Annotated in this window: 45 protein-coding genes and 3 pseudogenes (2 of these 48 cut by a window edge); 30 read left to right on the top strand and 18 right to left on the bottom strand. The window is 62.1% G+C overall.

The window, feature by feature from the left end:
* From QF047_RS11270 to QF047_RS11225, 10 genes are all read left to right on the top strand, one after another.
* Positions 1-326, top strand: partial view of a thiolase family protein gene (locus QF047_RS11270; protein WP_307276907.1) — the final stretch only. 802 nt of this gene lie to the left of the window's left edge; the window shows 326 of its 1,128 coding nt (coding positions 803-1,128); its start codon lies off the left edge, out of view; its stop codon occupies positions 324-326.
* Positions 323-754: a Zn-ribbon domain-containing OB-fold protein gene (locus QF047_RS11265; RefSeq protein ID WP_307276905.1), complete on the top strand. Its 432-nt coding sequence runs from the start codon at positions 323-325 to the stop codon at positions 752-754. The genes QF047_RS11270 and QF047_RS11265 overlap by 4 nt, the downstream gene beginning before the upstream one ends.
* 13 nt (positions 755-767) lie before the next feature.
* A complete protein-coding gene (locus tag QF047_RS11260; RefSeq protein ID WP_307276903.1) occupies positions 768-1,670 on the top strand; it encodes an alpha/beta fold hydrolase in 903 nt (300 codons plus the stop codon).
* Positions 1,671-1,785: 115 nt separating this feature from the next.
* A complete protein-coding gene (locus QF047_RS11255; RefSeq protein WP_307276900.1) occupies positions 1,786-3,126 on the top strand; it encodes a CoA transferase in 1,341 nt (446 codons plus the stop codon).
* Between the two features lie 341 nt (positions 3,127-3,467).
* On the top strand, positions 3,468-3,929 hold the full coding sequence (locus QF047_RS11250) for a YbhB/YbcL family Raf kinase inhibitor-like protein (RefSeq protein WP_307276898.1): 462 nt from the start codon (positions 3,468-3,470) through the stop codon (positions 3,927-3,929).
* A gap of 374 nt (positions 3,930-4,303) precedes the next feature.
* A complete protein-coding gene (locus QF047_RS11245; protein ID WP_307276894.1) occupies positions 4,304-4,591 on the top strand; it encodes an aldehyde dehydrogenase family protein in 288 nt (95 codons plus the stop codon).
* Positions 4,592-4,616: 25 nt separating this feature from the next.
* Positions 4,617-5,804, top strand: coding sequence for an aldehyde dehydrogenase family protein (locus tag QF047_RS11240; protein WP_307276891.1), 1,188 nt, complete (start codon positions 4,617-4,619; stop codon positions 5,802-5,804).
* Positions 5,805-5,871: 67 nt separating this feature from the next.
* A complete protein-coding gene (locus tag QF047_RS11235; protein WP_307276888.1) occupies positions 5,872-7,305 on the top strand; it encodes an FAD-binding protein in 1,434 nt (477 codons plus the stop codon).
* A 281-nt stretch (positions 7,306-7,586) separates the two neighbouring features.
* Positions 7,587-8,936: an MFS transporter gene (locus QF047_RS11230; RefSeq protein WP_307276884.1), complete on the top strand. Its 1,350-nt coding sequence runs from the start codon at positions 7,587-7,589 to the stop codon at positions 8,934-8,936.
* Complete coding sequence (locus QF047_RS11225; RefSeq protein ID WP_307276881.1) at positions 8,933-9,970, top strand: zinc-binding dehydrogenase; 1,038 nt, start codon at positions 8,933-8,935, stop codon at positions 9,968-9,970. The genes QF047_RS11230 and QF047_RS11225 overlap by 4 nt, the downstream gene beginning before the upstream one ends.
* 576 nt (positions 9,971-10,546) lie before the next feature.
* On the opposite strand, the gene QF047_RS11220 is transcribed toward QF047_RS11225, so the two are convergent.
* Positions 10,547-11,581, bottom strand: coding sequence for a DUF4192 domain-containing protein (locus QF047_RS11220; RefSeq protein ID WP_307276878.1), 1,035 nt, complete (start codon positions 11,579-11,581; stop codon positions 10,547-10,549).
* 533 nt (positions 11,582-12,114) lie between these two features.
* On the opposite strand from QF047_RS11220, the gene QF047_RS11215 reads away from it, so the two are divergent.
* Complete coding sequence (locus tag QF047_RS11215) at positions 12,115-13,443, top strand: exonuclease domain-containing protein (RefSeq protein WP_307276875.1); 1,329 nt, start codon at positions 12,115-12,117, stop codon at positions 13,441-13,443.
* A gap of 638 nt (positions 13,444-14,081) precedes the next feature.
* Here QF047_RS11215 and QF047_RS22350 read toward each other — a convergent pair.
* From QF047_RS22350 to QF047_RS11205, 4 genes are all read right to left on the bottom strand, one after another.
* A complete protein-coding gene (locus tag QF047_RS22350; protein WP_373427763.1) occupies positions 14,082-14,261 on the bottom strand; it encodes an RCC1 domain-containing protein in 180 nt (59 codons plus the stop codon).
* The gene (locus tag QF047_RS22345; protein WP_373427807.1) at positions 14,210-14,527 is read right to left on the bottom strand and encodes a hypothetical protein; all 318 of its coding nucleotides are present in this window, start codon (positions 14,525-14,527) and stop codon (positions 14,210-14,212) included. The genes QF047_RS22350 and QF047_RS22345 overlap by 52 nt, the downstream gene beginning before the upstream one ends.
* Positions 14,528-15,298: 771 nt before the next feature.
* Complete coding sequence (locus tag QF047_RS11210; protein ID WP_307276872.1) at positions 15,299-16,813, bottom strand: MFS transporter; 1,515 nt, start codon at positions 16,811-16,813, stop codon at positions 15,299-15,301.
* A gap of 214 nt (positions 16,814-17,027) precedes the next feature.
* Positions 17,028-17,645 (bottom strand): TetR/AcrR family transcriptional regulator, encoded by a 618-nt coding sequence (locus QF047_RS11205; RefSeq protein WP_307276869.1) that lies wholly within the window; start codon positions 17,643-17,645, stop codon positions 17,028-17,030.
* Positions 17,646-17,891: 246 nt separating this feature from the next.
* On the opposite strand from QF047_RS11205, the gene QF047_RS11200 reads away from it, so the two are divergent.
* From QF047_RS11200 to QF047_RS11135, 15 genes and pseudogenes are all read left to right on the top strand, one after another.
* Positions 17,892-19,928, top strand: coding sequence for a hypothetical protein (locus QF047_RS11200; RefSeq protein ID WP_307276866.1), 2,037 nt, complete (start codon positions 17,892-17,894; stop codon positions 19,926-19,928).
* Positions 19,929-19,991: 63 nt separating this feature from the next.
* Positions 19,992-21,002, top strand: a complete 1,011-nt coding sequence (locus tag QF047_RS11195; RefSeq protein WP_307276863.1) for an SDR family NAD(P)-dependent oxidoreductase — start codon at positions 19,992-19,994, stop codon at positions 21,000-21,002.
* 215 nt (positions 21,003-21,217) lie between these two features.
* Positions 21,218-21,517, top strand: coding sequence for a transposase (locus tag QF047_RS11190; protein WP_373427806.1), 300 nt, complete (start codon positions 21,218-21,220; stop codon positions 21,515-21,517).
* A 1,261-nt stretch (positions 21,518-22,778) separates the two neighbouring features.
* Positions 22,779-24,008 (top strand): annotated as a pseudogene (locus QF047_RS11185) (glycoside hydrolase family 3 protein); the annotation flags it as partial.
* An 85-nt stretch (positions 24,009-24,093) separates the two neighbouring features.
* On the top strand, positions 24,094-25,044 hold the full coding sequence (locus QF047_RS11180) for a glycoside hydrolase family 3 C-terminal domain-containing protein (protein ID WP_307276856.1): 951 nt from the start codon (positions 24,094-24,096) through the stop codon (positions 25,042-25,044).
* Between the two features lie 66 nt (positions 25,045-25,110).
* Positions 25,111-25,863 (top strand): SDR family oxidoreductase, encoded by a 753-nt coding sequence (locus tag QF047_RS11175; RefSeq protein ID WP_307276853.1) that lies wholly within the window; start codon positions 25,111-25,113, stop codon positions 25,861-25,863.
* A 9-nt stretch (positions 25,864-25,872) separates the two neighbouring features.
* Positions 25,873-26,493, top strand: a complete 621-nt coding sequence (locus QF047_RS11170) for a TetR/AcrR family transcriptional regulator (RefSeq protein ID WP_307276850.1) — start codon at positions 25,873-25,875, stop codon at positions 26,491-26,493.
* 212 nt (positions 26,494-26,705) lie between these two features.
* Positions 26,706-28,253 (top strand): ABC transporter substrate-binding protein, encoded by a 1,548-nt coding sequence (locus QF047_RS11165; RefSeq protein WP_307276848.1) that lies wholly within the window; start codon positions 26,706-26,708, stop codon positions 28,251-28,253.
* Positions 28,254-28,317: 64 nt separating this feature from the next.
* A pseudogene (locus QF047_RS22340) lies at positions 28,318-28,500 on the top strand (ABC transporter permease); the annotation flags it as partial.
* 106 nt (positions 28,501-28,606) lie between these two features.
* Positions 28,607-29,260: an ABC transporter permease gene (locus QF047_RS11160; protein WP_307276845.1), complete on the top strand. Its 654-nt coding sequence runs from the start codon at positions 28,607-28,609 to the stop codon at positions 29,258-29,260.
* Positions 29,257-31,083 carry a dipeptide/oligopeptide/nickel ABC transporter permease/ATP-binding protein gene (locus QF047_RS11155; RefSeq protein WP_307276842.1) on the top strand — a complete coding sequence of 609 codons (1,827 nt, stop codon included), beginning with the start codon at positions 29,257-29,259 and terminating at the stop codon, positions 31,081-31,083. Before QF047_RS11160 ends, QF047_RS11155 begins: the two co-directional genes overlap by 4 nt.
* Positions 31,080-31,916 carry an ATP-binding cassette domain-containing protein gene (locus tag QF047_RS11150; RefSeq protein WP_307276839.1) on the top strand — a complete coding sequence of 279 codons (837 nt, stop codon included), beginning with the start codon at positions 31,080-31,082 and terminating at the stop codon, positions 31,914-31,916. The genes QF047_RS11155 and QF047_RS11150 overlap by 4 nt, the downstream gene beginning before the upstream one ends.
* Complete coding sequence (locus tag QF047_RS11145; RefSeq protein ID WP_307276836.1) at positions 31,903-32,325, top strand: Gfo/Idh/MocA family protein; 423 nt, start codon at positions 31,903-31,905, stop codon at positions 32,323-32,325. Before QF047_RS11150 ends, QF047_RS11145 begins: the two co-directional genes overlap by 14 nt.
* Complete coding sequence (locus QF047_RS11140; protein ID WP_307276833.1) at positions 32,315-32,896, top strand: Gfo/Idh/MocA family oxidoreductase; 582 nt, start codon at positions 32,315-32,317, stop codon at positions 32,894-32,896. The genes QF047_RS11145 and QF047_RS11140 overlap by 11 nt, the downstream gene beginning before the upstream one ends.
* Positions 32,897-33,004: 108 nt before the next feature.
* The gene (locus QF047_RS11135; RefSeq protein WP_307276831.1) at positions 33,005-35,416 is read left to right on the top strand and encodes a glycoside hydrolase family 2 TIM barrel-domain containing protein; all 2,412 of its coding nucleotides are present in this window, start codon (positions 33,005-33,007) and stop codon (positions 35,414-35,416) included.
* Between the two features lie 9 nt (positions 35,417-35,425).
* On the opposite strand, the gene QF047_RS11130 is transcribed toward QF047_RS11135, so the two are convergent.
* From QF047_RS11130 to QF047_RS11110, 5 genes are all read right to left on the bottom strand, one after another.
* Positions 35,426-36,853 carry an MFS transporter gene (locus QF047_RS11130; protein WP_307276828.1) on the bottom strand — a complete coding sequence of 476 codons (1,428 nt, stop codon included), beginning with the start codon at positions 36,851-36,853 and terminating at the stop codon, positions 35,426-35,428.
* Positions 36,854-37,577: 724 nt separating this feature from the next.
* Positions 37,578-38,597, bottom strand: coding sequence for a LacI family DNA-binding transcriptional regulator (locus QF047_RS11125; RefSeq protein ID WP_307276825.1), 1,020 nt, complete (start codon positions 38,595-38,597; stop codon positions 37,578-37,580).
* A gap of 70 nt (positions 38,598-38,667) precedes the next feature.
* Positions 38,668-39,570: an aldose 1-epimerase family protein gene (locus QF047_RS11120; RefSeq protein ID WP_307276822.1), complete on the bottom strand. Its 903-nt coding sequence runs from the start codon at positions 39,568-39,570 to the stop codon at positions 38,668-38,670.
* On the bottom strand, positions 39,567-41,087 hold the full coding sequence (gene araA, locus QF047_RS11115) for an L-arabinose isomerase (protein WP_307276820.1): 1,521 nt from the start codon (positions 41,085-41,087) through the stop codon (positions 39,567-39,569). The genes QF047_RS11120 and araA overlap by 4 nt, the downstream gene beginning before the upstream one ends.
* A 75-nt stretch (positions 41,088-41,162) precedes the next feature.
* The gene (locus QF047_RS11110; RefSeq protein ID WP_307276817.1) at positions 41,163-41,873 is read right to left on the bottom strand and encodes an L-ribulose-5-phosphate 4-epimerase; all 711 of its coding nucleotides are present in this window, start codon (positions 41,871-41,873) and stop codon (positions 41,163-41,165) included.
* Between the two features lie 322 nt (positions 41,874-42,195).
* On the opposite strand from QF047_RS11110, the gene QF047_RS11105 reads away from it, so the two are divergent.
* Complete coding sequence (locus tag QF047_RS11105) at positions 42,196-43,797, top strand: xylulokinase (protein WP_307276814.1); 1,602 nt, start codon at positions 42,196-42,198, stop codon at positions 43,795-43,797.
* Between the two features lie 180 nt (positions 43,798-43,977).
* Here QF047_RS11105 and QF047_RS11100 read toward each other — a convergent pair whose 3' ends face one another.
* Positions 43,978-44,388 (bottom strand): hypothetical protein, encoded by a 411-nt coding sequence (locus QF047_RS11100; protein ID WP_307276812.1) that lies wholly within the window; start codon positions 44,386-44,388, stop codon positions 43,978-43,980.
* Here QF047_RS11100 and QF047_RS11095 point away from each other — a divergent pair.
* Entirely contained in the window at positions 44,380-44,673 is a 294-nt protein-coding gene (locus tag QF047_RS11095; RefSeq protein ID WP_307276810.1) for an SDR family NAD(P)-dependent oxidoreductase, read from the top strand. The two genes, QF047_RS11100 and QF047_RS11095, sit on opposite strands and share 9 nt — an antisense overlap.
* Positions 44,674-45,057: 384 nt before the next feature.
* Here QF047_RS11095 and QF047_RS11090 read toward each other — a convergent pair whose 3' ends face one another.
* Together QF047_RS11090 and QF047_RS11085 are read right to left on the bottom strand one after the other, a co-directional pair.
* Complete coding sequence (locus QF047_RS11090) at positions 45,058-46,038, bottom strand: acetylxylan esterase (protein ID WP_307276807.1); 981 nt, start codon at positions 46,036-46,038, stop codon at positions 45,058-45,060.
* A gap of 481 nt (positions 46,039-46,519) precedes the next feature.
* On the bottom strand, positions 46,520-48,970 hold the full coding sequence (locus QF047_RS11085) for a glycoside hydrolase family 2 TIM barrel-domain containing protein (protein WP_307276804.1): 2,451 nt from the start codon (positions 48,968-48,970) through the stop codon (positions 46,520-46,522).
* A gap of 343 nt (positions 48,971-49,313) precedes the next feature.
* Here QF047_RS11085 and QF047_RS11080 point away from each other — a divergent pair.
* Positions 49,314-49,530 (top strand): annotated as a pseudogene (locus QF047_RS11080) (SDR family NAD(P)-dependent oxidoreductase); the annotation flags it as partial.
* Here the strand turns inward: QF047_RS11080 and QF047_RS11075 are convergent.
* Positions 49,528-50,478, bottom strand: a complete 951-nt coding sequence (locus tag QF047_RS11075; RefSeq protein WP_307276801.1) for an aldo/keto reductase — start codon at positions 50,476-50,478, stop codon at positions 49,528-49,530. The pseudogene QF047_RS11080 and the gene QF047_RS11075 sit on opposite strands and share 3 nt — an antisense overlap.
* Positions 50,479-50,787: 309 nt before the next feature.
* Positions 50,788-52,566 (bottom strand): hypothetical protein, encoded by a 1,779-nt coding sequence (locus QF047_RS11070; RefSeq protein ID WP_307276799.1) that lies wholly within the window; start codon positions 52,564-52,566, stop codon positions 50,788-50,790.
* A gap of 1,222 nt (positions 52,567-53,788) precedes the next feature.
* On the opposite strand from QF047_RS11070, the gene QF047_RS11065 reads away from it, so the two are divergent.
* On the top strand, positions 53,789-54,562 hold the full coding sequence (locus tag QF047_RS11065; protein WP_307276796.1) for an IclR family transcriptional regulator: 774 nt from the start codon (positions 53,789-53,791) through the stop codon (positions 54,560-54,562).
* A gap of 301 nt (positions 54,563-54,863) precedes the next feature.
* Here the strand turns inward: QF047_RS11065 and QF047_RS11060 are convergent, their stop codons facing one another.
* The 3 genes in view from QF047_RS11060 to QF047_RS11050 are tightly spaced (at most 37 nt apart) and all read right to left on the bottom strand, a layout consistent with a single transcriptional unit that may run on beyond the window.
* Entirely contained in the window at positions 54,864-55,763 is a 900-nt protein-coding gene (locus tag QF047_RS11060) for an SMP-30/gluconolactonase/LRE family protein (protein WP_307276793.1), read from the bottom strand.
* Between the two features lie 37 nt (positions 55,764-55,800).
* Complete coding sequence (locus tag QF047_RS11055; RefSeq protein ID WP_307276790.1) at positions 55,801-56,817, bottom strand: zinc-binding dehydrogenase; 1,017 nt, start codon at positions 56,815-56,817, stop codon at positions 55,801-55,803.
* A 2-nt stretch (positions 56,818-56,819) separates the two neighbouring features.
* Positions 56,820-57,671 carry the 3' portion of a fumarylacetoacetate hydrolase family protein gene (locus QF047_RS11050; protein ID WP_307276787.1) on the bottom strand. 9 nt of this gene lie beyond the right edge of the window, so the window shows 852 of its 861 coding nt (coding positions 10-861); the start codon falls outside the window, past its right edge — the gene reads right to left on this strand; its stop codon occupies positions 56,820-56,822.

Here is a 57,671-nt window from a genome sequence, read left to right as displayed (position 1 = left end):
ACATCGACCTTCTTTACATTCAGAATCCGACAGCAGTATGGAACCTGCAGATGGTGGAATACTACGGATTCGCCCCGATCGGTGAAGGCGGACGCTGGGTTGCCGAGGGGCACACCCGTCCTGGCGGCGACATGCCCCTGAACACCAATGGCGGCCAGCTTTCTGAGAGTTACATGTGGGGCTGGCTTCACATGGTCGAAGCAGTACGACAGCTACGGGGCACGGTAGAGCCGGACCGTCAGGTACCAAACCCGGAACTGGCTCTTTACTGCTCAACGATGGCCTTCCACAAGAGCGCCGCCTCGATCATCGGAGTGAACCAATGACCTACCCTGCCCCGGCTGCTCCCAAGGAAGCGCCGAAAAACCTTCCCGACGTCACCGAACCGAAGTCGGCGCCGTTTTGGGAAGCCGCCAAAAACCACGTGCTTGTGGCTCAGCGCTGTGGAGACTGCGGTGACGTACGGTTCCCCTACGTTGAACTCTGCCCGAAATGCTGGTCAACGAATCAGTCCTGGGAACCGACGACCCCAGAGGGGGAGCTCTACAGCTTCGTTGTCTACCACCGGGCTCTGGACCCTTCTAAAAAGGATGACATCCCATATGTCATAGGCCGCGTCGTCACGGACGAGGGGGTAATCTTCAATGTGCGCCTCGATACAGCACCCGGCGAGGCTGTCGTTGGTATGCGCGTGAAAGCGTCGTGGCACGATGTCACAGACGAAGTCACGCTTCTTCGATTTGCTGCTGCCTGAGCGAGGCGTGTCCATGACCGCTCCGGCAGCACCACAGTGGCTGGCCGACTCCTTGGCAGTTGCCCCCACTTCGCATGATCTCGAGGCTGGCGATCTCCGGATCCGCTACTACGACTGGGGGCCAATTGACGCTCCCGGAGTCGTTCTCATCCATGGCGGGCTCTGCCATGCACGCTGGTGGGACCACATTGCACCACTCCTGACCGGCCACCGGGTCCTTGCCGTTGACCTCTCCGGTCACGGTGACAGCGGCAGGCGGGAGAGTTACGATGCCCACCGGTGGGCGCAGGAAGTCCTTGCCGTCGTAAAAGGCTCCGGTCTCAGCAGACCCGTCCTTGTAGGTCACAGCATGGGTGGGCAAGTGGCCGCTGCAGCCGCTGCCGCAGCGCCAACGGAAATCGGCGGCGTCATTACGATCGATACGCGCTTCAACGATCAGCCTTATACGCACAGGAACAAACCCAGTAAGGCGTTCAAGTCGTTGGACCAGGGTATAGCGGAGTTCGTTCCCGTACATGCAGCCCTAGGTGGTGCAGTGGACCCACTACTGATCCGTCACATAGCCGAGAGTTCACTAACGACAAACGGGGACAGTTGGCGTTGGAAACGCGCCGACAAATACGCGATTGCACACGTCCCACTACGGTCTCTACTTCCTTACGTCCATGCACCTCTGGCCATCATCCGAACGGAACACGGCCTCGTGACCAGAGACATGTCCGATGAAATGCGCCGCCTCGTACCTGCACCCACGGCCGAGCTGGAACTGCCGGGTGCAGGGCACAACCCCATGCTTGAGCAACCGCTGGCCCTGGTCACTGCCTTGCGCACCCTCTTGTCGGCCTGGTTACCCACGGTCACCGTGCAGGCCACCCCACCACTCAACGATGAATCGAGTTCCCGTGTCCAACACTGATTATCCTCTCGCCCGCGACCTCCTGAACCAGATGTGGGAAGCCTTGGGCGGACAACAGGAGCTGACAGACAACGTCTCCTTCACAGGCGAAGGCTCACTGCCCTCACCATTTGCTTTGACTGACATCGCCGGGGCTTCATTCGGCCTTGTGGGCACGGCCGTAGGCGAACTCCAAGCCGAAATCGGCGAGCAGCACCCCGGCGTGGTCGTCGATCGGCGCATAGCCAGCGGTTGGTTCCGGCTGCCGCTCGGACCGTCCCTCCCGCTCGGCAGCCCGCTCATTTCGCCGATTCCAGCAAATCTGGATTTCTTTACCGAACTGCCGACGGCCGACGACCGGTGGCTCCGTCTGCATGGGGTCTTCAAATCAGCACGCGCCCGCATTGCCTCCTCGTTGGGTGTTCCCGAAGACATCCACCAAGTCGCTGAAATCGTGCGTGAGAGCAAAGCCGATGACATCGAACAGCAGATGGTCGATGGCGGAGCAATCGTTGCCGCCAGCCGCACCACCGATGAATGGCTCGAAAGCCCGGCTGGCCGGGCAGTTGAAGCTGAACCGCTTGCAGCGGTCACAGACCACCCAGCATCAGGAAGCACCTGGCGCCCAACGCCCCAGCGGCCTCTAACCGGCCTGAAAGTGCTCGATCTGACCCGAGTGATCGCCGGCCCTGTTGGCACCCGGTTCCTCGCTGCCCTGGGCGCCGAGGTTCTCCGTCTTGACCGGCCGGGATCGGACGAATCCATCACCCATGTCGGTCACGGCGCAGAACAGGTTCTCGGCAAGCGCTGGGCTTACCTGGATCTCAAGACTTCGGAGGGAATTTCACAGTTCAAGCGACTGTTGGCGGAAGCCGATGTGCTCGTCCACGGCTATCGACCCGGCGGGATCGACGAGCTCATCAGTGAGGATGAACGCCGGGCGATCAAACCCGATCTCATCGAGGTCTCGGCACGTGCGTACGGCTGGACCGGCCCCTGGGCAATGCGACGTGGGTTCGACACCATCGTTCAGTTCAGCACAGGGCTTGCCAACGCCACACAGTCGTGGGCACTCGAAGACCCCGAAAACCGCGTCCCCCTGTACATCAACGGCAGCCCCGTCGATGCGTCGCGACCACGCCACACCGCCGTAGAGGGACTGGACCTTGCCACCGGCCACATGATTGCTGCCGCCGCGATCCGCGGGCTGACCAAGCGGATCCGCTCAGGGGCAGGCTCGACCTGGAAGTTCTCCCTCGCGCGCACCGCTTCGATGGTCATCCGGGATGCGCGCAATACTGACCCGGGACGCGACATCCGGATACCAATTGACGGCCCGTGGGAGGACCGCATCTTCTCTGGTCCCTTCGGACCAACACGACGCCTCATATTCCCCGTAGCCATAGAGAACACGCCGCTGTTCTGGGAACGGCCCGCCGAACGCGTCGGCTCATCCTCACCGATCTGGACCTTCTAAGCCAAGGTTCGCAATCAATCTAGGAGGGAGCCAAACATGATCAACGCAACGGTATACCCGTTCACAAACGAGGTCGTCAAGAACTTCCCCTATGCAACCGATGCATAAACCGGTGATGCTGGAAGGCGTCGGCCTCGACACCGTCCCATCAGTACTTCCCCGGTGGAGCTTCTCAAGATCGCTTAGCCACCCGACAGAACCACACCAGGAATGCCGGACCGGCTCCCGACTCGCGTCCTGCATTCCTGGTTCTTCACGCGTGTGCCGACGACGGAAAGCTTCCACGCGTCAGCTCTTCTGGCCCCTCCCGCTCAACTACACCCCTTTGGAAAGGACACCCAGTGAACCCACACGTGGCCAACCTCTCGATTACCAGCCCCGACATCGAGCCGGAGGGCCGGATCGGGGAACACTTGACTGCCTTGGGAGGAGACACTCCTCCTCAGCTGTTTGTAACCGGCCTACCCGACGGAACCCAGGAACTCGCGATCATATGCCACGACCCTGACGCTCCGCTTCCGAATGGCTTCACGCACTGGCTGATCTACGGTATTCAACCGTCACAGGACCCCTCAGGCATGGTGGTGGACGCCTCGTCTGGACGGCAAGGACAGAACGGCTCAGGTGGAACGGGTTACCTTGGCCCTGTGCCCCCGGTTGGGCATGGCCTGCATCACTACTATTTCTGGGTCTACGCACTCAAGGAATCCGTCAAAGGAGAGCCCAGCCGCGAGGACTTTCTCAACGACTACGCTGACGGGATCATTGAACAAAACAGGCTTGTAGGAACCTACTCCCGGTAGAGCCGGGCGTAAGAAACGCTCATTTTTTCTTACCAAACTGAGCGGTTCGGGGACCCATCGAATGGGAGCTGCGCAGTCGGGGCGGCGATCAACGATACGCGACGAGGTGTGCGATCACATCTGCTACGAAAGAGCGTGCCGAAACGGTGAGCACGAGGGTGAGCCCAGCGTTGCTGTGTTCCTTTGCCCTTGTCGCAGGATCAGAATACGGGCCGGTTGCTCTTCAGGCGCACTGCGTTTTTCTGTTCTTTCGTGATCCGCAGTGAATCAACCGAATGGTTGACGAATTTCAGTTGGTGTCGTAACGTCGGCTGAAGAACCGCTTCTCAAGGCTTCTTGCGAGCCTGAAGCGTTCACCGATGAAAGGTCGATCGATGACGATTGAAACCCCGGCTCTTCCCACACGCTTTCCGGACTTCGATCCGCAGCAGGTTTACGGCATGATTATTGACGGTCGCATCGTGCCGTCGGCCTCCGGCCGCTCGTTTCGATGCGTGGATCCTTTCGAGGATGCTGAATGGGGATACGTTCCGCAGGCGTCCGCCGAGGATGTGGACCTTGCAGTGCGGGCAGCGCGGAAAGCCTTCCCCGGGTGGGCCGACACTCCGGCCATTGTCAGGGCCGTGCTCTTTCCGCCGCTGGGGCGACCTGCTCCGGGATGATGTGTCGCGCCTTGCGAGGACGCAGGTGCACGAGAACGGCAAGACCCTCACCGAGATGACCATGGCGAGCGGGTCCCTGGCGGGCACGGCGGATTTCTGCAGCCAGTTTGCGCTCGCGCTGCACGGCGTGACGGTACAGCCGTCAATGCCTGGCCACGACGCATGGACGACCCGTGTTCCCGTCGGCGTCGTTGCAGCTATTACGCCGTGGAACAATCCATTGGGGCTCCTGCAATATAAGTTGTTTCCTGCCCTCGCGGCCGGCAATACGATCGTCATCAAGCCCTCCGAGGTGACCCCGGTATCTACCCTCCGCATTGCCGAGCTTGCGCTCGAGGCGGGGTTCCCTCCTGGAGTCGTTAACGTGATCACGGGGAACGGCGAAGCCGGCGCTGCGCTCGTGGACCACCCGGGCATCGACAAGATCGCGTTCACGGGATCGACAGCGACGGGACGTCGGATAGCCTCAGCGGTCGCCCCGCGGCTGATTCGATCGACCCTGGAGCTTGGCGGTAAGGGCGCGAACATCGTCTTCCCTGACGCCGACCTCGACCGCGCCGTCGACGGGCTCGTTGTTGGTCTTACTGCTGGAACCGGCCAGGCCTGCAACGCGGGTTCGCGAATTATCGTTCACGACTCCGTTCGCGATGAGGTGCTTTCGCGACTATGCACCGCACTTGACGCCCTGGTCATGGGCGACCCGCTGGACGCCGGAACGCACATCGGCCCGCTCGCGTCACGGCCGCAGTACGCGAAAGTTACCGGGTACCTTGCAATCGCTGACGGTGAGAGCAACACGACCCTTATCCGGGGCGCGCGCAGCGGTACCGATCTCCCGGGCATCGACCAAGGGCTCTTCGTCGAGCCGACGCTGTACGATACTCCCTCCGCAACGTCCCGTGTCCGACGCGAGGAGATCTTCGGTCCCGTCGGCGCGGTCATCGGCTTCTCCAACGACGAGGAAGCGCTGACCATCGCCAACGACACCGAGTTCGGTCTCGTGTCGGGCCTTTGGACCCAGGACATCGACCGGGCCCGCCGCATCGCGAAAGGCCTGGATGTCGGCGTCGTCTGGATCAACACATGGAGGGCGTTCAGTGGCAACGTGCCGTTCGGCGGTCGAAAGGCCTCCGGTGTCGGCCATGAAATGGGGCTAGACATCTTCGACGAATATACCGAACCGAAGGCGATCTGGCTCGGCCCGCAGGGTTAGGCCAATCTGCAGCCCTGTCGTCACCGCACCACTTGTTTCACCACACCAATCTAAAGAGGAGTTTGCAATGCCGGAAACTGCCATCACGTCCATCCTTCGGGGCCCCTGGGACGTGGTCATCGTGGGTCACGGATTCTCCGGGCTCACAGCCGGTCTCGCACACGTCGAGGCTGCAATCGAGGCGGGGCGCACGCCCCGGGTGGCCGTGCTCGAGCGGGCAAGCTACGAGGATCGCGGGGGTTCCACCCGCTGGACCACGGCGTGGCTCAGCCTGACGCGTGATCGAAAGCTTCGCCCCTTCCTAGGCGAACGGATTCGCCAGAACGCCGGCCATCTGGCCAACACGAGCTACATCGATGCGTTTTACGAGCTCGTGCCTGAAACCCTGGAATGGCTCGAACAGCACGGGGTTACGCTCACGCATTTTGAAGTTGGTACCGAGGATGGCGCCTGGCGAATCGATGGGGGTGGAGCGACGATCGTAAATTCGTTTCCCCAGAAGATCGTCGACCATGGCGGTGCGGTGTTCTACAACACCTCGGCGCGTCGACTCATCCGTTCAGAGTCGGGCCGAGTCGCCGGTCTCGAGGTGCAGGCCGAAGATGGCACGATCGTCACTATGGAGACATCTGCGGTGATCTTGGCCAGCGGCGGCTTCGAGGGCAATCCAGAGTGGCTCACGCGTTACATCCCCGACGCCTACAAGCTCAAGACCGTTTCACCTGGAACCCGCGGCAATCGCGGCGACGGCATCCGGATGGCCACCGAAGTGGGAGCGGACACAGCAGGACAGTTCGACGGCGCGCACATAGAACCGTGTGATTCCCGCTCAGATGGAGTCGAGCCTCTGGTCACAACCTACCGCTACGGCATCCTCGTCAACCAAGCCGGCAAGCGGTTCATTGACGAAGCTGGTGACATCGTGGAGATCGACTTCGACACCGTCGCGAACGCAATCTTCCGCGAGCAGAACAACATCGCCTACGGCATCAACGACGCCGCCCAGCGCCGAACCATTGCCGGATTCGACTACATGAACCTGACCGAGCAGGAGCCGATCTCGGCCGATACGATCGAGGAGCTCGCCGAGAAGCTCGGCATCGATCCTCATCGTCTTCGTGCGACAGTCGAGGAGTACAACGGGGCGATCGACGACGAGGGCGACTACCAGCCGAACGGCCCGCTCGACGGCAAGCACACCACCGGGATCACCCCTTCCCGCTCGAATTACGCGTCGCCCATCGCTGAGGCGCCATTCATCGCCTGGCCGATCTCCGGGCAGATCTGCTTCACGTACGGCGGGTTGCGCGTCGACGGCGAAACCCACGTTCTGGATGCCGAGGGCCGGCCGATCGAAGGACTGCATGCGGCGGGGGAGATCGCCGGCGTGTTCTACAACCAATATCCGGCCGGAACCTCCGGACTGCGCTCGATGACATTCGGCCGGAAGGCTGGACTCGTGAGTGCCGCGGAGCTGGCGGCAGCAGCCGTCACCAGCTGACCTGGCGGACGCATAACAGAGCCGCCGCCGATCTCGCGATCGCCGAGGGGTCGCTTAGGCCATCTCACAGAGAGACCCGCAGGAACATCGGGGGACGCACAGTGCATCGCGCGCCCCCCGATGCTCGCGCGCGCGTTAGGCGCTCGAGGCCTCTTCCTGCCGACCGCCCACCATGCTTTTCGAGCCACGACCGACGAGCATCGATTCGTTCGACGCGCGACAACGATTTATCCGCATCACTCATCAGCCTTCACCTCGGGGGCATGTCAAGGAGGACACACATGAGTACCGCCATCGATCAGGCCAGACGCGCACGCCGCACACGCATCGCGTTTCTGGCCATCACCACCTTCATCGCACTGCTTGACGGGTTCGATCTGTCCATCATGGGGGTGACGTTGCCGGTGCTGCTCGCACGAGAGACATGGGGCATCACTGCTTTGTCGGCGGGCACGGTCGCAAGTGCACAGCTGTTCGGCATGCTCGTCGGCGCGATCCTGAGCGGCACCCTCTCGGACCGCTTGGGAAAGCGCAAAGTGCTCATCGCCACATTGACGCTGTTTTCAACCTTCACCCTGGCGGTGGTCATTGCCCCCAGCCTGACGGTCTTCATCGTGTTCCGGTTCCTCGCAGGCATGGGTATCGGAGGTGTGCTGCTGGTCCTCGTCGCCATCGTCTCGGAGTTCTCGCTACCGAACCGCCGTTTCATCAACAACGCGGTCATGCTTGCGGGTTCGGCAGTGGGCGGCCTGCTGGCGGCGCTCTCGGGCTCCCTGCTGCTCGCACATGTCGACTTCCGCTGGCTGTGGGTCGTACCGGGAGCGATCGGCGTGCTCGTGATTCCGCTCGCGCTCGTGCTCATTCCCGAGTCGATGGCCTACCTGCAGTCCAAGGGGCGTACGCAGCGGGCCACCGACATCGCAGACCGATTCGGCGTGCCCCTTCCAGCGATTACAGAGAAGGCGGTACGTGCGCCGATCCGGACCCTCTTCGCCCCCGACCTCCGGGCACGCACAATCCTGTGCCTTCTCGCTGCCGCGTTCGTCTTCATCATGTCAACGGCCTTCCCGACCTGGTTGCCGCAGTACCTCGTCATGGGCGGGGTCGAGCTGAGCAACGCCCTTCTGCTCGTGGCAGCACTGTCACTCGGCGCAACCATCGGGCCCCTGTTCGGCGGGCGGCTGCAGGACCGCGGAAACGCCCGGCTCGTCGTCAGCGGATATTTCGGTGCGAGTTCGATCGCACTTGCCGTCATCGGGTTGGCGATCGGGGCACCATTCGCCCTCGTGATCGCACTCATCTTCGTCTTCGGCGCTTTCAACACCCCGTTCCTGTTCAACGGTTTAGTAGCTAACGCCTACCCGGCGGAACTGCGCGGAACCATCCTCAGCGCCGTGTACACCGTCGGGCGGACGGCCGCGATCGGCGGGGCTGGCCTAGGTGGCGTCGTCGCAGCAGCCGGATGGCACCCCACCTTCCTGTTTCTCGTGTGGGCCCTGGTTCCGCTGTCTGCAGCCATCCTCGTCTTTCTCATACCCACCAAGAACATCGGGACATCGAAGCCAGTCGACAACACCTCGTCGGACACGGCGGTGCTTCAGGAAGCGCCGGCCTCGGATGCCCGCCGATGAAGGGCGTCGTCTTCCCCGGGGATTACACAGTCGAAATCGCGACCGTCGACGACCCGACACCCGGTCCCCGGGACGTGATTGTGGAGATCCGAGCATCCGGGATGTGCGGAACCGACCTGAAGTTCTACCACGATGGCATGGGAGCCATCGCTTCGCGCCAGCCCGGGCCGATCGTCATGGGCCACGAACCGACCGGCGTCATCGTCGAAGTGGGCAGCGCCGTCAGCTCGACCGAGGCCCGTGTGGGCCAGCGAGTAATGATCCATCACTACGAGGGGTGCGGAATCTGCGACCCGTGTCGCTCGGGATGGACGCAGATGTGTCTGCCTGGAGCATCAGCGTACGGCCTCACCGCGAACGGCGCCCACGCCGCCTACATGCGCGCCCACTGCACGAGCATCGTCCAACTTCCCGATGAACTGTCCTTCGAAGCGGGAGCGGCGCTCTCCTGCGGGACGAGTACGGCGTGGGGAGCCCTGAAGCGGCTCGACCTCTCCGGAGATCAAACTGTCGCCGTGTTCGGGCAAGGACCGGTCGGGCTATCGGCGACATTGCTGGCGGCGGCGATGGGAGCCCGGGTCATCGCCGTCGATCTCAGTGATGAACGACTCGAACGAGCACGAGTCTTCGGTGCGGCGCTCACCATCAATGCGTCCACCAGTGGCGACGTCGTCGAGCAGCTCCGCAGCGTAACTGACGGACTCGGAGTGGATGCAACCATCGAGGCGAGCGGATCTGCGATCGCGCGCCGCCAGTCAGTACAAGGCGTGCGCAGCTGGGGCCGTGCGGCGTACGTAGGCGAAGGCGGAGACGTGTCGCTGGAGGTCGGCCCCGACCTCCTCCGTCGCCAGGTCACCCTTCATGGATGCTGGACGTTCTCCCACCAGGAGCAGGCCGCATGTGCGCGTTTCATTGTAAGCCGCAACCTCGACCTTGACGCCCTTTTTACCGAGCGGTGGTCACTTGGCGACGCAGCATCCGCGTATGAGCAGTTCGATCGGCAGTCGTCGGGCAAGGCCGTCTTCCTTATGTAGTCCGTCGTGACTGACGCGGCTGGTCCGCGGAACGATGACCATCGACTCGGCGGGGCATCTCGCGCGTCACGACTCAGTTGAGAAGTTCGTCATCTATTTACGAGAGGACATTCTTGGCTTACGCAACAGCGAACCCTTCGCTGCATACATCAGAGATGTTCGGCGTAATAGGTGGATCGCCGGGCGCTCGATGATGGCCCAGAGCTGGAGATCGTCTCCGTGACGGGAGGCGAACGTAACGCCATCGAAGTCTGTCATCTCGTAGAGCCAGGCTGCGACAGCCTGGGTCAGGCGCCGGAAGGGCGTCCCTTAGTGCTGCGGCGTCAAAGTCAGCCAGACCTAGGCTTAGGGTCACCCGATGAAGTGGGTGTACAGGGCGGCGACACTGCCCGAGTCGGTCACCGCGCAGTACCGGCCGACGCGGCGGCTCGCACTTCGAGCCACTCCCTGGGGACTTGCCCCGGGGCAATGGTGGGTGCCAGGACCCTAGCCTCGACGATCTCGATGATCTCGAGGGCTGGTTCCCGGTTGATCTGAGGATCAACCCTTCTTTTGGCAGCTAGTGCCTCGAGCGCCTTACGGCAGATCGAAGGGCAGTGTTTTGTAGGCGGTGTCTTTGTTCATGTTCCAGCCGGCGACGAGTCCTGAGCCGATCATTTGGTCGCTGAGGCGGGCGAGGCGGTAAGCGGGATCGGTGTCGAGGGCGAGTTGGAGGAATTGGTGTGCTTTGCTGCCTCTGCCTTCCCACCAGTTGATGTAACCGATGGCTGTAAGGACTGGTGCTGCGTGTCCCGGGCTGGTGCGGGTGTAGGCGTGCAGGAGCAGTTGTTGTGCCCATTCGATGCGTGACCATTTCGGTGCCTGCTCGGTTTGGGCGAAGAGGACGTGCTGCATGGGTTCGTCGACGCCTGGGATGTCTGCGATGAGACGGTCGCGGATCGCCGGGAACTGCAGGTTCGCGACCAGGGCATGGCAGTCGTCATCAGACGGGAAGGCCCTGGAGTCGAGCATGTTCGACCAGAGTTGCCGGCCTTGTTGAAGCGCGCGGTCGGTCGTCTCGGAAGCGATCTTTTCTATGTGGTGTTCGACGGCGGCCGCTTTGGCTGCTTCCTGGCCTGTTGTTGGGAGCGTGACGCGGTCGGTGGCTTCGACGACGCTGCCGCGGTAGATAAACTCGGCGTTGATCGCGCTGGTCTGGGTGGAGCTGACGGGCAGGGCGAGGCTGGTGCCGGGTTCGCCGTCGTAGGGGGAGAAGGTTTCGTCTCCGACGAAGAGTCCGTCCCGGATGGTGATGCCCTGTTCGGCGAGGACGCCGGTGAGTGCGGCGATGGTGCCGGCGTGGGGTTTGGGCTGGCCGGGGCTGGCTGTTTCGCTGGTGTAGACGGCGAAGAGGATGGATGTGGCGGTGGTGTCGCTGGTGAGGTAGTGGGCGACGGTGCGTGCGTAGGGGAGTTCTTGGCCGGGGTGGCGGGGGAGGTCGATGCGCAGGGTCGCACCGATGCTGTTCTCGTTCATGGTGATGCAGACCAGGCTTTCCTGGGGCCAGAAGCCCAGGGTGTGTCCGATGAAGCTGAGGACATCTGATGGTGTTGTGATCGTGAGCTTTTCCATGACCCTTTTTGGTTCCCTTCACCCTTCGAGGTGCCGTATCTTTTTGCGGTTGTTAGTTGTGGGCGTCGTTCTGGTAGGGGACCACCCGCTGGGCTGAGGGGCCGGAGTGCAACTTGGGGGACCGGCGCCGGGACCGAAAACTTCATCTGGAGGCAATGTTTCACCGTTCTAATGAAGAAGTTTTCGGTTCCGGGGTCGGCGCGGTAGCGCCCTGGTTGCGCGGAGGACACGCCCAGCGATCATGGGACATATCAGAATGACAAGCAGTGATTCAGCTTCCACTCATTCATCGGAGTAGGAAGATCCAGCAGCATGACGGTGGGGCGATGGCCAAGCTGCAATTCGTAGCCACTTGGATCAATTAGAAGCCGCCGAGAACTACCTTGTAGACCTTTATGTCTCGCCATCTCATGAGACTGGATTCAGTAAGAGAGCGAAAGCTGAGATCTTGTGAGACTGCGAACAGATTGTTCGTACATTCCGATGGACATCGCGGTGATAATATCGGGCTTCTGCTGCGATAAAGGAATCTTATGGAAGCCCTCTTTGGTTTGTTGTTTATTGCTGTCTTTTTCTGGTGGTTGGCACGCAGAAAGAAACGGCGAGCACTGCAGATATTGTCCTCCCTGCAGACCAAGGCTCCGAAAGCGGAAGCGCATAAACCGCTGACTTATACGCGCCCCCGCGCAGTTCCAGAGCCTAGCCCGGTGGAGGGCGTGTCCATGCGCTGTGCCGAGCCTGGGCGCGTTGGTGAGCTGTTCAGCTACGGCGGGCCCTCATCGGGAAAGGGCTACGTTCACGACGGTCCCTTCGCCGTGATCGATGTCGAAACAACCGGATTTTCACCAGGCAAAGGTGATCGTGTTATCGAATTGGCTATTGCCCGCGTAGATAAGAACGGCCGCATCGAGGACGAATATGCGACACTCCTGAATCCGGAAGGACGCGACACGGGTGCCGTCTTTATCCACGGAATCAGCAACGATGCCGTGCGGAACGCCCCGCTATTTTCCGACGTCGTAGCGGACGTCCTGGCGCGTCTGGGCGGCACGGTCGTTGTCGCGCACAACGCAGCATTCGAAGAACGATTCATCGCTGCCGAGTTGGCTCGCGCCGGCATCAAAACACCGCACCTGCCAGCCCTCTGCTCTCTATGGCTCGGGCGGCAAACCTATGACACGCCAAACCACAAGCTCGGCACGCTCGCTCAGCACGCAGGAATACCCCTGATGGATGCCCACGCGGCCCTCGGCGATGTGAGAGCGACAGCAGCATTGCTGCCTCTGATGCTCGACAGATACCGGCCAGGTATCGAATTCGGACACGACCCAGCACGCGGTCTCTTCGATCCTTACCGCCTGGGCTCAGTAAGTCCGATGACACGGGCCAGCTCATTGCGGAAGGGCACGGATGGCTGGATGCACTCCCTCATGTCCCGCCTTCCAATCAGTACAAGCGACGTCAGCGACGCGGCAGCGGGAGAGTATCTAGAAGCACTTGCCGCCGCCTTGGAAGACGGCAAAATCATCGGTGACGAGGCCAAAGGACTGGCCAAACTCGCCGGTAGAGGTGGCATGGGCGCAAATCAAGTTCGCGGCCTCAATGAACGGTTCCTGGAACTAATTCGCGAAGCCGCGTTCGCAGACAACATACTGACCGCGGGGGAGCTCAGCGAGCTCAAGCGTGCCGCGGACGCCCTGGCAGCCCCAGGTTACTTCGACGATCTGCAAGCGACCGTCACGAACTCCATAGAGCCGGAAATGGCGGAACTTAGTTCCTCATCAACAACGCAAAAGGCCCGGAAATGCGGTCACTGCCGGACACCTGGCCACTACCGCTCGAAATGCCCTGAACTGAACTAGAAGGGTGTGGACAATGTCCACACTTTTCTCGTCGTACCGGGCAGAACAGCCTTCGGACTGTTCCGGATTCCGCATGTTTCCGGGGGTTCCCAGTGTTTTCAAGGCGCAGAATGCATTTCGAGTCCCACCTTGGGCACGCAAACCCCCTCGTCAGAGGGGGTTTTTGCTTTAAACGTGTGTACAAAGCTTTGGCCCGTTGGCTCTGACGGTGGTTCGCGGCCGTGGCCTATTCAGATGTGTGGGCGGCGGGCCAGTGCCCTGGCTGGTGGGCCCCCCGCCTGCTGTGTACGGGTGTCGGTGGTTCCTCGTTCCGGTTCTGTCGGGTTGGTCTGGGGTGGCCAACACCTGTTCATGGCTTTGCGGTGCGGGAACGACATGACGAAGCCTCTCTGGTGCGGAACGGTCTGGGAAGGCCGCTTTTGGCTGCGCGGGGTCGTCGTGGTCGTCTATTTGTCCGGCCAAGGGAGGTGTGGACAATGTCCACACCTCCGACTGCTTCTTGGAGTGGCCGTAGGGGTCGTGTCACTGTCAGGTTTAGGGATATGAATTCGTACCGGCGGTGTCAGAAAAGAAAGGAACCGAGCCCAGCCGGACACCCTTCACACCACCGCCTGCCGTCAGGTTGGGCTGTACAAAATCTAAACATCCTTATGAATAATGGCATCCTTGTCTGCGGCACCAGGAACGATGTGGGCGTTAGGTACAGCCGTCGGCTTGAGTATCTTGACCCCTTCGAGCCCAGCGACCCTTGTGGGGACGCTCGAGTCTATGCTCGTACCGTTTCCAAGCTGACCGTCCCTATTTCCCCCCAGGCCCATACGGTCCCGTCGGTTTTGAGTGCGTATGTCGAGCTGCCATTTGGTGCTACCGATGCCACGCTATCTAGCCCAAAGACCTGTTGTGGTGACGGAGCACCTGCTGTCGAGCCGATTCCCAGGCTGCCAGTCGTATTGGAGCCCCAAGCCCAGAGGGTCCCATCGTTTTTGACAGCAAACGTCTGGGATGCGGTGACGTATAGAGAGTCCACGCCGGTGACCCCGTTGACCTGCCATGGGGCCGCTGCGTGCTGCAGGCCATTGCCCATGAGGGAGCCGAAGCTGACTCCCCAAACCCAAATGGTCCCGTCAGTCTTGAGTGCGTAGGTGGGACCGCCTGCTGTGGCGATTTGCTTGACATTGCTGAGACCGGATACTTGGACAGGAATTGCGGACAGCTGCGCGGCCAACCGACAGCGACGGAAGGTTCCGTTCCGTCAACTACTCACCCCAACCCGGCAGTAGGAACTTACACACTTACCATTTGACTCTGGCCGACCTCGGAGCTTCGTTCGTGCTGGACCGTCACCTTCCGGGTTTCCGGACCCGAAAAGAACTGCACGCTCTCGCCGCTGGTGAAGCGAGCGGAGTTTGCCGACTGGGCCGGGGGTGTGGGAGGGACCGATCCTGACCTGACAGCACGATGGGAGGACCTGGCAACTATGGAAGCCCCTCCGCAGTCAGGGAGATTCCCGCTGCACTGTTTGCGGCCGCAAGCCGATTATGAAGAATCCGGCCTACCACGTGCCCAGGCTGTCATCTGTTCCATCCACTCCGCTGAGCAGTGGGTGTCACCGAGATGATGCTGACCGGCGCCTCTACAGGTCGGCGGCTTCTATGACGGGACCGCGTGCGACCCGCTTCCGTGGGACTGTGACTCCCGTATACACCGGGTTCCATGTCCTTGGCCGCGAAATCTTATCGCCAGCGTCCCGCTGCGTAAAAAAACGGAGTGCGGACAACGTCCGCACTCCGTTTCAGGACCCGCTGCTATTGCAGGAAACTTGCTTGGGTCCCTAGGTTCCCGGATCCGCCGGTGGCTATTTGCCGTCAACCCAGCCGGACCGAGCCTTGCTTTCCGCACGGACAATCTCAATCGCTTCCGTGCCGGACAGTGGGGCGCCTGGAATAATTTCCGTCTCCATGTCGACTTTCCGTCGAGCCAGCACTTCAGCGCTGATTCCCTTCATCTTGTGCTCAAGACGGTGGTAAAAGAGTGCGAGCACGCCTACAGCGAAGGCGAAAATGGCAGGGATCCAGCTGCTTGTGGCGATGATGCCCTGGATGGCGGCAGGCGTCTGCTGCTCAGCAGCTCCAACGTATCCAGTCAGGGCGAGGACGACACCGGTAACCCCGGCTGCCAGCGCCTGCCCCACCGTGCCTGCGAAAGAGAAGAAGGCGCCGCCAACGCTTTCGAGCCTGCGGTGTCCCTTCCATTCATTGTAGGTCGCGTTGTCGATGACAAGGATGGGGGCAAGGAAATTGAACGGCAGGGCTGCCAGTGCAGTTAGTACTGCGGAGAGCATGATCAGAGGAAGGCTCGCTCCTGCGAACATCAGGATAAAATACCCTACGACGCCGATGAAGCTGGACACGGCGATCATATGCGAAACCGAGAACCTGCGGATGAGTTTGGGGAAGAAAACCATAACGGGGATGAGCACCACAAAAGCAACGGCCACCGCGCCTTGCAACCCGAGGTTTCCCACAACGTAGCGGAAGTAGTACGTCATGGCCGCTACGCCCGAATAGAAACCGACGAGGAGGGAAAGCGCCGAGAGCATCCACATGTACCGGTTTGTCCGCAGGACAAGCATGATGTCACGTATCCGCACGGTAGTGCCGGAGACCACCGCCGCGTCCGGCGACTCACGGAACAGCCAGAAACGAATGAGACCTACGATGGCGGACGGTACCGCGATGCAAAGGACAACGAAGGACCATGCTGACGGATCCTTGCCCGCGGTCTGGATCGCCAACGGCATTCCAACGGTAATTACGATGGCGACCAGCACCGTGACCAGACCCCCCTTGGCGGCGACGTCCGTGTAGTGCTCACGACGAGGAAAGACGCGCGCCGTGAACAGCGGATTGTTGGCGTTATACAGGGGCATGAACAGTGCAGTGAGCAGGCTGTATGACGTGAAGAGCCAAACGTATTTGGCGACCTCACCCAGGCCTCCCGGAACAGCGAACATGAGTGCGGTGGTTGCCCAGCACAGGATGACCACCAGTTCAAAGGGGCGTGCCTTTCCCATCCTGGATTCCGGAGCGCGTTCCACAATGTATCCGGCGAACAGCGCCCCGGCTGCGTCGACAACTTTCGCGCCAACCAGCAATCCGCCCACAACGGCGGGGTTGAGCATAAGGGTGTCCGTCGCGTAAATCGTGAAGTAACCAATGAGAACTATCAGGGCGTTCATGGAAAACGAGTGGGCAGACCACGGGATGATCTGCTTAAGGGGCACGCGGTCCCTGCGGGACTCCGCCTTTGCCGCCGCCCGGTCAGCCGGAGAGGGCTTGGTGCAAGTGGGAGCGATATTGCTGGACGCCATTGTCGGTCCTTTCCCAGGGCCATGCTGCGGCTCTTAGGGCTTGCTTGAGTAGGGGGGGAGGGAGTTTAGGACTGCTTAATCAATCCCTCTGGCGAAAATGGTATGGCGTTCGGGATTCGTTCGTCAAGGTTTTAGTGGATTCATTTTTGGGGGTTTGTGGCAGGCGGGGCGGCTGCAGGCTGCTCTGCGGAACCCATGACACTGCCGGCCCAGGTCAGGGAATCAGTGGCGAGTCCTCTGGCCCCGCAGTCAGGCCGAGGCCCCGCAGCAGGTACTCCATGTGCGCCCGGACGTCGATGGAATTGTCGTACATCCATTGGATGCGGAGCCCGTCCCAGCTTGCGAAGACCAGGGCGGCGATTGCGGACGCGTCGACGTCCGTGCCGATCTGCCCTTTTTCTTTCTTCTGCGTCACGGCAGTCTCGACGACCCGCCGGATGGCTTCGTACCGGTCCTTGAAGAATTCATGGGCAAGGTGGCTTTGTTCTGTAGCCTCCCCCGTCATGCGCAGGGTCAACTGCGCCATCCCCGGGGACTGTGTCTCAGCAGTGACGACGCTGAGGATTAAGTCCACCAGCTCGTCTGTGAAATCGCGGGTTTCAGGGGTGACTTGCGCTGTGGCCACCTGGTCCTGATGCCGCAGAATTTCGGCGAACAGGGCGTCCTTTGAGCCGAAATAGTGGAGCAGGCCGTTTTGGCTGATACCTACCGCTTCCGCGAGTTCCTTCACGGTTGCCTTGGAGTATCCATGCTGGGCGATAACTTCCACCGCAGCGCTGAGAATTTCGGCTCGTCTGGCTTTGCCTTTTTCATAAGGGCCTCTTGGTGGCATTCGGAAAGTATAGGTGCGATCCGGTTGCCGCAGCTAAAAGCGCATGGCATGCTGGATTGGAAAAGATGGTGGGTTGTGTCATGGTCCCGTTGGTTTTGCGGGCCAGGAGCCGTAGGTGTGAACCCGGCGAACCTCGGTCCCGAAAGGCCTGGATGCGGTTTGCCACTCGTCAACAGAGCTGCCATAACGACCCAACGGGTTGCCCCCAGACTTGTATTCCGAACGTCCAAGAGAGCGAGCCACAGCGTGACAACCGATCAGCCGCAGACCGACCAGGCATTGCCACTGGGAACAACGTGGGACTTCGAGTCTGAGGACAACCTGTTCATTTCGCCGTATCTGGATGTCGACGAATGGCGCGACGCACCCGTGCGGCACAGGTACGTCCACGGTGGCTTCGAGGGAACCGACAGTAAGTTCTCCTTCTACTTCCCGGAACCCCATGCGTACCAGGGCCGCTTCTTTCAGCACGTGACGCCTTTCCCGCAAAGCGAGAACTTGGGCCCAACAGAGCCCTTGGACACCAACAAGATCGCCTTCGCCAACGCCAGTGGCGCCTTCTTTGTTGAGACCAACGGTGGGGGCGCTAAAGCCGCCGATCCGTTTGCCGGGGTGGATCCCACGGTCGCTGCCTACCGGGCCAATGCTGCAGTGGCGCGTTTCGCCCGGGTTGTGGCCGGCGAACTCTTTGGGCCGCGCCGGGTCTACGGCTACCTCTATGGGGGCAGCGGGGGCGGCTACAGAACCATTTCATCATCCGAGAACTCCGGCGGAGCCTGGGATGGGTATGCACCGTACGTGATCGGCAGCTCCATGGCAATTCCCAATGTCTTCTGTGTGCGCATGCATGCCCTCCGGATCCTCAGGGACCGTCTCCCGGACATCGTCGACGCCTACGACGCCGGCGGAGACCCCTCGGCACTGAAGCTCACCGACCAGGAACGGGAGGCCCTGGATGAGGTCTCCCGCATGGGGTTCCCGCTCCGTTCCTGGTTCGGATGGCGGACCATGGACCTGCACGGATTCAGCGCGCTTTTCCCGGGTGTTATCGCTGCCGACCCCACCTACACCAGCGAATTCTGGACGTCCGAAGGATATCTGGGCTCCGATCCCCAGGCCTCGATCCACCAGGACAGGGTCCGGCTGCACACCACCGTCGTGGAACTGATCGACGAAACTCCGGATGACGGGGCGGAGTCCGGGGGAGTCGACGAGTCGTTTAAGGCATCTGCCCAAGCGAAACCAGCCCGCGTTGTTACTGCGCTCCGGCTTGCTGATACTCCGGTGGGATGGTTCCTCGGAGCGGAACTGCGAATTGTCGGCGGCAAGGCTGCGGGCACGGTGATCCGGCTGTCGGCGGTTGAGGACGACATCGTACGGGTGGAAGGGTGGCAGGGTGCAGTGCCTGCAGATCTCGCCGTCGGCGATGAAGTGGTGCTGGACAACTCCAACTTCCTGGCAGTCCAGACCTATCACCGCCACCAGGTACCCGGACCGGAGTTTACGGTCTGGGATCAGTTCCGTGACAGCAAGGGTGAGCCGCAACTGCCACAGCGCCCAATGTTGCTGGGACCGTTGATGACCCAGGGTGCAACGGCTGTTCCGATGACAGGCCGTATCGAGGGCAAGATGATCGTCGTTGCCTGTTTGCTCGATCGGGAAGCCTTCCCGTGGCAGGCGGACTGGTACCGCGGCCTAGTGCAGGAGCAGCTGGGCGGGGCTGCGGACGGGCAGTTCAGGCTTTGGTACGTTGACAACGCCCTCCACGGCGACGTTGGCCCCCAGGAATTCGCGGCGCGCAGCGTTTCCTACCTCGGTGCACTTGAGACAGCCCTGCGGCAGTTGGCCGATTGGGTTGAAAAGGGCATCGAGCCGGCCACTACAAGCGCCTATGGGATTGCGGAAGGCCAGGTGTGCCTTCCCCCCGATGCCGGTGACCGCGGTGGTGTTCAACCCGTAGTTTCGATCTCCGTTGACGGCTCCAGCCGTGCCGATGTCCACGTCGGTCAGTCCGTGGCCGTTCGGATCGAGGCAGAAGCGGTTTCTGGCGTCGTCGTTGAGCTGCTCGCCATCAATACTGACGCTGAAGGAGTCGAGACGACCGGCGAGCCCTTCCAGCTCCAGCCTGCCAAGCATGTGGCCGTGGAAACGACCCGTGCCTTCAATGCGCCCGGCACTTATTTCCTGGCCGTACGGGTCGCTGCGCAGACCGGGGGCGACGCAACGTCCCCGCATGCACGGGCTATGAACATAGCCCGCGCGCGTGTGGTGGTGCATGCATAGGCAGGTTGAAGGACCGATTTCAGCCAGGCACCACAATTTACGAAGGATTTACGGGGAGACACTATGAAGCGACTGCTGGAAGGCAAGGTTGCAGTAGTAACCGGCTCGGGGCAAGGGGTTGGGCGCGGGATTGCGCTGCTGCTGGCCAAACAGGGCGCAAGGGTTGTTACCAACAACAGGAAACCAAAGGGTAAATCCCGGCCGGTGTCGGAATTCCGCGCAGTGGCGTTGGGCGGTTCAGCACTTTCCTACAACGAGACTGAAAGCGACAGACTCAACAAACTGTCAGGTGATGCGGAGAGCACCGCCCAGGAGATCGTAAATGCCGGTGGCGAAGCAGTGGCCTGCTACGCCGACATTCTCGACTGGGACAGCAGTGGACAGCTGATTCAAACCGCAGTCGACTCCTTCGGCCGGATCGACATACTGGTCAACAACGCGGCCGGCTTGGGGTTTGGGCCTTTTCAGGAGCTGACACGTGAGGACTGGAGTTACCAAGTCGATGCCAAGCTCACTGGCGCGTTCAACTGCATGAAGCACGCTGTTCCCCACATGATCAACCAGGGCTATGGGCGCATTCTCAACACGGCATCTGATGCCTGGACGGGCATTGCATCCCTTAGTGCCTATGCGGCCGCGAACGCCGGGCTCGTGGCACTGACAAAGTCGACCGCGAAAGAGCTCTTTCCCGCAGGAATCACCGTCAACGCGTTTTGCCCCCAGGCGGAATCGCCCGGGCATCTCAGTTTCAAGGCCACGTTGCGGACAGCACTGGAGCAAAAGGGAGCCGAAATTGTAGTTGATGAGGACCGTATGAAGGCTTCCGAAGCTGCACACGGTCCGGCAGAGAACCTGACATTTCTCGCCTACCTAGCTTCCGTGGAAGCCTCAAATATCAGTGGGGCAGTTTTTTCCATCACTGGTGGTGGCGATATTGCCCTTTACTCCGAACCTGCTCACACCAGCCAGATCCGCAAAGAGGGTGAGGCCTGGACAATGGAGGAACTCAGGAGGGCTGTGCCCGCGGGACTGCTGAGGGACTATGTGTCAATTGCCCGGAACCGGGAGTTCTAAGCCGGTGCCGGCGGCACCTCACCGTACAGCCACCTGGGGATCGCTTAATTCCGGCGATGAGGAATCGCTCCTCAGAACCACGCCATTGGAGAGCATCTCTGTCCGGACGCCCTGCATGCGCCGCAGTGCGTCATGCGTGAGCACGCCCGCGAGACAGCCGTCGACAACCTGAATCACGTCGACGGCCGTCGTCGTACAGCCACTGAAGTTGCAGGCTGTCGAGGAGGGCGAGCGTCAAAATGGTCACCGACGGCCTCCGCGCCGCGATCAGCAACCTCGCTCCCAACGAGAAACCCCTTGTCCACTCCGATCAGGGATTCCAATACCGACACACGCTCTGGCAAGACACGCTACGCGGAGCCGGACTGACTCAATCGATGTCTCGCAAGGGCACTTGCCTGGATAACGCCGCCATGGAAGGGTTTTTCAGTCACCTCAAAGAGGAATGGTTCCGGATCCAGCAACCCAGCACCCTCGAGCAGTTCCACACCGGGCTGAGCGAGTACCTGCGCTGATGGAACACCACCCGCATCCAACAAAGACTGGGCTACCTCAGCGCCCGACTAGTACCTCGCCCAAACCCTCGCTACCGCTTAATGTTCAATTCAAGGTCCAGCTTTCGGGGATCACTCCACTGCTCCGCCAGTACTTCCGTAAGGGTGCGGATCTCAGCATGCTAGAACAGGCTGAAGTCCGCTTCGCCGCTGATGAGATCAACGGACGGCCGCGGGCCGTCCTCAATTGGGATAGCGCGGCCGCGCGTTTTGCTTCCTTCAAAACAATTGCAGCACTTCAGTCTCGGCTGCCCACGGACAATTCAGTAGGGTTATCCACCGCTACGGCGACCAAGGAGCTACCCCACCGGCTCCCAATTCCAGCCGTGGATAACCCCAATTGACCCCAACCATGGACAGCAGAAGTGGGTGCAGTGCATAGTCGCGTTTGACGAACGCTTTTCGAGACACTGTTCTGGGCGTCGGGAGGAACCAGCTGTGAATCGCAGCAATAGGTGGCCTGCTTTTCGCGGCACTTAAATGTCCCCCTGGTGTTCGTTTGACGATCCTCCAGCGGGCACTCCGTCTCAGAGTGGTAAATAGATGCACGTAGGACCGCCGTCTTACGGGTATCTCCATGCTTGTCGGACTCTGCCGAGTGCGTCCGGTGCCGGCATGCGCAGCCTGCACGAGCGCGTTGAGCTCGGTTGTAGATCATCGCTTCGCGAAGCACCCGCGCAAGTCAGAGCGCACCATGTACGTGTCTGACTTCGCCTCGCTAATTCCTGGCCGCCATCGTATTCGCCTTGGGAAGCAGGCCGGCGCTGGTGCGCTCGATTCCGCGATGGAAAGTCAAGCAGTCAGACTGCCGCGTCGACCGCGTTGGTGAACCGAACGGATGACGCGCTCCGACGCTGTAATTAAGGACACAATCCGGTCGAACGATTAAGTTGTGTGAAACCTTGTACCGGAAAGGAAGCCGACGGCTCGAACCCACGCCGCTCTTAATGCTCCCGCACCAGGATCTATGCAGCTCGAGAGTCTTGGCTGGATCACACCGCGGCCGCGACGTGCCGCGAAGAGGTGCCGCCACGTCACCTGTCCCGATCGCAGGCGCCGGATGGCAAGGGCGGCCTATCCGAGATCGCGGGTTGAGATCGGGCAGTTTCTAAATTAGTGTCGTGTTTAGTATTTAGACTGCTGTCGCAAGGACTCTTGGTGATCGTCGGACGCTGAGATGCGTCGCCCTGTAGACACTTGCCGCACGAAATAGAGGAATTCAATGAACAACGTCGTCCATCCCCTCGTCACGAACCTCACGTTAGATCAGAAGGCGTCACTTGTCTCTGGGTTCGAATTCTGGGGCACCACGGGAGTTGAAGAGGCCGGCATCCCCGCGGTCACCCTTTCGGACGGGCCGCACGGGGTGCGGCGCCAGGCCAATGGCGCAGATCACCTCGGAATCAATGCGGCCGAGCCCTCGACGGCGTTCCCGACGGCCTCGGCCTCGGCGAGCTCGTGGGACCGCGAGCTGCTCTCGAGCATGGGTGCCGCGCTCGGGATCGAGGCGCGGGCACTGGGTGTCGATGTGCTCCTCGGACCGGGGGTGAACATCAAACGCAGTCCTCTGTGCGGGCGCAACTTCGAGTACTTCTCCGAGGATCCCCTGCTCTCGGGCGAGCTCGGAGCGGCCTGGGTCACGGGCTTGAAAACGCATGGGGTTGGGGCGTCGGTCAAGCACTATGTAGCGAACGACCAGGAGACCAACCGGATGAGCATCAGCGCGGATGTCGACGAGCGCACGCTGCGCGAGATCTACCTGCGTGCGTTCCAGCGGCTCATCGAGAAGTCCTCACCCGCGACGGTCATGGCCTCCTACAACGCCGTCAACGGAGTGCCTGTGATCTCGAACCGCTGGCTGCTAACGGAGATCCTCCGTGAGGAGTGGGGGTATCAGGGCGCAGTCGTGTCGGATTGGGGTGCGGCGGCCTCTGACATCGTCGCGGCCGTCGAGGCCGGTCTCGACCTGGACATGCCGGGCACCGGGGCCGGATCGGCCAACCTGATCAACGCGGTCCGCGGCGGCCGACTCGACGAGGCCGTTCTTGACCGGGCGGCCTCGCGGGTGGTCGAACTCGCTCTGGGGGCCGTCGCCAATCATGACGCCCCGCCCCTGGACGCCCAGGCCCACCACGAGCTCGCCCGCCGGATAGCCGAACAGTCGGCCGTCCTGCTTTCCAACGACGGGGTCCTCCCACTGTCGACGGAAACGCCGGGCACCGTCGCCGTCATCGGCGAGTTCGCCCGCACGCCGCGCTATCAGGGTGCCGGCAGTAGCCACATCGTGCCCACACAGCTGGATTCTGCGCTGGACGCCATCCGGGAGCGAACGGGTCAGCGCACCGTGGTGTTCGAGCAGGGCTTCCGGCTCGACGCGCAGCCGGACCCGGAGCTGGTCGAGAGGGCCGTCGCCGCCGCCGCTTCGGCGTCAGACGTTGTCGTCTTCCTGGGCCTGCCACCAGAAGACGAGTCGGAGGCCTTCGACCGCACGAGCGTTGACCTCCCCCGCCGACCAGCTCGCTTTGCTCGAACGGCTGATGGCGGTGAGCAACCGCGTGGTGGTAGTGCTCTCAAACGGAGGCATGGTGACGGTGGACCCATGGGCGGGCGGCACGGCGGCGATCCTGGAGATGTGGCTGGGCGGCCAGGCCGCGGGAAGTGCCGCCGCGGCGCTCCTTTTCGGGGAGAGCAACCCCTCGGGCAAGCTTGCTGAGAGCATCCCGCACACCCTGGCCGACGGGTCAGCGTTCCACAACTTCCCCGGCAACGGCGAAAAGGTCCTCTACGGAGAGCGCATCTACGTCGGCTACCGGCACTTCGACACCGTCGGCCGCGATGTCGCCTTCCCATTCGGCCACGGCCTGTCCTACACGTCGTTCGCGTACGACGACATCGCCGTCGTCCTCGGCGTCGATGAACTGACGGTGACAGTGCGCGTCACGAACACAGGAGAGCGGGACGGTGCCGAGGTGGTGCAGTTCTACTCGGTTCCGCCCGTTTCCGGGGAGGATCGCCCCGTGCACGAACTCATCGGCTTCGAGAAGATCGCGCTCAAGGCGGGCCGGAGCGGTGTCGTCACGGCGACGATCCCGTTAACCGACTTCGACTATTGGAACTCTCAGCACCGTGCGTGGGTGCACGCGGGCGGTGAGTACATGATCCAGGTTGCGGCGTCGTCGAGGGACATCCGCGGGCAAGTCGCCGTCGAGCTGCCCAGCACGGAGCCGGCCGCCACGCTGACCCTCGACTCCGCGATGGGAGAGTGGTTCTCCGACACCGACGGTGCCATCGCCCTCAAAGAGATCATGGCGCAGTTCGCCACCCGAGGATCGGGCGAGTGGGATGACGAGACCCTCCCGCTCGTCCTGCCGATGCCGCTGCGCACCATCCTGCCGATGGCGGCCTCGAAGCTGCCCTTCCCGCAGCTCGGTGAGATGCTGCTCCAGCGTTTAGTGGAGCTCAGGGGCGAGCGCATCGAAAGCGTTTGATCCGCAGGGTCACCGCATCGCCCGCGGACGGCTGGGGCCATTCCAAACGATCAATAGGAGAACATCTTGGGACGAGTAAGCGGCAAGGTCGCGCTGATCAGTGGCGGAGCACGGGGAATGGGAGCCGCGTTCGCCCGCGCACTGGTCGAGGAAGGGGCCAAGGTCGTCATTGGCGACCTCCTCGACCACGAGGGCATGATGTTCGCCGAGGAGCTCGGCGAAGACTGCGTCTTCGTGCACCTCGACGTGAGGGAATACGCGGAGTGGGAGAGCGCCGTGCAGACAGCTGTGAGTTCGTTCGGGCGTCTGGACGTGCTCATCAACAACGCCGGACTCGTCAAGAGCGCCCGCTTCGACGAGCACACGATCGAGGATTGGAAGATCGTCATCGATGTCAATCTCACCGGGTCCTTCTTCGGCATGCGCGCGGCAGTGGAGGAGCTGAAGCGGTCCGGTCGCGGATCCATCATCAACATCTCCTCCGACGCAGGCCTGCAGGGATACGAAGCGATCACGGGGTACAACGCCTCGAAGTTCGGGCTGCGTGGGCTTACAAAGAGCGCCGCGCTTGATCTCGGCCGCTACAACGTGCGCGTCAACACCGTGCACCCCGGCCTCATCCGTACGCCGATGTTGGCGGGAATGGAATTCCCTCAGGACCACGTCGCCCTGCACCGACTGGGTGAGATGGAGGAGCTCGGCAAGCTGATCCTGTTTCTTGCCAGCGACGATTCGTCCTTTTCCACGGGAGCCGAATTCATCGCAGACGGCGGGGAGAGCGCGGGCCTGGCCCACAGACAGCCGGCCGAAGCGGGATAGGATCGCCTCGTGACACAAACCGACGATGGCCCCCGTCAACGGCGCCCACGTGGTCCGTACGCGAAATCCGACGCCGTTCGGGCAGGGATTCTCGACGCGTGTCTCGAGGTTTTCGCGCAGTTCGGGTTCCGCGGCACGACCATGAAGGATGTGGCGGCGCGGGCTGGCATCTCGCATACCGGCCTGCTCCACCACTTCCCGACGAAGGCTGCGCTCCTCGACGCGGTGCTGCGCCGCCGCTACGACGATGCAGCCGGCGTGATCATGGCGGTGCCCCGACGGGACGTCCTGGCGGCGCAGGCCCGTGTTCTGCACGAGAACACGGCGCAGCCGGGAATCATCCAGCTACACACGATCATCTCCGCCGAAGCGACGAGTGCCGATCATCCAGCGCATGACTTTTTCGCGAAGCGCCTGGACGACTTCCGCGAATACTTGACCAGAGCGTTCGAGGATGCCCAGGCGGAGGGTCGACTCAAGATCGACGCCGAACCCGAGCAGCTTTCCAATCTCTACATGGCGGTTCAGGACGGGCTCCAGCTGCAGTGGCTGTACAACCCGGGGGCCGTTGACATCGAGCAGGGCGTCCGCATCTTCCTGTCGTCGATCATTGAGGGCGACCTGGGCTGAACCCGGGGTCGCCTGACGGCACTTCCGGCTGAATCGACACCGTTCGAGCCCCGCTCGGCGCGCTGATTCGTCGCACCCGAAAACTTTCCCAAAGTCGAATCGCGATTCGAGTTGCGTGAATATAGTTACACGTTCATAATTTAGGAAGTCAACACGTAGCTCCTGAACACACCTCGACGAGCCCCGTGCCCCGCACCAACAAAGGAGTTGTTATGCATTCGAACCGTACCCGGTTCACTGTGATCAGAGCGGCGGCGGCTGTCGCCGCCCTCTTCGCAGTCATCGCCACCTCGGCCTGCTCGTCGGACGGGACGGGCCCCTCCGAGTCCGATGCCACGATCAAGCTGTCCGTGCTCGGCACCTTCCCGAGCCTTGATCCGTCGCTGCTGGACGACGGACAGTCGGCGTACGTGTGGCAGAGCGTCTACGACACCCTTGTCTACATCGACAATGATGGGACGCTGCAGCCTAACGCGGCGGAGAGCTGGGAGTATTCCACTGACGGACTCACCCTGACGCTGAACCTCCGCGACGACATGACCTTCAGTTCCGGTGACCCTGTCACCGCTGACGCGGTGGTCAAGACCTTCGAGCGCACCAAGTCGATGCCGGGCCTGCATCAGGGTCAGTTCGCCTCCGTGTCCTCCGTCGAGGCTGCGGACGACACGACCGTCGTGGTGCAGTTCTCGCAGCCCGACGGCGCATTCCTCCCGAGCTTGGGTACGGCCATCGGAGTCATCGGCGACCCCGAAACCATCGACGACGAGAACAGCGCCCTGCGCCCAGTGGGCTCGGGGGCGTACGAACTCGACGCCGCAGCGACGACCGACGGTTCGACCTACGTGCTCAAGCGTCGCGACGACTACTGGAACGCCGACGCCTACCCGTTCTCGACTGTGACGGTCCGCGTGATCGCCGATTCCACAGCCGCGTTCAATGCGCTGCAGGCCGGGGAGATCAACGCCGGAATGGTGCAGCCCGACCAGGCGCAGGCGCTGGCGAACAACCCGCAGTTCAAGCTTTCCAAGGTCGACGCCAACTCCCTGGCCAGCATCCTGCTCATGGACCGCAACGGGGAAGTGGCACCCGCACTCGCCGACGTTCGCGTGCGTCGGGCCATGAACATGGCCTTCGACCGCGACGGATTCGTTACCAACGTGCTGCGGGGGCGCGGCAGCGCCACCCAGCAGTTCGTGAACCCGAAGAGCGGAGCGTTCGTTGAGAGCCTTGACGATACCTACACCTTCGACATCGAGGGGGCCAAGGCACTTCTTGCCGAAGCCGGTTACCCTGACGGCTTCGCACTGACGCTGCCGAGCACGTTCTTGTCCCAGCAGCTCGAGCCGCTGGTGACGCAGGCGATGGCGCAGATCGGGATCACCCTCACCTGGCAGCCCGTCCCAGCGCAGGAGGCTGCCACGGCGCTGGCCTCGAAGAAGTTCCCAGCGGCGTTCTTCATCCGCAACCTGAACCTCCCGGCGCGCGACACCTTCGACTACTACGGCAACGGCGGTTACCTCAATCCGTTCGCCCCGGAGGATCCGGAGCTGGCCGCGCTGATCGCGAAGGCCTCAACCGTCGTGGACGAGACGGGCTCGGGCGCGGCGTACCAGGATGTGGTCCGCTACGCGACCGAGAACGCGCTCACACTACCCCTGTTCTACGCAGGAGTCACTTGGGCGACCACCCCTGATATCACGTACCTCGGCAACGGGTCGAACACCAATCTTTCTGTCCGCAACTTCGGTGTGAGCGAGTAATGACTCCGAAACGTTCCACGACGTCGGGGTCCGGAATCACCGGGCTCCGACGTACGGAGATCCTATGATCATCTACATTCTTCGTCGGGTTGGGGCCGGGCTGATCCTGGCCTTCGTCGTCACGGCGATTGTCTTCGCCCTTCTGAGCTTGTCGCAGGAGGCGGTGCTCCGTAACCTGCTCGGTACGGGGGCGACCCCAGAGGCGATGGTGGAACGCGGAAAGCTCCTGGGCTTCGATCGTCCGCTCGTCGTGCAGTACGCAGATTGGCTCGGCGGGGTCTTCCAGCTTGACTTCGGTCGCTCCTACGCCCACCAGCGAACTAGTCGGCCCCGCCGTCGCGAGCCGCCTCGCTGTGACCCTGTCTGTCGTGTTGGTGGCGTTGTTGCTCGTCGCCGTGGTCAGCGTCGTGCTCGGCGTCACCGCCGCCATACGCGGTGGAGTGGTGGACCGGGTGGTGCAATTGGTGTCGCTCGTCGGCCTAGTGCTCCCCGCCCTGCTGGTGGCGATCCTCCTCGTGGTGGTCTTCTCCGTCCAACTCAAACTGTTGCCCGCGACGGGGTTCGTACCTTTCGCCTCCAATCCCGTCCGCTGGGCGGCCTCGATCACCCTGCCCGTGATCGTCCTCAGCCTGAGCGGTGTTGCGAACATCGCCTCCCAGGTCCGCGGATCGATGCTGGACGAACTCCGCAAGGACTACGTCCGCACACTCACGACCCGGGGCATCTCCACCCGCTCAATCGTGCTCAAGCACGCTCTGCGCAACGCCTCGGGGCCGGCGCTTACCGTACTATCGCTGGAATTCATCGCGATGCTCGGCGGTGCCCTCATCATCGAAAAGGTGTTCGCCCTTCCCGGTTACGGCATCTTCTCCTTCACCTCGTCCATCCAATCCGACATCCCCGTGATCATGGGCATCACCTTGTTCGCCGTTCTGCTCGTCGTCGGAGTGAACCTCCTCGTCGACCTGGCCGCCGGATGGCTTAATCCGAAAGCGAGAAGCTTTTGACCACGCACGAAGCGCCTCCCGACACCGTTTCCGTCGCCATGGCCCAGAAGCTGCCGCCGGTTCGGCAGTCCCCGCTCGGAAAGCTCCTGCGGGACCATCAGGCCGTCGCCGCGGGTGTGCTGCTGATCATCATCATCATGGCCGGCGTTTTAGCGAGCCTGATCTCGCCCTACTCGCCGAACGCCGCCTCGCTCCAGCTGATCAACGCCCCCCTCGGCACCCCAGGGCATCCGCTCGGCGCCGACGGCAGCGGCCGCGACATCCTCTCCCGGCTCCTCCACTCCATCAACACGAGCATGCTCTCCGCCCTGATCGGCACGGGTGTGGCCCTGCTCATCGGCGTGACCGCCGGCCTCATCGGCGGCTACCTCGGCCGCCGCGTGCGGGGCGCTACCGACTGGATTTTCAACCTGCTGATGGCGTTCCCGGGACTGCTCGTCCTGATCATCCTGATTCCGGTGACGAAGGCGGACTTCCGCGCCACGATGCTGCTGTTCGGCATCCTGCTCTCGCCCACGATTTACCGCATCGTGCGCAACCAGGTCGTCGCCGTGAAGAACGAACTGTTCGTGGATGCGGCGCGGGTCTCCGGGCTGTCGAACCTTCGCATCCTGGGACGGCACGTGCTGTTCGTGGTGCGAGGCCCGATCATCATCGCTGCGGCCTTCATGGCCAACGCCGCAATCGGCGCGCAGGCGGGCCTGGCCTTCCTGGGCCTCGGCTCGAACTCGGTTCCCAGCTTCGGCGCCATGATCGCCGAAGCGTTCGTCAACCTGTACACCCACCCGCTGCAGCTGCTCTGGCCGAGCCTCATGCTAGGTCTGATCACCGCCTGCCTCGTGCTCCTCGGCAATTCACTGCGCGACGCCCTGGAGGGCTCGCGCAAGACGCGAACGCCGTCGAAGAAGCACCGGTCCCATCCCCGCATCGCGGCGGTGAGGGCCGGCGCCGCGAAAGCGATCGTCACCTCGCCGACCACGCTCCTGGAAATCGACAGTCTTGCCATCGGCTATCCGGACGCGGCCGGCGAGGTCACCGAGGTCGTGCGGAATGTCAGTCTGACTGTAGAGCCCGGTGAGATCGTCGGCCTGGTCGGTGAGTCCGGTTCGGGGAAGACCCAATCGGCGTTCGCTGCGCTCGGCGTACTGCCCCGCGAAGCGATCATCGTCGGCGGACGGGTGCTGATCGAGGGCCGGGACGTGACGGAGCTCAGCCAGCCACAGTTCCGTGCGCTCCGCGGCGGCACCATCGCCTACGTCCCGCAGGAGCCGATGAGCAATCTCGACCCCTCCTCCCGCATCGGCGCCCAGCTCGTCGAGGGCCTTCGCGCGTCGTCCGGGCTCTCCCGTCGCGACGCGAAAGTCCGCATCCTCGAGCTGCTCGGCCGAGTCGGGATCATCGACCCCGAGCGTGTCTTCATGGCCTACCCGCATGAAGTCTCCGGCGGCATGGCGCAGCGGGCGCTGATCGCGGGTGCCGTGGCCGGCAGGCCCAAGCTCCTCATTGCCGACGAGCCCACGACCGCGCTGGATGTCACCGTGCAGGCCGAGATCCTCGACCTGCTGCGCGACTTGCAGTCCGAGCTAGGCATGGGCGTGCTGCTGGTCACCCACAACTTCGGCGTCGTCGCCGACCTCTGCGATCGGCTGGTCGTCATGCGGTCGGGCGAGGTCGTCGAGACAGGAACCGTGCGCGAGGTATTCCAGGATCCGCAGCATCCCTACACCAAAATGCTGTTGAGCTCGATCCTCGACGAGGGCCACGTGCGCAACGACCCACCCCTGACCATCACGACCGCCATGCCGGAGAGGACAATCCGATGACGCTACTCGAAGTGGACGGACTGCGAGTTGCCTATCCCGGGCGCGGCTTCCGTCGCCCGGCCAACGAAGTGCTGCACGGCGTCTCCTTCGACGTCGCGGCCGGCGAGACACTCGGACTCGTCGGCGAGTCCGGATCGGGCAAGACGACCATCGGGCGCGCCATCCTCGGCCTCGTGCGGCCCTCCGGGGGCACGATCCGCTTCGACGGCCGAGACATCACCAACTCGACCCCGGCCATGAGGCGTTCATCGTCGGCGGACATCCAGGTGGTGTTCCAGGACCCATACACCTCGCTCAATCCTTCGATGACGATCGGCGACATCTTGGCCGAGCCGCTGATCGCGCACGGCCAGGCCCGCGGCGCCGCGCGCGAACGGGTGCGGACCCTGCTCGACCAGGTCGGTCTTCCGTCAAACGCCTCGCAGCGTTTACCCCGCGAGTTCAGTGGTGGCCAGCGTCAGCGGGTTGCCATAGCGCGTGCACTCACCGTGGAGCCGCGGCTGATCGTCTGCGACGAGCCGGTCTCGGCGCTCGACTTGTCCACGCAGGCACGCGTGCTCGACCTGTTCATCGACATCCAGCGCGAGACGGGTGTTGCCTACCTCTTCATCTCGCACGACCTCGCCGTCGTGCGACACGTCAGTCACCGCGTCGCGGTCGCCTATCACGGCGACATCGTGGAGATCGGCGACGCTGCCAAGGTCACCTCGCAGCCCGACCATGACTACACGAAGAGCCTCCTCCTTGCGGCGCCGGTCGCAAACCCCGATGCGCAAGCGCAGCGCCGCCGAGACCGGGCGGCGCTCAAGGAGCTCCAACGTGCGTCCAGTTAGATGGGGCCTGATCGGCACCGGCGAGATCAGTCGGAACTTCGCCGCTGACCTCACCTCAGCGACGGGATCGAGGCGGCTTGCAGTCGCTTCGCGAAGCGCTTCCCGGGGTGCCGCGTTCGCCGCGGAATGCGCAGTCGAACGGGCCTACGCCAGTGTCGACGCGCTCCTGGACGATCCCGACGTCGACGTCGTGCACATCGGAACGCCTCACGGGACGCATCGCGCACTGGCGCTCCGCGCACTGGGAGCGGGAAAGCCCATCGTCGTTGAGAAGCCGATCGGTCTCAACCGGGCCGAGGTGGAAGAGATCAGTGACGCGGCCGCCTCCGCGGGTCTGTTCGCGATGGAAGCGATGTGGATGAAGTTCAAACCCGAGCTACCGAAAGGCGCTTGCACAGGTGCGGGCTGAGGCGATCGGCCGCCCGCGCAGCGTGCGGGCCTCTTTCGGCATTCCCTTTCCCATGGATGTCGGCAGCCGGTGGTCAGCGGAGCTTGGCGGCAGCACGCTCCTGGACCAGGGAATCTACCCGATCACCCTCGCCCTCGACGTCTTCGGGGCGCCGACTGAGATCATCGCACGAGGGCGAATGCGCGCCGACGGCGTCGATCTCGCCGAGCACGTCACCCTCGAGTTCGCCGACGGCTGCTACGCCCAGCTCGCGGCGTCGATGGTGGAGTTCTGCGAACTGACCGCTTCGGTGAACGGCACGAAGGGCTGGATCGCCATCCCCACACCGTTCTGGGCGACCCACACCTTCCGCACTCACGCCTCCGGCGGGGAGCCCGGCAGCTTCGTCGAGGGTATCGAGACCGCGTCCCCGGTCGAGGGCAACGGTTTCGGCCCGATGATCGAGCACGTCAATGCCGCACTAGCGGCCGGCGACCTCGAGTCGCCGATCCACCCCTTCCGCGACACCCTCGCCGTCTTCGACGTACTCGACGCCATTCGCGCCGAGCTGCGCGTCAGCGAACCGACCTGATCGGGACGATCAGGAAACCCGCGGCCACAAGCAGAACGAAAATTTACTGACCAATTGATTTTCCTGGAAGGCGTGGTGCCCACCAGGTGATGGACGGAGTTGTCGCAGGTGAGAAAAGAAGCATTTAACACGGGATGGGCCTTCCGGCCTAAAGTCGGCCCCTTCGACGAGCTGTCTCCCGATGCACAGTACGTTCCGGTAGATCTCCCTCACGATGCGCTCATCGGTGCCGAGAGATCGCCCTCGGCCCTGGGTTCGAACGCCTACTTCGCCGGGGGAGCGTTCCAGTACCGCAAGACCTTCTCCGTGCCGGAATCCTCCCAGAACCGACGCTTCTCGATTTTCTTCGAGGGCGTGTACCGCGACGCGATGATTTACGTGAACGGGGCCTTCGCGGGACAGCGTCCCTACGGATACTCCGGGTTCGAGATCGACCTCACCCCGCACCTGGTGCTGGACGCCGAAAACGAGATCGTGGTCGAGGCGCGAAGCCACGAGGACAGCCGCTGGTACACGGGCGCCGGCATCTACCGTGACGTCTGGCTCCTCACAGGCGACGAGGTGCACATCGCCGCCGATGGGCCGACCGTGCGCACCGTCGATCAGGAGGCCACGCTTGCCGTGCTGGAGGTCGTCGTCCCCCTTGAAACGACCTCTCCCCGCCTCGCCACCTCGCGGATCGAGGTCGAGATCGCGGATGCGACTGGGCGCGTGATCGACTCCGCCTCGGCCGTCGTGACGACGGAGCCAGGGCAGACGGTAGTCGCCCGGCAGCGGCTCTTCGTCGAGGACCCCGAGCTGTGGAGCGCGGAATCGCCGAACCTCTATTCCGTGACGACGCGCCTCCTGGAGGGCGAGCGCATCATCGAATCCCACACGGTTCGAACCGGCATCCGCACCGTACGCGTCGACCACCGCTCGGGCCTTCGCGTCAACGGGGTCACCGTGAAGCTACGCGGAGCGTGCATCCACGCCGATAATGGCATCCTCGGCGCAGCGACCTTCGCCGATGCCGAGGAGCGCCGCATCCGCATCCTCAAGAAGGCGGGGTTCAACGCTATCCGGTCGTCGCACAACCCTCTGAGCGTGCCGATGATCCAGGCCTGCGACAGGCTCGGCATGTACGTTATCGACGAGGCCTTCGACATGTGGGCGTCCACCAAGACCTCCTCGGACTACGCCCTCCGCTTCGCCGAGTGGTGGGAACGCGACATCGAGGCGATGGTCGCCAAAGATCTCAACCACGCCAGCGTCATCGGCTACTCCATCGGAAACGAGATCCCGGAGGTCGGCAGCCCCGCCGGAGCGGCCACCAACCGGCGTCTGGCCGAGAAGGTGCGCGCGCTGGACGGCGACCGCTTCGTCACGAACGGCGTGAACTCGCTGCTGGCCGTCATGTTCGATCTGAAATCCGCCACGGGAGGGGCGGGTGGAGCGGGCGGATTCGCCGAGCAGGCAGGAGGCATCAACACCATGATGGCCGCGCCCGGCGGCGTGATGAACGCGATAGCCGCCTCGCCCCTGGCGACGGAGAAGACCGAGGAGAGCTTGGGGGCCCTCGACGTCGCGGGCATGAACTACGGCGACAGCCGGTACGAGTTGGACCGTGAGCTGTTCCCCCGCCGCGTCATCGTGGGATCGGAGACCTTCCCAGGGCGGATCGACGAGACCTGGCCGCTCGTGATGGCCCTGGACACCGTGATCGGCGACTTCACCTGGACGGGCTGGGACTATCTCGGAGAGGTGGGCCTCGGTCGGTCCATCGCCGCAGGAGACCAGAGCGTCCAGTCCGGACTCACCGCGCCATATCCGTGGATTGCGGCATGGTCGGGCGACATCGACCTCCTCGGCACTCGGCGACCGCTGTCGTTCTATCGGGAGATGATCTTCGGGCTTCGGGCCGACCCCTACATCGCCGTGTTGCGGCCGGGTCGCCACGCGGGAGAGACCCTGACCAGCCCCTGGGCCTGGAGTGACAGCGTCTCGAGCTGGGCGTGGGACGTGCCCGTGGGCACTCCTCTCGACATCGAGATCTACAGTCCGGCGGGTGAGGTGGAGATCGTGCTGAACGGCCGTTCGCTCGGCCGGGTGGTGTCGAGCCCCGATAACCGTTTCCGCCCCGGATTCACGGTGCCGTTCGAGCCGGGCGAGCTCGTCGCGATCAGCACGATCGACGGAACGACGCGGAGTCACTCCCTGCGCAGTGCCCACTCCGAAACTGGCGTCGTGCCCACGATCGAGCGCGGCCGACAGTTGGTCTTCGTCGAGCTGCGGTTGGCGGATGCCGAGGGCACCACATCGATCGGGATCGATCGCGAACTGACGATCGAGGTGGAGGGGGAAGCCCGTCTGCTCGCCTTCGGCAGCGCGGATCCCGCACCCGCCGGTGGGTATGCCGGCCGCACGACGATGACCTTCGATGGACGCGCGCTGGCCATACTCCGGGCCGACCCCACGACAACGATCATCCGCGTGACGGACGGCGGAGCCGAGGGGGCGGTCACCGAGTTCACGATCTAGCTCACTCGGCTACACCGTCGCGGCGGCCCTCCTCGGCACGAACAAGATCAGCACGACCGTGAGGATGGCCGCCGCGCTTCCGAGTGCCATCACAACGCGCAGCGCTTCTTGCGACGGCACGGACACGCCCCCGAACTGGGTGGTCATCTGGCTGATCACGATGCCCGCAACGGCGCTGGAGACCGTCGTTCCCAGGGCGCGCATGAGGGTGTTGAGGCTGTTCGCCGACGCGGTCTCCGAGAGAGGGGTCGCGCTCATCACCAGGGCCGGCAGCGCGCCGTAGGCGATCCCCACCCCGGCGCCGATCACCAGCGAGACGATCAGGATCTCCAGAACGCTGCCGAGGAAGACAACCCCCACGGCGTAACCGACCGCGACGGTGAGCGAACCGACGATCACCGTCACCTGCGGGCCCCTGGTGCGCGAGATGAGCGCCGATACCGGCGCGAACAGCATCATCACCAGCCCTTGCGGTGCCATGATCAGCCCCACGGCGAGGAGGGACAGGCCCAGCCCGTACCCGGTGGCGGTAGGCAGCTGGATGGCCTGAGGGAGCACGAGCGAGACAGAGAAAACCGCGAATCCGAAGGCGATCGACGCCAAGTTTGTGAACAGCAATGGACGCCTTGCAGTGGTGCGCAGATCGACCAGCGGCTGGGTTATGCGCAGCTGGTACCAGCCCCAGGACACAAGGACCAAGGCCGCGATCGCGAATAGGGAGAGCGTGAGGGGGCTGCCCCAGCCCCAGGCCGCTCCGCGCGTGATTGCCAGCAGCAGCGCCACCAGTGCGGTGGCCAGACCCACGGCTCCGAGCACGTCGAACCGCCCACCGGTACGGGTGGGCGAGCGGCGCACGACGATCGCGACGAGTGTCGTCATCACGGCCCCGAGGGCAGCTGCCACCCAGAAGATCGCATGCCAGGAGGTGTACTCGATCAGAAGGGCCGCGCTAGGGAGGCCCAGGGCGCCGCCGACGCCGAGCGAGGCGCTCATCAGCGCGATCGAAGAGCCGAGGCGCTCGGGAGGCAGGGCGTCACGCATGATGCTGATGCCGAGCGGAATCACCCCGGAGGCCAGACCCTGCAGCGCCCGTCCGGCGATCATCGGGACCAGCGAGTCGCTGAGCGCGCAGACCACAGAACCCACCATGAGCAGCACCAGGCTGAGCAGCAGCAGTCGCCGCTTGCCGTACATGTCACCGAGCCGTCCCACGACGGGGGTTGCCACGGCGGCCGCGAGCAGTGTCGCCGTCACGACCCAAGCCGTGTCGGCGGCCGGAGCCCCCAGCAGGCGCGGGAACTGCGGTACCAGCGGGATGACGAGCGTCTGCATGAGCGAAACGACGATGCCGGCAGACGCCAGAACCGCCACTGTACGGCGAGGGCTCACCACAGCGGTTCCAGCGGACGGACCATCCAATAAAAGTCGATTCACCATGCCAAATTATAAACACGATTCTAATTTAGACTCTACAGGGGCCAGGTCTGCGAGCTTCCAGACTATAACCGCGGCGGCGCCGGTACGAGTGTGGCTTATTTGAGCTACCGGTGAGACATCTCGCATTCCCAGGCGTGCGAGACGCCCGATTCGATTAGGCCAGCCACATAGCTCCTGATGGATCATGAGAAGCCGGGCGGGCTGACTCGAACAATTGAACGCGGCACGTGGTTCGAGAGGCGCGAAAGCGAGGGCGACCTTTCATTCGAGGGCTACTCCTCCAGCCGGGCGACAATTCCGTCGAGGATTGGAACGGCCGGGTGTGTGCGACACCGAACCCGATCATCTACACACTCCTACCTCGCTGCTCCGAGCTAATCGGGAGACGGTCCTCCACCGGCCGCCGCCTAATCCCATATAGCGTTCATCAAAGTCCCCGCCGTTCCAGGGTTATTGCTGCTCATCCGCAAGGTGACCGGTGGTACGAACAGCTCGATTTACCCCGTGAGTTGAACCTGCGAAGGCCTTCGCACAGCACCGAAATCAGAAGCGAATGCACGAATTTCAAATCTGACGAGAATTGTCCCTTGATGGTGGGCGAAGGATTAAAACGCTTTGGTGGGCCGGAGTCCTCCCGACTCAAGAAACGACAGTGGCTCAAGCCCGGATAGCAGACCTTGCGCGTCCGTTTATCAGGTTGAGCGCTCATAGGCAGGGGAGTGGCCTAGGGGCACGCGGGGACAGACGTGCTCTTTCGGGTCACCAGTTCGGGTTCGATCACGATGCTGCTCGGGCCCTTTCCGTCCTTAATAGCACTCAGCATGACCTCCATACAGCCCCGTCCCAACTCCTCGAAGTCCTGGCGCACCGTTGTAAGGGGCGGAGTGAAGTACCGGGACTCGGGCTGATCGTCGAAACCAACCACCGAAATGTCCTCGGGCACTCGGACGCCGGCTTCGTCAAAGGCACGCAGGAGACCTAGTGCCATCTGGTCATTTCCCACGAACAGCGCTGTAACCGTGCGGTCGGAAGCAAGTTTCTTGCCAATTTCGTAACCACTGTCTGCACTCCAGCCGCCCTCAACAAGAAAATCAGCAGGTAGGCCAGCGGCCTGCATGGCCGTCCTCCAGCCCTGTGCCCGGACTTCGCCGTCGATCCAATCCCGCGGGCCCGCAATGTGTCCGATCCGACGATGCCCTTGCTCTATGAGATGGGTCACGGCTCGCTCAGCTCCCCGTACTTGATCGACCATTAAGCCGCTGACGGCATTATTGCCGCGGGTCCCCAAGGCCACCACCGGAATTTCGAGCGCTACACCTGCTAGTGCGGCAAGGGTTTCCGAATGGGGCACAATCACCACCATGCCGTCAACGGATTGACTAAGAAAGTGCTCTGTCGCGCTGAGGATGGCTTCTCGGCTGACCTCTCGAAGTGCAGCGATACTGACAAAATATCCGGCGTCACGGGCAGCATGCTCAAATGCCATCAGCGTGTTCACCGGCCCATACTGCGAGAGTTCGCAGCCTAGAACCCCGATTGTCTGGGAACGACGGGTGACCAGGCTCCGCGCGGCGGTATTGCGCCTGTAGCCTAGTTCGGCGATGGCAGCCTCGACCTTTCCCCGCGTGGACGCCCTGACGTTGGGATGATTATTGATCACTCTCGACACGGTCTGGTGCGACACTCCGGCCCGATCCGCCACATCCTCAAGGCGGGGCAGGAGCCGCCCAATCTTTTGCATCATGCGGTCAATTCTGCTCGAGCTAAAGAGCAACGGTTCATCTGTTCTTTAGGAACTTCAAAACGGGGCAATGTCAGTCGTCTGTGGCGTAGATACTCCAAGAGGCCTCGTGATCCTTTCCTGGCTCCAGTCGCAGCAAATCGGTCGTGCTGTTGAAGGCGTCGGGAGGGCAGGTCATAGGCTCCACCGCAAGGCCGATTCGGTTCGCGGCGGGCGCTGGCTTGTCGGCTGTGTGAATTTGGAGCCATTGGCAGGATCGGTCCCATGTCATTCCGACACCCGTCCCGCTGGGATCCTGAAGTTCCAAGCGGACATGTCCAGTCTCGTCGAACTCTATGTCGGTGAATGCGTGATCGATTTCGGTGGCACCGATGACGCGGCCGGCGCGGAAGTCGAATTCATGGTCCTCGACGCTTCGGACCTTTTTGGGCAGCAGCCGGTCGCATGTGACCTCCAGGAACGACCGGGCCGGGATTTCCAGAGACCACTCGTCGAGGGGTGATTCGCCCGCGATCAAATAAGGGTGCGGACATACTCCATACGGCGCCGTAGTTTTTCCGGTATTCCGGGCGGTTACCCGGCTATGCAAACCCTTGTCGGACAGGACGTACTCGACGTCGATCTGGAGCGCGTGAGGATAGCCATCAGTTGAACCTATTGCCACGGAGAGCGTTACGGAGTTCCGGTCTTCTGCCAGAAGGGTCCATTCCTTGGCGAAAGCCAACCCGTGCAGGGCGCAGCCGCGTTCAGGCTCGTTGACGGGGAGTTTATACGTAGCCCCGTCAAAGACATACCTGCCGTCTGCGATTCTGTTCGGCCAGGGAGCTGCGATGATTCCGCGGTAATCAGGGATGGGTCCGCCCTCCGGGAACGGAACGATGAGGTCCCGTCCCCGGTGCCGCAGCTCCCGCAAGGCCCCGGCCTGTGCCGTGACAACTGCGGCGTAGTCTCCGAAGCTGAGCCAGTACTCGGTCAAATTCCGCTGGCCAGTTTGTAGTAGGCGGCGTTCCAGTTCAGGTCCTTTTTGAACTGGCGGATGGTGGTGCCTTCGTCGATGGTGAGCAGTTCGGTTTTGGTGATCTCGGCGAAGTCCTCGAACACATCCATGCCCACCTGCGTGGACAGGACGGTGTGGTGGGCGGCTCCGGCCGTGAGCCAGGCGGCGGCGGAGGTGGCGAAATCTGGTTTGGGCTGCCACAGGGCGCGGGCCACGGGCAGGTTGGGCAGCGGCTGGTCAAGGGGGACAACGTCGACGGCGTTCGCCACCAGGCGGAAACGGTCCCGCATGTCGGAAAGAGCGACGACAACCCCCGCGGAGGCATCGGCGTCGAACACCAGGCGCACCGGGTCTTCCTTGCCGCCGATGCCGAGCGGGTGGATTTCAAGCCGGGGCTTCGCGGCGGTCAGGGACGGGCAGACCTCCAGCATGTGGGCGCCCAGGATCTTCTCGGAGCCGGGTTCCAGGTGGTAGGTGTAGTCCTCCATCAGCGACGCCCCGCCAGGCAGGCCCGCACCCATCACCTTCGCGGCGCGGACCAGGATGGCAGTCTTCCAGTCACCCTCGGCACCAAAGCCGTAGCCGGCAGCCATGAGCCGCTGCACGGCCAGCCCGGGAAGCTGGCGAAGTGCGCCGAGGTCCTCGAAGGAGGTGGTGAACGCTGCGGAGCCGTTGGCTTCGAGGAAGCTGCGCAGGCCCAGTTCAATCCGTGCCCCGTAACGGAGGGAATCGTGCCGGGCCGCGCCTGCGCGGAGCTCCGGAACAACGTCGTAAAGGTCCTCGTACTCGGCAACCAGCGCATCGACGTCGGCCTCGGCGGCGCCATGCACGGCGTCGGCGAGCTCGTTTACCGACCAGGTGTTGACCGCGACGCCGAAGCGCAGCTCGGCCTCCGTTTTGTCGCCTTCGGTGACGGCGACGTTGCGCATGTTGTCACCGAAGCGGGTCAGCTTCAGGGTCCGGACGGCGGCCCAGCCCGCGGCGGCGCGCTGCCAGGAACCCACCTGACGGGCCACTTCCGGATTGGAGACATGCCCCACCACGGTCTTCCGGGCAATGCCCAGGCGGGACTGGATGTACCCGAACTCGCGGTCACCGTGCGCCGCCTGGTTCAGGTTCATGAAGTCGAAGTCGATGTCCGCCCACGGCAGGTCCCGGTTGGCCTGGGTGTGCAGGTGCAGCAGCGGCTTGCGCAGCAGGTCCAGCCCCTGGATCCACATTTTCGCAGGGCTGAAGGTGTGCATCCAGGCGGTGACGCCGATGACGGAGTCGTCCGAGTTGGCCTCCAGCGCGGTGCGGCGGATGGCATCCGAATCGGTCAGGACCGGCTTCCACACGATCCGCACCGGAACGGTGGATGAAGCGTTGAGCTGGTTGGCTATTTCCTGCGACTGGGCGGCCACCTGCTTGAGGACGTCCTCTCCGTAGAGGTGCTGGCTGCCGGTGAGGAACCAGACCTCGTAGCCGTCAAGGGAAGTGTTTGCTGCGGTGCTCATGGGCTCTCCTTGGGAGTAAGTTTTGGGCGGCCTTTATTGGCCTGGTTATTGCTGGGGCTGTTACCGGTCCGGCTGTTACTGGCCGTAGACGTTCTGGTAGCGGGCGTAGAGGGAATCGATGTGGCCCTGGTCGATGGGAAGGGGCTTGCCCAGCTGCCGTGCGATGTGGACCGTGCGGGCCACTTCCTCGCACATCACCGCCGCCTTCACCGCGGACCTGGCGTCCTTGCCGATGGTGAACGGGCCGTGGTTCTGCATCAGCACGGCCGGCGAATTGGAGTTCTTCAGCGTCTCCACGATCCCGTGGCCGATTGAGTCGTCGCCAATCAGCGCGAACGGCCCCACCGGGATGGAACCGCCGAACTCATCGCTCATCATGGTCAGCACGCACGGGATCGCCTCCCCGCGCGCGGCCCACGCCGTGGCGTAGGTGGAGTGCGTGTGCACCACCCCGCCCACGTCCGGCATGTGACGGTAAACGTACGCGTGGGCAGCAGTATCCGACGACGGCGACAGCGCCGGATTGCCCCAGTCGACGGTGCCCGCACCGCCGACGTTGGTGCCCCTGACGGGGGTACCGTACAGATCTGTCACGATCATCTTCTCCGGGGTCAGATCCTGGTAGGAGACGCCGGAGGGTTTGATGACCATCAGATCGTGGTCTGGCACCCGGGCGGACACGTTGCCGGCGGTCCACACCACCAGCTCATAGCGGGTAAGTTCGGCATGCAGGGCGCAGACTTCCTCCCGGATGCGGGCGATCGTTTCCATGACTCCGCCGGTCATGCCGTCGTTCTAACGGCAACGTCGCAAGAAGTCGCGCAGGTTCTGGAGGCCCGGCGCGTGGGCATGCTCCCGCTGAGGGGCTTGTAGGACGGGGACTTCATAGAGGACCTCCAAAAGGAAAAGGGGTTTAGGCTCGGGTCGATTGTGAACGCTAACAGCTGCCCTGTCAAGGAGTGGAAAAGTCGCGGCAGAGCTCGGATTGCCGCGGGATTCGTTGGGTGATTTGGCAAGGCTGGCGCTTTTTGACGCGACCACCTAATCTGTGTTGTTAGCGCTAACCCATGGCGCCCAACATTTGAACGTTCCAGTAAGAGAGATCCCCATGGACGAATCACGTCGCGAGATTGCCGCCGGCCGCACTGCTCTCGGGATTGAGCTTGGCTCGACTCGCATCAAGGCGTGCCTTGTGGGTGAGGACCCGTCAAAAGTTCTTGCGGTTGGGACCCACGAGTGGGAGAACAACTTCGTTGACCGCCTGTGGACGTACTCTCTCGACGATGTTTGGTCAGGCATACAGGCCGCTTACGCTGACCTTGCCTCGGAGGTGGAGCGGCTATACGGCCTGCGCCCGCGGCAGTACGGCGCCATAGGGATTTCCGCGATGATGCACGGTTACCTCGCCTTCGACAAAGCGGGAGAGCTCCTTGTCCCTTTCCGGACGTGGCGCAACACCAATACAGGGCCGGCTGCAGCGGAGCTCACGGAACTCTTCGGACAGAACATTCCCCTGCGCTGGTCCATCGCGCACCTGCACCAGGCCGTCCTCGACCGGGAGCAACACCTGCCACAGGTGCGCTCACTAACCACGTTGGCCGGGTACGTCCACCGGCAGCTGACCGGCCACAATGTGCTGGGCATTGGCGACGCATCGGGCATGTTCCCGATCGACTCCAGCACGCACAACTACGACGCCGAATTGCTCGCCCGCTATGACGACAAGTTGGCGGAGCACGCGCCAAGCCTGGGCAAGACCATGGACCTGCTGCCCCAGGTGCTGGTAGCCGGCCAGTCAGCGGGGGAGCTGATTGCCGAGGGGGCTGCTCTCCTCGATCCGACAGGCGCGTTGCAGCCAGGCGCGATGTTCTGCCCTCCCGAAGGTGACGCGGGAACGGGCATGGTAGCGACCTGCTCGGTCGCCCCGCGCACAGGCAACGTCAGTGCAGGTACAAGCATTTTCGCCATGGTCGTGCTCGAGCGTCCACTGAAACGCGTCCATCAGGAACTCGATCTCGTGGCCACTCCTGCCGGGGACCCGGTGGCGATGGTGCATTGCAATAACGGCGCCAGCGAGCTTGCCGCCTGGGCAGGGCTTTTCACCCGCTTTGCTGCTGCAGCAGGGGCACCAGTCGACTCCGACGCTGTCTTCACGACGCTCTTCCAGGAAGCACTCGAAGGCGAGGCCGACGCCGGGGGGCTCCTTGCCTACAACCATCTCGCAGGTGAACCCATCGCCGGTCTCACTGAGGGCAGGCCGCTCTTCCTGCGTACCCCCGACAGCAAACTCACACTTGCCAACTTCATGAGGGCGCAGCTCTATGGCGTCTTCGGAACACTCAGCCTGGGAATGAACGTCCTGACGGACGAAGGCGTCGAACTCGACCAAATGTTCGCCCACGGTGGCCTGTTCCGGACAGCAGGAGTAGCCCAAAAGTTCCTCGCTGGGGCGCTGGGAACCCCTGTATCAATAGCCGAGTCAGCTTCTGAAGGCGGAGCCTGGGGAATCGCAGTGTTGGCCTCCTACCTGTCAGCCACCGCGTCCGGAAGCCAGCTGGATCTCAACAACTACCTCCGCCAACGAGTCTTCGGCGACGCAGTGTTCGAAACGGCCGACCCGGAGGCAGCGGACGTTGCCGGCTTCGCCGCTTACCTCGTCAACTACCGAAAAGGCCTCGCCGTTCAGCGCTCGGCCATCGGCGTGCTCTAAGAAAAACGAGAGCGCCGGTTTCTTCGCACGTCGAAAGTTCTCGCAGCTACTTCTACACCCGTTGTTTTAACACCGACAGGACCTCCCGCAAAGCTCGATGGGCCGTGCACTGTCAGACTAGGGTGTGCACTATATGGGCAACTTGTGAAACGGCGCCGCACACGTTTCGCAGGGTCGTGCCTACGAAAGGGGCGGCTTTCGAAGTCGGGCGAGGTGGACGGTGACACCGAGGTCGCGGATGTTCTCCTGCATTTCCTGGGGTAGTTGTTCGTCGGTGATGACTGCGTCGAGTTTTTCGATTGGGGCCACCCGGAATTTTGAGACGGTTCCAAATTTTGTGCTGTCGGCCAGAAGGAAGCAGGAAGTCGAGGCTTGGAGGGCGGCGAATTTGACTTCCACTTTGTCCATTGATGGGGTCGTGACGCCTCGGGACATGTTCCAGGTTCCGGTGCTGAGGAAGAACAGGTCGATATTGATGCCCTTGATGGCGTCCGCTGCGATGCGGCCTGAGCTGGAGGCGCTGGAGGCGTCCACCGCGCCGCCGGTGTGGATGACATCGATGTGAGGGTGGATAAAAAGGCAGTGCTCCACATCATGTGGTCCTTCGCCGAGCTGCTCGGCCCCAACGGCATCTCGGTCAACGCCATCGCGCCCGGCCCAGTAAACACTCCCATGTGGGCACAATTCGCAAAGGACTCGGGCCCGGATGCAGCCGCCAACCGGGCCAAACGCGCCGCGCAACTTCCCATGCGCCGGTTCGCCGAACCAGACAAAGTCGCCCGCGCCATCCTTTTCCTTGCCGACCCGGACAACCGCTACATCACCGGCGTATCCCTCGATGTTGCAGGCGGAGCACACCTGGGAATGGGAACCTGATCCAGGAACCCACCAAAATGATCATGCAGGCGTGGCCTGAATTCGCAGCGGATTCGGCCATATGAGGGAGGGTGCACGGCTCTAGGCTGGACCTGCCCGGCGAAGTACTGGTCCCGTCTCCCTGCTAATTCCGTAGACCTGGGTCAAGCGACCCGACCGTTTTCGACGCATAAGTAGAGGAAATACAGAGAGCTCCTCTGATCGCACGCCTTCGAAGAATTCGAGCGCTATGCGACGGTGAGGATGGGCAGGACCAGAGCGGACAGTCCTTGGGGATGAAGAACAGGACGGCCAGACTTTGGTGGCGCCAGTGTGGCCGGAGAATGAGCAGCAAGGATCTGTTCCCTCCGTCAGCGGCGCGGTGATTGCAGTTAAATTCTGCCGTCACGCCACATTTCTAAGGATGGTTGCCAGCCACTCCATCTGGATGTTGCGCTGGCGGCCCTGGCCGCCCTCATGGTTGTTGAATGGGTAGTTGATGATCTCTTTGATTTCGCTTCCGTGGTGGTTGTAGGCGGCATAAACGGTGGACGGCGGGCAGATGACATCCATTAGGCCCACCGAGTACATGGTCGGTGCTGTCGCACGCCTGGCAAAGTTGACGGCGTCGAAATAGGAAAGGGTATCGAAGACCCGTTCGGGTTCGTCCCGGTGAACGGAGAGATAGCGGGTGATCTCGGCAAAGGGGTCAGTGGCGCAGATTTCGACGCCGCGTTCGAAGTGGCACAGGAACGGGACGTCAGTCATTACTGCGACAAGGTCGGGGACAAGACCAGCGGCGGCCAATGCGATCCCCCCGCCTTGGCTGATGCCGTGGACCGCTACGCGGGCGGGGTCAACGCCCGGAAGTGTTCGGGCCGCCTCAACGGCGCGTACGGCGTCAGTGAAGACCCTGCGGTAGTAATAGTCCTCAGGGTTTGTGATGCCTCTGGTCATGAAGCCTGCAGCACTCGGTCCTGACCCGTGCGGATCACCGGTCGATCCGCCGCCGCCCCAGCCTGCTCCTTGCCCGCGCGTGTCGACATGGAGGTGGGCGTACCCGGCACTGGCCCAGTGCAGGCTTTCCCCGGGAAGGTCCCGCCCGCCGTTGTAGCCAATGAATTCGACGACAACAGGAAGTAAGCCGGCAGCGTTTCGCGGGACGGTGAACCAGGCGTTGATACGGTCTCCGGCGAAACCGCTGAAACTGACGTCGAGGATGTCCACTGTGACGTAGGAGGTCTTCACCGGCTTGGCTTTAACGTTCAGGTCGAAGGTGCGGGCTTCCTTCAATGTGGACTCCCAAAATTCGTCAAAGTCATGCGGCTCCCGGACTTGGGGCATGTAATCGACGAGCTCTGCCAGTGTTTTGTCGCTGATGGCCACGTGAATCCTTTATGTCGAGGCAGGAGATGCCTGTTGCGGGGGCTGTTCATACTGACGCGATGACGGCAACAGGGATCATCGCGTGCAGGGGGTGGTCTTCCGGATCCTCCCAGCCAAATGTTGCCTGAAGCATTTCACTTAGTGAGAGCTTGGAGCAAAGAGAGCAGGATGAGCTGGTAACTGCTATTTCCCTGTTGACGCCTGACGCCACCCTGCCCGCAGGCCGCCTACTGCCTCCTCCAGCTCCAGGACTGGGGCTACACCCTCAGCGAGGTCGAAGCCCTGATCACCGACCGCATCATGCAGGATATAAAAGACATGCCAAATAGCGGGCAATAGAGGTCGCAGTGCGCGGGAAGCCCTGCCGCCCCAGGTCGGCGGACGCGTGCGACCTTGGGGCATGATCGATAACGAGCTCCGCGCAGTAGAAGCTGCGCCGAGAATGGCTCCTGTTCGGATTACCGAGCTTGTCGATCGCCGGTCACGCTCCTCTCCCTGCTCGCTCATGAAGACCGGCTGTCGATGGGGGATCCGCACGCAGAGTGACGGTGACATCCGCGAGTCCCACACCCGCCACGTGGAGCGTGATTGGTCCAGGCCCTGTAGGCCGAACGACCGCCAGCGCGCGCCCTTCGAAGGTGGAGTGGGTTCCGGTACGATATCCCTCAATGGTGACAGGGCGCGCACTGCCAAAGCCCTGCAGTACTCCTGATCCGGTCACGGTCGCCTTTAGTTCGCGGTCGTCGCAGGTGATGAGCGTACCCTCCGGGTCGCGCAGTTCGAGAGCCACGAAGGCGAGATCGCGATCGTCGGCAATGAGCCGGGTCCGGTCCGGAGTTGCCTGGAGCGATGCCATCCCGTGGGCGGATCGAAGTGCGCTGCGTCCAAGCTCTCGCCCGTCCGAGTAGGCGACTGCGATCAGCTCGCCGGGTTCGTACGGCACGGTGAATGCTGAACGGAAGGCGGCATCCCGCCCGGCGCGCATCCGTCCTAGAGAGGTGCCGTTTAGAATGAGCTCAACCTCGTCGGCATCGGCGTATACCTCCACCGACAGCGGCGTCCAGGGTGCGACGTCCCAGCTCCAGCTGCCAGCAGAGTCGGTCCACGCCCACTGGGTCGCTTGTGCCACTCGTTCCCGTTCGGTAGGCCGGAGGACGGCGATGTACGGCCCGGTGGCTAGGCCGAACACGATTTCGCGGTAATAGGACTGCGGGCGACGGTATCCGGTGAGGTCGAGGTCACCACACCACGCGGCGACCCATGGAAACGCGCCGAGAAACGTGTCCTTTTCATCTGCGAAAGCATGGCGGCCCAGACCAACCTCGCCGACGTAGTCGAACCCGGTCCATGTGAAATCACCGATCACATGTGACAGTCGCTCCACGAGGTCCCAGCCCAAAGCGATTTGCGCGACGAAGTTCTCGCTGCCGACGATCACCCGGTTCGGGAAGAGCGCTCGATCCATCTCGTAGCGGGCCTCGCCGTAGTTCATGCCTGCGACGTCGAGAACCGAAAAAGACTCCTCAGTACGGCGGGTAATGAAATCCGCTGCATTCATCGGATTGGCGATGCCGGTGTCATCACCAAGAACATCATTGACGCCGGCTGCTGATTCGCGGCTCGTGCTGGACATGACCTCCTCGAGAGCCGAGACAATGCCGTTGATGCCGTTCGTGACGTAGCGCGTGTTATCCAGCGACCGCACCTTCTCGGCGAGCCGGCGGCCGAGGGCAGAACCGTGGAGGTCGCCGGTCTCAGGGATCTCGTTGCCGATGGAGTACATAATGACGCTCGGGTGGTTGCGGTCCTTGACGATCATCGCCTCGATGTCCCGCTCCCACCAGTCAGCAAAGGCGAGCGAGTAGTCGAACGCAGACTTCCCCTGCGCCCACATGTCGAAAGCCTCGTCGATGACCAGCATTCCAATCCGATCGCACGCGTCAAGAAGTGACGAACTGGCCGGGTAGTGCGCGCTGCGGATGGCATTGAAACCCGCGGCTTTCAGTAACTCGATTCGACGCTCCTCGGCGCGGCCGATGGAGGCCGCGCCGAGGATGCCATTGTCATGATGGATGCAGGCGCCGCGCAGCAGCACGACTTCACCGTTGATGCGGAGACCGTGCACCGGGTCGAGTTGGAGTTTTCGAATGCCGAAGTTGACGGACGCCTGGTCGACCTCCGCGTTGTCGCGGCTCGCAGTGACCACTGCACGGTAGAGGTGAGGGTGATCGACAGTCCATCGTCTTGCGGCAGGGAGGTACAACCTAAGCCGGGTCACTGCGCTTTCTCCGGCAAGCACGGTGACCGGTGCGGTCCCCTCAGCGCACACGACACCGCCCGGCGCCTCCAGCCGCACGTCGATCCGAAGGCTATCGGTAGCGGTGCTCTCGTTGGTCACCGTGACGGCCACCTCTACCGTGCTCAGGTCATCCTCGATATCAGGTGTGGTCACGACGACACCGTCGTAGGCGAGGTGTACCAGGTCTGCCACGACGAGATGCGTATCTCGATAGATCCCCCCGCCGCTGTACCATCGGGAGTCGTCGTGCACGCGGGCATCGACGCGAATCGTGTTTGTCTCCCCATACCGGAGGTACGGATCCAAAGGGACGGTGAAGGCCGAGTAGCCATAGGGCCGTTGGGCGGCAAACGCACCATTGACGAAGACCATCGCGTCCCTGTACACACCCTCGAACACGACTGACACTCGTTTGTTACGCCACTCCTCGGGCACGTCAAACGTCTTTGTGTACTCAAATGCGCCCCCCGGGAAGTACGCCTGCTCCGGCTTGCCAGCAGCCGTCCGGTCCAGGTCCAATACTGCGTCATGCGGCAGGGTAACGGAGGCGGATTGCGGCCGGCCGCCACCAAGAGCAGCGAAGATGCTTGCCCACGGGCGCACGCTCCATCCATTGTTGAAAGAAACCTGCACTATCTCGCTCCTCTGCGTCGTTATGAGCCTGCTCCAGAGCAGGGTCCAGCTTGAGTTTGCTCATCGAATTCACGCTCGTAATGAAGTCTTCCACGCCTCTCTTCATATAGTGAAATTCGATTCTGAAATATGGAATTGCCCCCCGATGATGGGCCGTCGGTTGACATGCAATTGAGGACTCTGAGTTGGGTGAAGGTCATGCAAGCTCGGGTCCGCAGTAGCCTGCGCGGTGATATCGATGCGGGCCAGTCCCGAGCTCGACGGTATCCCGACGTCTCGGACGCCGATGCTGCCTTGGGGAACTTCGATGCCGAGGTCCATTCCTTTGCGGGTCGCGTACAAGCAGCACAACGTCATGGCCCAGGGCTCGTTCCTGGTGGCCAAAGCCCGCTGCGAAGGTGATGATTGCCTAGGGGCTCGGCGGGGACATCATCTACATCTCCTCCAAAAATTCGCTATTCGCTGGCCCGAACAAGATTCCCTACTCTGCCACGAAGGCGGATCAGGCCCACCAGATGCGCCTGCTCGCCGCGGAACTTGGCGAACAGGGCATCCAACTAGCCGCGCTGAGGTTTGGGCCACGCTTCGGATGTAGCCAGTGAGGCTTGCAAACTAAGTGCATCCTCGACAGCTGACCAGATGGCGTCAGGAATCTCTGCGGCGTCATTCGCTGCGAGCTCGGCGATACGTTCTGGGCGTGAGACTCCGATAACTGTTGAGCTGATGCGCGGGTCTCGGGTCGAGAACCTCAATGCCAGCGCGGGCAGCGAAACGCCGTAATCGTCGCACAGGGCCCGAAGGCGTTGGACTCGGCGGACCACGTCCTCAGAGGGTGCCCCGTATTGGTAAGTTGCTCCGAATGTTTTCGCCAGAAACCCGCTGGCATAGGGGGCGGCATTGATGAACGCGGCACCAGCATCCACAGTCTCGTTAATCAGTGGTTCGGCGGTTCTATCGAGGAGGGTGTAGCGGTTGTGATTCAGGACGACGTCGAACACGCCGAGATCGACATAGCGACGCATAGCGTCGAGGTCGCCTCCCGCGACGCCGATACCGCGCACCAGACCGTCGCGCTTTAGTTCGACTAACGCGTCCACGGCTCCGCCCTTCGCCGTGAGATCAGCGAACGAAAACCGCTCCGGATCATGCAGGTAGAACAGGTCCAGCATTTCCAATCCAAGTCTGGCGGTGCTTTCCGCATGGGATGCCCGCACCCGGGCGCCACTGAAGTCCTTACCTAAGGGGTCCGCTTTCGTTGCCACGACGAAGTCCTCGGGCAGCCCTCGTAACTTCAGAACCTCTCCAATACGACGCTCGGCTTCCCCATAAGCATTCGATGTATCAAGAAACCGGATACTGCTGTCAAGCACCGCATTGATGGTGGCCCGGGCGCTGGCATCATCCACCGCTTCCCCGTACACCAGCGGCATAGCGGAGCCGAGCGGACTCGTTCCTACACACAGGTGGGTAACCTCTCGACCTACGCCAGGCAAGATCGTTCTTTTCATCCATGTCCTCCTATATCTTTCTACCGGCGCACCGTTGAACAGGTCTCCCTGTAGTCGAAACTTTCTCAAGTTGGCGGCTAGACCGTGCGATCGGGTTCGCTAGCTCCGGGGCGGGTACGCCGTGCAGGCCGGGAACAAGTCGGTACCCCCCGGCTGCCCGGACGCGGCAGCGAAATGTGCGGAGAAGATAGCCGCGGACTATTGCGACAGCGGCAGGCCTATCCTCGGCTATCTCTATGGGCCAAGGGCTCGAGGCGGGCGGCCAGCCCGCCCTCTTCGCCCCTATTTCCAACTCCCAAGTGTTACATCTCAGCGTGCCGGGGTGACGACAACCCTCACTCGATCTACGTTCTGAATGACGCTAAATTTGTCCGTTGCGTTGCCTTCACGCTGCGAGCCCACGCGGATACTCGGGAAGTAAGTTCCCGCCGTTTTGAATCTATGGGTGGCCCGCACTACCAGCGTGTCCTTATTCGCCGTAAATGTTGCCGGCTCAAAGGTTCCATCGCCTTCAAAATCCCACTCGACGGATACAACCTTTCCGGTGTGCGGGGGCACTTGAATCTTCGCCTGAAGGTCGGTTTCGGTACCTTCGGCGACCTCAATGCGGTCGCTTCCACCACGCCCCGAAAGGTCTACGACGGGCTGAATGCCCGCGCGGGCGGCTGCGTTTCCGGGGAGTTCTATCTGGTTGTCCGGGGTGACCGCATACTGGGTTGAGCGCGGGGGTGCTATGCCTTCCTCGGCCCAAGCGGAAACGTCTTCGAGGGCCTGATAGATGACTGGCATATAACCGACCAGGCGAGTGGTCTGCCCGGGCCTGTTAAACGGACCGTGGTCGGCGTTGTCGGTGTACCAGAGACGATAGGAATCTTTTGCTTCACTGCCCATGGCGGCTTCCACACGGTTGGCGTACCACGCAGCATGCACCGGAAAGGCGTCCGAGTCCAACGTCGCGTCGAGGGCGATCACCTTTCCTGTAATTTTGCCGCTGTACGAACCACCGCCTGTCAAGAGGTTTGCGAGGAAGGGGCCTGGAGAGAATTGTCGCTGGGGATAAAGGGGGGCGTCGTCGGGACTCCGATACTGATCAAACCCGGGGATGCTGCTCTCTTGGGCTGGGAGGGTGTAGCGGTGGTTGGCAATGAGGGCGAGATGACTCCGCCGGCTTGGGTCCTGGGCGAGAGCGGCACGGAAAAGCTCTCCGAGGGAGGAATCCTCCGTTCCGAGATAGCCGGGCTTCGTCCAGAAGTCTTCGACGTAAGACGTGTCGAAGCCCTGAACGAGGGCTGCGGTCGATGGGAGGCCCCCGGGATTAGCGACGTAGTCGAAGTCTTCCCACGACTCCAGCGGAAGGCCCAGTCGCGTGACTTCTTCGAGCGCGGCTTTTTGGACCGCGTCCAGTCCCGAGTAGGGGTCCCCGCTGCCACCCGGGCGGAGAGCGTCAACGATCTGATCCTTTTTGTCCTGAAGAACGAAAGCCGCGAATGCTCTGCTGGTGAAGTTGGCTGCCGATGATGTCGGGATGCCCTGAACAATCGGAACAGCGCCCTGCCAAACATCGCGGGTGTTCTCAATGGCACCGACCGTTGGGTATGAGCCGCCACTCCACCCATAGAGGTATCCGTAAATATTCTCGGACTTCACGCCGTAGTATTCGGCTGCCACTGTTCTGGCAAACTTGGCCGCTGCTGCACTGTGCCGGTAGCCAAGCGCCCCGTCAGTCTGGACCGTGTAGCCGCCGTGAGCGGCGCCAAATTGAACGTTATCGGCCGGTTCTTGGCCGTTGATGGGATAAGTGAATTGAAAGAACCGTCCCTCCCACTCACTTTTCGGAGGTAGGAAGATCTTGAACGTTGTCCCAGGTCCCTCGAAGTGTCCCTCGACCAGTAGCAGGCCATCGCTATTGGTTCTCTTGTCGATGACGGGATTGCTGTAAGTGGGGTCAACGCAGGCACCGTCGATGGCAAACGGGCCTCCTGGCCTACTTGCTGAGCACTGCGTAACAGGCTCGGCCGCGGTAGCCAGCGGTGCAGCGGCTCCTAGAACTAGAACGCCGGTGAGGGCGGCAGTGATGAGTGACTTCATAGCTTCTCCAGCTTCATTGGTGGTTGCATCCCGAAGATCCGGGAGCTGTGCCGTTTCGCGAGCATTCGTCTGGAACGTATGCCGCAAAGGTAGGTGAACTTTCAGGGCAAGGGCGGCTCGCGTTCCAAGGTCCGCCATGGCGATTAATGCCAGAGGAATGGTTGTGCTAGCTCCACTCGCTTTTTCCTCCTTGACTACGGGTGGCGCACCATGTGCGAGTGACTGGTTCCGGTTCTGCCCAATGGTGGAGACAGCGCTAAAGGGCCGCAGTTTTGCACCTCATGAGCACCATAACCACCCTGAGGGGACATCGTCAACGCATTTAGAAAGGTGTTTCGTATATTGAAAGAAGTAGTAGGGCTCTCTCGTCGCGATCAGTGGACCCAGTGCTGGACGAATGGCGGTTTAGGGCCAACCGCCTGCCCCATCCGGAAGGGAAGATACTTATGCGAGAGACCAATGTCGACTCTCCGGAGCTTCGAACTATGCAGTGATGCCCTCACGGTACGTGTCGAGGATGTCGGCGCCCGTATCTCCTCCATCTTTCACCGGCAATCAGGTCTTGAATTGCTCGCCTTTGCGGATCGGGCTGGAGGTAAAAACATGGTTGATGCTCCAGTGCGATTTGGATGGGTAGAACATCCTGTCCTCAATGGGCGGATTATAAGCTGCCAAGATCTCCGATTCAGGAGGACCTCAAACCATCGACGCACGGTTGTGGTGCCTTCGCAAGGATCAGGGTTTTCGGACATCGAGGGGGAGTGGCGGGCGATGTCAAAGCTCTGGAGGGCTTATGCAGCCCACTTCCTGATCGGAGTGCCGACGGCTTTCGCGTCGGTTATGGGGTGGCAAAGGGCGAAGAAGGGCGCCGTTCCTGGAATGTTACTTACCGAGCCGTCCCCGGGGCTGTTCATCAGAGACGCGGACCATGGTCCACTCAAACATCTCCAGCTCGAGACCTTTCACCGGATTCTCGGAAAGTACGTCGTGGCCGGTCACTCTGACCGTTGCGGTTTCGGTGCCGTGTTGTAGTCTCCGCCGTAATACATAGAGTTTTCCCTGTCGCTAGCAATCACATGGTGAGGTACTCTATGGGCCATTCCAGCTTCAGTCCACACATATTTGGAGGCAAGTTCTAATAATCTGAATCGTGCAGCTGCTTCCGCGGAGCCGAAACGCGGTAACCTATTCCAATAAACGACAAAAGTCATGGAGAGCTGAGATGAGCGAGCAACACGAGGATGACAAGCTGGTCGGTGCTGACCGGGTGCTTGCCGTACTCATCGATCTGGCAGGGCATCCCCAAGGGGTCACGTTGGACGAAATCGCCCACCGCCTGCAGAGCTCAAAACCAACCGTTCATAGAGCACTCTCCGCCCTTCGCCGTGCGCATCTGGCGGATCAGGTATCCCGCGGGGTCTACGCGTTGGGGGATGAGTTTATCCGTTTGGCTTTCCGGCACCATGCGGCCAAGCCTGATGCGATACGCATCGAACCTGCTCTTCAGAAGCTGGCCCAGCAATATGGGGAGACAGCCCACTATGCAGTTCTGGCAGGAACCGAGGTCGTCTATCGTGCCAAAGTTGACCCACCTGTGGGTTCTGTCCGCCTGACCTCGGAAGTGGGGGGACGCAATCCTGCCCATCGAACAGCGGTGGGAAAGATGCTTCTCAGCCGTGAGCTGAAAAGCGAGGCGGAACTGGTGGAGTGGCTGAGGGGACAGCCACTGGAAGCCCGAACACCCAAGTCCATCACGACAGTTCCCGCACTGTGGGCGGAACTGGAAGCGACTCGCGACCGAGGCTATGCCATAGATGATCAGGAAAATGAGATCGGGTTGAACTGCGTCGCAGTACTCGCTGACCTGGGAACTCCCGAAGTTGGAGCTGTCAGCGTGAGTGCTCTCGCTTTTCGCCTTCCGCTCGAAAAATTAATCGATGAGGTTCCAACGATTCGGGCAATCATTGCCGAGACACAGGCGATCTCCTCGGCCTAGGAATGGCCCGGAGGGACTGGCTGCAGGTGAATTTCGGTTGCTCGACGGGCCCTGACGCAGTTCCTGCCTTTCCTGCCGGGCGGGGTACAAACCAAACCGCGGCGACTATCCCCAGCACCGCCCTCAGCCATGGTTGGCCTCTTCCGCCGTGGCGCACCTGGTAATGTCGGCCTTACCCCTCCACTCCGATACGCAGCCGTCCAGCGATATTTGGCAGAAGTAACGAGGATCTTCCTCGAAGCCGTCCAGAGGCATTGGTTCCTAGTGTTTGGGGGAGAGCACGTAGGGTTTGTGTGACTGCTTATTTAGAGCTCCAGTACGGGGAACGCGTCGAACCTGCCCATCGGGGTGTTGGTCGGCCCGTTGCGTCTGGGCGGGCCAGGTGCAGGAAACCCGATTCATCCCGCTCGGGATGGGCCAGTCCAGTGGTTGCTGAAGTGACAGCAAGAACATCCATATCCGCTCCGACGAAGGCCGGACACGTTGTCTGAGTGGCGTTGACATTTACCGTTTGCAGGACGGTGCCGTCCGCTGTGTATTGACGCACGAGGCCAGCGCCCCACTCGGCAATCCAAAGGTTGCCTTTGTCATCAACTGTCAGCCCATCGGGAGTGCCTTCAAAACCAGTGATTATCTGGGTCCACGCTTCCTCCTGGTCAAAATCGTCTGGCCCGTAGGAATGCGAGCTGACCGTTCCGACAAGGCTGTCAACGTGATAAACGGTTCCGCCGTCAGGGGAGAACCCTATTCCGTTGGATAGGGATATACGTGATCGAAGTACCCGGCTGCGGCCATCAGGGTCAATCTGGAGAAGAACTTCTTTTCTTTCCGGATTTCTCAGGGACAGGGAGCCGATAATGAAACGGCCCTGTGGATCTACTGCGCCGTCGTTCCAGCGGACATCAGTTCGGTCACCGAAAAGATCGGGTCCGATCGAAACTTCTCCCTCAGGTGAAATCGACACTAGGGAACGTGTTCCAGCAGCGAGCATACCGCCGTCCTCGGACAGGGCCACGGCTCCCACGAAACCATCTAAGGTCAGTCTTGACGTCACTATGACTTCATCATTTGAAAGCATCCCCCGGTTGATTTTCCCGTTGAGGATGTCCACCCATACGATTTCCTGGGCGCGGTCGTCCCAGAGAACACCTTCCCCGAGAAGGTCCCGGCTTGCGGTCGCTGCACGCGCGTGTAATGTCATGGATTCCTTCTCAGGCGCTTTGGTACTGGTGCCTCTGCTAGGGGAGGCGTGGATCGACCTGGAGTTTGGGGCCTGGGCCCGCTTGGGGTGTCTTTTTGCCGGCCAACGCATCGGCGAGCCCTTTAAGTCCGACTGTGGAGTGCACCAGGGGTCGCGGGTCGAGGGAGCCGTCGGCGAATCGGTTGATAGTTTCTGCAAGACCGCCGGATGCACCGAGGATTCCGACGGCGGTGACGTCCTTTAAAGCCAGGTCCCTGGTGTCGACGAGGCTTGGGGTGCCGGATAAACCCACGTAAACTACGCGTTTGCCTGGTTCAACGAGCCTCACTGCCTCAGCGGGGAGCGAGGGCGCGTTGGAGGCGTCAATGACGGCATCGAAGGGCAGGGCGGGAAGGTTGTCTACTGACCAGACTCCGGCGAAACCGAAGGTCCGGGCGAATTCCAGTGATGATGCAGACCGTCCCAGAAGGTGGACTTCTGCCTTTTCCGTCGTGGCAAACATCGCCGCCAAGAGGCCAATCGTGCCGGCGCCGGTGACAAGCACGCGGTCCCCGGGCTGAAGGTTGGCGGCCTGGACTGCGCGCAGTGCGTTCCCGCCGGGTTCGACCATTGCCCCGGATGCGTCATCTACGGAATCAGGCAGCAGATGTAGGGAATTGGCAGGGACTACAAGCTGTTCCGCCAAGGCTCCCGGCCATCCGTTCCGGACTCCGACTTCGTACCGGAGGTCGCAGACATGGTGCCGTCCTGTCAGGCATCGGTGGCAGGAACCGCAACCGAGCATGGTATCGCCAGTGGTTCTTTTGCCTACAAGCTGGCTACTTACCCCTTCACCGACCGCGGTGACGGTTCCGCTCCACTCGTGGCCGAGCTGGATGGGGTAGGTTGCGAATCCCTCTTTGAGATAGGCCATTTCGCCGGTGAAGAGTTCGATGTCGGTACCGCATATTCCGACACGGCTGACATCCACAATGACCTGGCCGGGTCCGGCCTTGGGCGGTGCAACGTCTTGGACTTCGGCTGCACCTGGCCCGGTGACAATAAATGCCCGCATTGTCAGCTCGCGCCGATGACTTGTTGGCGTTGCTGTCCGAGCTGGCTGATACCGAGCTCCATGACATCATGAGGCTGGAGCCAGACTGGTGGCGTGAAGCCCATGCCCACACCTGGGGGAGTCCCCGTATTGATAAGGTCTCCGGGCTCGAGCACCATGAATTGGCTTAGGTGATGCACGATGAAGTACGGATCGAAAATCATGGTGGATGTTGATCCGGTCTGGCGGCGAACACCGTTGATGTCCAGCCACATGTCCAGATTATTCACGTTTTGAATCTCATCAGACGTGGCCAGCCAAGGGCCGCAAGGATTGAATGTCTCGGCAGACTTTCCCTTGGCCCATTGACCGCCTCGTTCCATCTGAAACGCACGCTCACTGACGTCGTTTACCAGGACGTAGCCAGCGATAGCGTTCGAGGCGTCTTCGACTGATTCCAGATAGCTCGTTCGCTGGCCGATGACGATGCCCAGCTCCACTTCCCAGTCAGGCTTGGTCGAACCCCGCGGAATCCGGACATCATCGTTGGGTCCCACCAAAGTATTGGGCGACTTCGTAAACAGGATGGGCTCTGCGGGAACTGCTTGACCAGTCTCGGCAGCATGATCGCTGTAATTCAACCCGATGCAGAGGATTTGATGCGGCCGGGCAATCGGGGACCCAATTCTTTCCCCGGCGAAGGCAACAACAGCACCGGCGGCTGTCCTGTCGGCGACCAGACGGGCCAACTCCGGCAACCTGTTTTGACCGAAGAACTCCTCGTTGAAATCAACAACGACATCGGATACGTCTACATAGGTATTCTCATCGACGCGTACAATGGGTTTCTCCCGGCCGGCCTGGCCGATGCGCAT

Source organism: Arthrobacter sp. W4I7 (assembly GCF_030816215.1).
In the GTDB taxonomy this organism is placed as follows: Bacteria; Actinomycetota; Actinomycetes; order Actinomycetales; family Micrococcaceae; genus Arthrobacter; species Arthrobacter siccitolerans_A.
This window is presented reverse-complemented; position numbering and strand designations above follow the sequence as displayed.

Excerpts from the sequence above, each read along its gene's own strand:
- QF047_RS11235 (WP_307276888.1), top strand. The coding sequence starts at position 5,872 with ATGCCGGAAACTGCCATCACGTCCATCCTTCGGGGCCCCTGGGACGTG.
- QF047_RS11105 (WP_307276814.1), top strand. The coding sequence starts at position 42,196 with ATGGACGAATCACGTCGCGAGATTGCCGCCGGCCGCACTGCTCTCGGG.
- QF047_RS11210 (WP_307276872.1), bottom strand. The coding sequence starts at position 16,813 with ATGGCGTCCAGCAATATCGCTCCCACTTGCACCAAGCCCTCTCCGGCT.
- QF047_RS11180 (WP_307276856.1), top strand. The coding sequence starts at position 24,094 with ATGGCGGTGAGCAACCGCGTGGTGGTAGTGCTCTCAAACGGAGGCATG.
- QF047_RS11125 (WP_307276825.1), bottom strand. The coding sequence starts at position 38,597 with ATGATGCAAAAGATTGGGCGGCTCCTGCCCCGCCTTGAGGATGTGGCG.
- QF047_RS11195 (WP_307276863.1), top strand. The coding sequence starts at position 19,992 with ATGAAGCGACTGCTGGAAGGCAAGGTTGCAGTAGTAACCGGCTCGGGG.
- QF047_RS11225 (WP_307276881.1), top strand. The coding sequence starts at position 8,933 with ATGAAGGGCGTCGTCTTCCCCGGGGATTACACAGTCGAAATCGCGACC.
- QF047_RS11065 (WP_307276796.1), top strand. The coding sequence starts at position 53,789 with ATGAGCGAGCAACACGAGGATGACAAGCTGGTCGGTGCTGACCGGGTG.
- QF047_RS11165 (WP_307276848.1), top strand. The coding sequence starts at position 26,706 with ATGCATTCGAACCGTACCCGGTTCACTGTGATCAGAGCGGCGGCGGCT.
- QF047_RS11060 (WP_307276793.1), bottom strand. The coding sequence starts at position 55,763 with ATGACATTACACGCGCGTGCAGCGACCGCAAGCCGGGACCTTCTCGGG.
- QF047_RS11130 (WP_307276828.1), bottom strand. The coding sequence starts at position 36,853 with ATGGTGAATCGACTTTTATTGGATGGTCCGTCCGCTGGAACCGCTGTG.
- QF047_RS11070 (WP_307276799.1), bottom strand. The coding sequence starts at position 52,566 with ATGAAGTCACTCATCACTGCCGCCCTCACCGGCGTTCTAGTTCTAGGA.
- QF047_RS11215 (WP_307276875.1), top strand. The coding sequence starts at position 12,115 with ATGGAAGCCCTCTTTGGTTTGTTGTTTATTGCTGTCTTTTTCTGGTGG.
- QF047_RS11245 (WP_307276894.1), top strand. The coding sequence starts at position 4,304 with ATGACGATTGAAACCCCGGCTCTTCCCACACGCTTTCCGGACTTCGAT.
- QF047_RS11205 (WP_307276869.1), bottom strand. The coding sequence starts at position 17,645 with ATGCCACCAAGAGGCCCTTATGAAAAAGGCAAAGCCAGACGAGCCGAA.
- QF047_RS11075 (WP_307276801.1), bottom strand. The coding sequence starts at position 50,478 with ATGAAAAGAACGATCTTGCCTGGCGTAGGTCGAGAGGTTACCCACCTG.
- araA (WP_307276820.1), bottom strand. The coding sequence starts at position 41,087 with ATGAGCACCGCAGCAAACACTTCCCTTGACGGCTACGAGGTCTGGTTC.
- QF047_RS11220 (WP_307276878.1), bottom strand. The coding sequence starts at position 11,581 with ATGGAAAAGCTCACGATCACAACACCATCAGATGTCCTCAGCTTCATC.
- QF047_RS11150 (WP_307276839.1), top strand. The coding sequence starts at position 31,080 with ATGACGCTACTCGAAGTGGACGGACTGCGAGTTGCCTATCCCGGGCGC.
- QF047_RS11230 (WP_307276884.1), top strand. The coding sequence starts at position 7,587 with ATGAGTACCGCCATCGATCAGGCCAGACGCGCACGCCGCACACGCATC.
- QF047_RS22345 (WP_373427807.1), bottom strand. The coding sequence starts at position 14,527 with ATGGGCAATGGCCTGCAGCACGCAGCGGCCCCATGGCAGGTCAACGGG.
- QF047_RS22350 (WP_373427763.1), bottom strand. The coding sequence starts at position 14,261 with ATGGGCCTGGGGGGAAATAGGGACGGTCAGCTTGGAAACGGTACGAGC.
- QF047_RS11265 (WP_307276905.1), top strand. The coding sequence starts at position 323 with ATGACCTACCCTGCCCCGGCTGCTCCCAAGGAAGCGCCGAAAAACCTT.
- QF047_RS11110 (WP_307276817.1), bottom strand. The coding sequence starts at position 41,873 with ATGACCGGCGGAGTCATGGAAACGATCGCCCGCATCCGGGAGGAAGTC.
- QF047_RS11055 (WP_307276790.1), bottom strand. The coding sequence starts at position 56,817 with ATGCGGGCATTTATTGTCACCGGGCCAGGTGCAGCCGAAGTCCAAGAC.
- QF047_RS11260 (WP_307276903.1), top strand. The coding sequence starts at position 768 with ATGACCGCTCCGGCAGCACCACAGTGGCTGGCCGACTCCTTGGCAGTT.